Source organism: Nonomuraea sp. NPDC050451 (assembly GCF_044458585.1).
Map to the genome: position 1 here is coordinate 1 of NZ_JBITHZ010000015.1, position 56367 is coordinate 56367.

53 protein-coding genes (1 of these 53 only partly in view) are annotated in these 56367 nt (G+C 70.8%); 33 read left to right on the top strand and 20 right to left on the bottom strand.

The genetic code is table 11. The features are described from left to right. Both ACIBI9_RS36570 and ACIBI9_RS36575 read left to right on the top strand, forming a co-directional pair. A partial coding sequence (locus ACIBI9_RS36570; RefSeq protein ID WP_397229023.1) for an HAD-IC family P-type ATPase occupies nt 1-434 on the top strand: 434 nt, incomplete at its 5' end. A 207-nt stretch (nt 435-641) separates the two neighbouring features. Further along, nucleotides 642-1169 carry a carboxymuconolactone decarboxylase family protein gene (locus tag ACIBI9_RS36575; RefSeq protein WP_397229025.1) on the top strand — a complete coding sequence of 176 codons (528 nt, stop codon included), beginning with the start codon at nt 642-644 and terminating at the stop codon, nt 1167-1169. On the opposite strand, the gene ACIBI9_RS36580 is transcribed toward ACIBI9_RS36575, so the two are convergent. Next, the gene (locus ACIBI9_RS36580) at nt 1055-2386 is read right to left on the bottom strand and encodes a hypothetical protein (RefSeq protein ID WP_397229027.1); all 1332 of its coding nucleotides are present in this window, start codon (nt 2384-2386) and stop codon (nt 1055-1057) included. The two genes, ACIBI9_RS36575 and ACIBI9_RS36580, sit on opposite strands and share 115 nt — an antisense overlap. Nucleotides 2387-2659: 273 nt before the next feature. On the opposite strand from ACIBI9_RS36580, the gene ACIBI9_RS36585 reads away from it, so the two are divergent. The 6 genes from ACIBI9_RS36585 to ACIBI9_RS36610 are packed head-to-tail and all read left to right on the top strand — an operon-like array spanning nt 2660 to nt 10196. Further along, on the top strand, nt 2660-3673 hold the full coding sequence (locus ACIBI9_RS36585) for a LacI family DNA-binding transcriptional regulator (RefSeq protein ID WP_397229029.1): 1014 nt from the start codon (nt 2660-2662) through the stop codon (nt 3671-3673). 8 nt (nt 3674-3681) lie between these two features. Further along, the gene (locus tag ACIBI9_RS36590; protein ID WP_397229031.1) at nt 3682-5286 is read left to right on the top strand and encodes an FAD-dependent oxidoreductase; all 1605 of its coding nucleotides are present in this window, start codon (nt 3682-3684) and stop codon (nt 5284-5286) included. Nucleotides 5287-5305: 19 nt separating this feature from the next. After that, a complete protein-coding gene (locus ACIBI9_RS36595; protein ID WP_397229033.1) occupies nt 5306-6559 on the top strand; it encodes an ABC transporter substrate-binding protein in 1254 nt (417 codons plus the stop codon). A gap of 1 nt (nt 6560) precedes the next feature. Then, nucleotides 6561-7502 (top strand): carbohydrate ABC transporter permease, encoded by a 942-nt coding sequence (locus tag ACIBI9_RS36600; RefSeq protein ID WP_397229035.1) that lies wholly within the window; start codon nt 6561-6563, stop codon nt 7500-7502. Beyond that, nucleotides 7492-8322: a carbohydrate ABC transporter permease gene (locus ACIBI9_RS36605; protein WP_397229037.1), complete on the top strand. Its 831-nt coding sequence runs from the start codon at nt 7492-7494 to the stop codon at nt 8320-8322. The genes ACIBI9_RS36600 and ACIBI9_RS36605 overlap by 11 nt, the downstream gene beginning before the upstream one ends. Nucleotides 8323-8324: 2 nt before the next feature. Next, nucleotides 8325-10196: a hypothetical protein gene (locus tag ACIBI9_RS36610; protein ID WP_397229039.1), complete on the top strand. Its 1872-nt coding sequence runs from the start codon at nt 8325-8327 to the stop codon at nt 10194-10196. Nucleotides 10197-10246: 50 nt separating this feature from the next. On the opposite strand, the gene ACIBI9_RS36615 is transcribed toward ACIBI9_RS36610, so the two are convergent. Further along, entirely contained in the window at nt 10247-11341 is a 1095-nt protein-coding gene (locus tag ACIBI9_RS36615) for a LacI family DNA-binding transcriptional regulator (RefSeq protein ID WP_397229041.1), read from the bottom strand. A gap of 226 nt (nt 11342-11567) precedes the next feature. Here ACIBI9_RS36615 and ACIBI9_RS36620 point away from each other — a divergent pair, with 226 nt between their 5' ends. The 5 genes from ACIBI9_RS36620 to ACIBI9_RS36640 are packed head-to-tail and all read left to right on the top strand — an operon-like array spanning nt 11568 to nt 17115. Next, complete coding sequence (locus ACIBI9_RS36620; RefSeq protein ID WP_397229043.1) at nt 11568-12527, top strand: carbohydrate ABC transporter permease; 960 nt, start codon at nt 11568-11570, stop codon at nt 12525-12527. Beyond that, nucleotides 12527-13351: a carbohydrate ABC transporter permease gene (locus tag ACIBI9_RS36625; protein WP_397229045.1), complete on the top strand. Its 825-nt coding sequence runs from the start codon at nt 12527-12529 to the stop codon at nt 13349-13351. The genes ACIBI9_RS36620 and ACIBI9_RS36625 overlap by 1 nt, the downstream gene beginning before the upstream one ends. Nucleotides 13352-13391: 40 nt before the next feature. Beyond that, a complete protein-coding gene (locus ACIBI9_RS36630) occupies nt 13392-14663 on the top strand; it encodes an extracellular solute-binding protein (protein ID WP_397229047.1) in 1272 nt (423 codons plus the stop codon). An 8-nt stretch (nt 14664-14671) separates the two neighbouring features. After that, nucleotides 14672-15898 (top strand): enolase C-terminal domain-like protein, encoded by a 1227-nt coding sequence (locus ACIBI9_RS36635; RefSeq protein ID WP_397229049.1) that lies wholly within the window; start codon nt 14672-14674, stop codon nt 15896-15898. An 8-nt stretch (nt 15899-15906) separates the two neighbouring features. Continuing rightward, entirely contained in the window at nt 15907-17115 is a 1209-nt protein-coding gene (locus ACIBI9_RS36640; protein WP_397229051.1) for a hypothetical protein, read from the top strand. Nucleotides 17116-17117: 2 nt separating this feature from the next. Here ACIBI9_RS36640 and ACIBI9_RS36645 read toward each other — a convergent pair whose 3' ends face one another. Continuing rightward, nucleotides 17118-17684 (bottom strand): helix-turn-helix domain-containing protein, encoded by a 567-nt coding sequence (locus ACIBI9_RS36645; RefSeq protein WP_397229474.1) that lies wholly within the window; start codon nt 17682-17684, stop codon nt 17118-17120. A gap of 100 nt (nt 17685-17784) precedes the next feature. On the opposite strand from ACIBI9_RS36645, the gene ACIBI9_RS36650 reads away from it, so the two are divergent. From ACIBI9_RS36650 to ACIBI9_RS36660, 3 genes are all read left to right on the top strand, one after another. Then, complete coding sequence (locus tag ACIBI9_RS36650) at nt 17785-18453, top strand: class I SAM-dependent methyltransferase (protein WP_397229053.1); 669 nt, start codon at nt 17785-17787, stop codon at nt 18451-18453. Continuing rightward, complete coding sequence (locus tag ACIBI9_RS36655) at nt 18446-18940, top strand: DinB family protein (protein WP_397229055.1); 495 nt, start codon at nt 18446-18448, stop codon at nt 18938-18940. The genes ACIBI9_RS36650 and ACIBI9_RS36655 overlap by 8 nt, the downstream gene beginning before the upstream one ends. 96 nt (nt 18941-19036) lie before the next feature. Further along, nucleotides 19037-20164, top strand: a complete 1128-nt coding sequence (locus ACIBI9_RS36660) for an amidohydrolase family protein (RefSeq protein WP_397229057.1) — start codon at nt 19037-19039, stop codon at nt 20162-20164. A gap of 49 nt (nt 20165-20213) precedes the next feature. Here ACIBI9_RS36660 and ACIBI9_RS36665 read toward each other — a convergent pair whose 3' ends face one another. From ACIBI9_RS36665 to ACIBI9_RS36690, 6 genes are all read right to left on the bottom strand, one after another. Next, nucleotides 20214-21302: a serine hydrolase domain-containing protein gene (locus ACIBI9_RS36665; protein ID WP_397229059.1), complete on the bottom strand. Its 1089-nt coding sequence runs from the start codon at nt 21300-21302 to the stop codon at nt 20214-20216. A gap of 134 nt (nt 21303-21436) precedes the next feature. Then, nucleotides 21437-23320 (bottom strand): glycoside hydrolase family 76 protein, encoded by a 1884-nt coding sequence (locus ACIBI9_RS36670; RefSeq protein ID WP_397229061.1) that lies wholly within the window; start codon nt 23318-23320, stop codon nt 21437-21439. Continuing rightward, a complete protein-coding gene (locus ACIBI9_RS36675; protein ID WP_397229063.1) occupies nt 23317-24588 on the bottom strand; it encodes an ABC transporter substrate-binding protein in 1272 nt (423 codons plus the stop codon). Before ACIBI9_RS36675 ends, ACIBI9_RS36670 begins: the two co-directional genes overlap by 4 nt. Nucleotides 24589-24619: 31 nt before the next feature. Then, entirely contained in the window at nt 24620-25486 is an 867-nt protein-coding gene (locus tag ACIBI9_RS36680; RefSeq protein WP_397229065.1) for a carbohydrate ABC transporter permease, read from the bottom strand. Further along, nucleotides 25483-26421, bottom strand: coding sequence for a carbohydrate ABC transporter permease (locus ACIBI9_RS36685; protein ID WP_397229067.1), 939 nt, complete (start codon nt 26419-26421; stop codon nt 25483-25485). The genes ACIBI9_RS36680 and ACIBI9_RS36685 overlap by 4 nt, the downstream gene beginning before the upstream one ends. Then, nucleotides 26418-27680 carry a glycoside hydrolase family 125 protein gene (locus tag ACIBI9_RS36690; RefSeq protein ID WP_397229069.1) on the bottom strand — a complete coding sequence of 421 codons (1263 nt, stop codon included), beginning with the start codon at nt 27678-27680 and terminating at the stop codon, nt 26418-26420. The genes ACIBI9_RS36685 and ACIBI9_RS36690 overlap by 4 nt, the downstream gene beginning before the upstream one ends. Nucleotides 27681-27814: 134 nt before the next feature. On the opposite strand from ACIBI9_RS36690, the gene ACIBI9_RS36695 reads away from it, so the two are divergent. After that, entirely contained in the window at nt 27815-28915 is a 1101-nt protein-coding gene (locus ACIBI9_RS36695) for a GntR family transcriptional regulator (protein ID WP_397229071.1), read from the top strand. A 23-nt stretch (nt 28916-28938) separates the two neighbouring features. Then, a complete protein-coding gene (locus ACIBI9_RS36700) occupies nt 28939-30024 on the top strand; it encodes a glycoside hydrolase family 76 protein (protein ID WP_397229476.1) in 1086 nt (361 codons plus the stop codon). A 116-nt stretch (nt 30025-30140) separates the two neighbouring features. On the opposite strand, the gene ACIBI9_RS36705 is transcribed toward ACIBI9_RS36700, so the two are convergent. From ACIBI9_RS36705 to ACIBI9_RS36715, 3 genes are all read right to left on the bottom strand, one after another. Continuing rightward, nucleotides 30141-30494, bottom strand: coding sequence for a DoxX family protein (locus tag ACIBI9_RS36705; protein WP_397229073.1), 354 nt, complete (start codon nt 30492-30494; stop codon nt 30141-30143). 91 nt (nt 30495-30585) lie between these two features. Further along, the gene (locus ACIBI9_RS36710) at nt 30586-31446 is read right to left on the bottom strand and encodes an RNA polymerase sigma-70 factor (RefSeq protein WP_397229075.1); all 861 of its coding nucleotides are present in this window, start codon (nt 31444-31446) and stop codon (nt 30586-30588) included. A 29-nt stretch (nt 31447-31475) separates the two neighbouring features. Then, nucleotides 31476-33035, bottom strand: a complete 1560-nt coding sequence (locus tag ACIBI9_RS36715) for a hypothetical protein (RefSeq protein ID WP_397229077.1) — start codon at nt 33033-33035, stop codon at nt 31476-31478. A 193-nt stretch (nt 33036-33228) separates the two neighbouring features. Here ACIBI9_RS36715 and ACIBI9_RS36720 point away from each other — a divergent pair, with 193 nt between their 5' ends. From ACIBI9_RS36720 to boxB, 6 genes are all read left to right on the top strand, one after another. Further along, nucleotides 33229-34431 carry an alginate lyase family protein gene (locus tag ACIBI9_RS36720; protein ID WP_397229079.1) on the top strand — a complete coding sequence of 401 codons (1203 nt, stop codon included), beginning with the start codon at nt 33229-33231 and terminating at the stop codon, nt 34429-34431. A gap of 32 nt (nt 34432-34463) precedes the next feature. Then, the gene (locus ACIBI9_RS36725) at nt 34464-34805 is read left to right on the top strand and encodes a PadR family transcriptional regulator (protein ID WP_397229081.1); all 342 of its coding nucleotides are present in this window, start codon (nt 34464-34466) and stop codon (nt 34803-34805) included. After that, nucleotides 34802-35728 carry a hypothetical protein gene (locus tag ACIBI9_RS36730; RefSeq protein ID WP_397229083.1) on the top strand — a complete coding sequence of 309 codons (927 nt, stop codon included), beginning with the start codon at nt 34802-34804 and terminating at the stop codon, nt 35726-35728. Before ACIBI9_RS36725 ends, ACIBI9_RS36730 begins: the two co-directional genes overlap by 4 nt. 139 nt (nt 35729-35867) lie before the next feature. Continuing rightward, on the top strand, nt 35868-36725 hold the full coding sequence (locus ACIBI9_RS36735) for a 3-hydroxyacyl-CoA dehydrogenase family protein (RefSeq protein WP_397229085.1): 858 nt from the start codon (nt 35868-35870) through the stop codon (nt 36723-36725). After that, on the top strand, nt 36722-38263 hold the full coding sequence (paaZ, locus tag ACIBI9_RS36740; RefSeq protein WP_397229087.1) for a phenylacetic acid degradation bifunctional protein PaaZ: 1542 nt from the start codon (nt 36722-36724) through the stop codon (nt 38261-38263). The genes ACIBI9_RS36735 and paaZ overlap by 4 nt, the downstream gene beginning before the upstream one ends. Nucleotides 38264-38298: 35 nt before the next feature. Beyond that, a complete protein-coding gene (boxB, locus tag ACIBI9_RS36745) occupies nt 38299-39777 on the top strand; it encodes a benzoyl-CoA 2,3-epoxidase subunit BoxB (RefSeq protein ID WP_397229089.1) in 1479 nt (492 codons plus the stop codon). On the opposite strand, the gene ACIBI9_RS36750 is transcribed toward boxB, so the two are convergent. Next, nucleotides 39774-40622, bottom strand: a complete 849-nt coding sequence (locus ACIBI9_RS36750) for a PaaX family transcriptional regulator C-terminal domain-containing protein (protein WP_397229091.1) — start codon at nt 40620-40622, stop codon at nt 39774-39776. The two genes, boxB and ACIBI9_RS36750, sit on opposite strands and share 4 nt — an antisense overlap. A 160-nt stretch (nt 40623-40782) precedes the next feature. On the opposite strand from ACIBI9_RS36750, the gene boxC reads away from it, so the two are divergent. The 6 genes from boxC to ACIBI9_RS36780 are packed head-to-tail and all read left to right on the top strand — an operon-like array spanning nt 40783 to nt 46682. Further along, the gene (boxC, locus tag ACIBI9_RS36755; RefSeq protein WP_397229093.1) at nt 40783-42432 is read left to right on the top strand and encodes a 2,3-epoxybenzoyl-CoA dihydrolase; all 1650 of its coding nucleotides are present in this window, start codon (nt 40783-40785) and stop codon (nt 42430-42432) included. Between the two features lie 2 nt (nt 42433-42434). Beyond that, nucleotides 42435-43973, top strand: coding sequence for a benzoate-CoA ligase family protein (locus ACIBI9_RS36760; protein ID WP_397229094.1), 1539 nt, complete (start codon nt 42435-42437; stop codon nt 43971-43973). Then, nucleotides 43970-44941 (top strand): NAD(P)/FAD-dependent oxidoreductase, encoded by a 972-nt coding sequence (locus ACIBI9_RS36765; protein WP_397229095.1) that lies wholly within the window; start codon nt 43970-43972, stop codon nt 44939-44941. Before ACIBI9_RS36760 ends, ACIBI9_RS36765 begins: the two co-directional genes overlap by 4 nt. A 14-nt stretch (nt 44942-44955) precedes the next feature. Continuing rightward, a complete protein-coding gene (fdxA, locus tag ACIBI9_RS36770; RefSeq protein ID WP_397229096.1) occupies nt 44956-45285 on the top strand; it encodes a ferredoxin in 330 nt (109 codons plus the stop codon). A gap of 5 nt (nt 45286-45290) precedes the next feature. Continuing rightward, the gene (locus ACIBI9_RS36775; RefSeq protein WP_397229098.1) at nt 45291-46151 is read left to right on the top strand and encodes an amidohydrolase family protein; all 861 of its coding nucleotides are present in this window, start codon (nt 45291-45293) and stop codon (nt 46149-46151) included. A gap of 3 nt (nt 46152-46154) precedes the next feature. Next, complete coding sequence (locus tag ACIBI9_RS36780) at nt 46155-46682, top strand: gamma carbonic anhydrase family protein (RefSeq protein ID WP_397229100.1); 528 nt, start codon at nt 46155-46157, stop codon at nt 46680-46682. A gap of 12 nt (nt 46683-46694) precedes the next feature. Here the strand turns inward: ACIBI9_RS36780 and ACIBI9_RS36785 are convergent, their stop codons facing one another. From ACIBI9_RS36785 to ACIBI9_RS36795, 3 genes are all read right to left on the bottom strand, one after another. Next, entirely contained in the window at nt 46695-47438 is a 744-nt protein-coding gene (locus ACIBI9_RS36785) for an enoyl-CoA hydratase/isomerase family protein (protein WP_397229102.1), read from the bottom strand. Between the two features lie 22 nt (nt 47439-47460). Next, entirely contained in the window at nt 47461-49203 is a 1743-nt protein-coding gene (locus ACIBI9_RS36790; RefSeq protein ID WP_397229104.1) for a CocE/NonD family hydrolase, read from the bottom strand. A 113-nt stretch (nt 49204-49316) separates the two neighbouring features. Then, a complete protein-coding gene (locus ACIBI9_RS36795) occupies nt 49317-49664 on the bottom strand; it encodes a hypothetical protein (protein WP_397229106.1) in 348 nt (115 codons plus the stop codon). Between the two features lie 297 nt (nt 49665-49961). Here ACIBI9_RS36795 and ACIBI9_RS36800 point away from each other — a divergent pair, with 297 nt between their 5' ends. Then, on the top strand, nt 49962-50867 hold the full coding sequence (locus tag ACIBI9_RS36800) for a helix-turn-helix domain-containing protein (RefSeq protein WP_397229478.1): 906 nt from the start codon (nt 49962-49964) through the stop codon (nt 50865-50867). A 4-nt stretch (nt 50868-50871) separates the two neighbouring features. On the opposite strand, the gene ACIBI9_RS36805 is transcribed toward ACIBI9_RS36800, so the two are convergent. Genes ACIBI9_RS36805 through ACIBI9_RS36815 form a run of 3 tightly spaced genes read right to left on the bottom strand, consistent with a single transcriptional unit; the run spans nt 50872 to nt 53651 of the window. Continuing rightward, complete coding sequence (locus ACIBI9_RS36805) at nt 50872-51657, bottom strand: ABC transporter permease (protein WP_397229108.1); 786 nt, start codon at nt 51655-51657, stop codon at nt 50872-50874. Beyond that, complete coding sequence (locus tag ACIBI9_RS36810) at nt 51654-52403, bottom strand: ABC transporter ATP-binding protein (protein WP_397229110.1); 750 nt, start codon at nt 52401-52403, stop codon at nt 51654-51656. Before ACIBI9_RS36810 ends, ACIBI9_RS36805 begins: the two co-directional genes overlap by 4 nt. A 48-nt stretch (nt 52404-52451) precedes the next feature. Next, entirely contained in the window at nt 52452-53651 is a 1200-nt protein-coding gene (locus ACIBI9_RS36815; RefSeq protein ID WP_397229112.1) for a nitrate ABC transporter substrate-binding protein, read from the bottom strand. Between the two features lie 306 nt (nt 53652-53957). Between ACIBI9_RS36815 and ACIBI9_RS36820 the strand changes: the two genes are divergently transcribed. Further along, the gene (locus ACIBI9_RS36820) at nt 53958-54764 is read left to right on the top strand and encodes an SAM-dependent methyltransferase (protein WP_397229114.1); all 807 of its coding nucleotides are present in this window, start codon (nt 53958-53960) and stop codon (nt 54762-54764) included. Nucleotides 54765-54769: 5 nt separating this feature from the next. Here the strand turns inward: ACIBI9_RS36820 and ACIBI9_RS36825 are convergent, their stop codons facing one another. Next, nucleotides 54770-55963 (bottom strand): hypothetical protein, encoded by a 1194-nt coding sequence (locus tag ACIBI9_RS36825; RefSeq protein WP_397229116.1) that lies wholly within the window; start codon nt 55961-55963, stop codon nt 54770-54772. A gap of 225 nt (nt 55964-56188) precedes the next feature. Here ACIBI9_RS36825 and ACIBI9_RS36830 point away from each other — a divergent pair, with 225 nt between their 5' ends. Further along, nucleotides 56189-56367: the start of a hypothetical protein gene (locus tag ACIBI9_RS36830; RefSeq protein ID WP_397229118.1), read on the top strand. 298 nt of this gene lie beyond the right edge of the window; only the first 179 of its 477 coding nucleotides appear in the window; its start codon is at nt 56189-56191; its stop codon lies beyond the right edge, outside the window.

Sequence of the window (56367 nt, forward strand, 5' to 3'; positions counted from 1 at the left end):
GGACGGTGGCGGCCGAGGTGGGCATCGATGAGGTGATCGCCGAGGTGCTGCCCGCCGACAAGGTCGAGGTGGTCAAGAAGCTGCAGGCCGAGGGCCGGGTGGTGGCCATGGTCGGCGACGGGGTCAACGACGCCGCCGCGCTGGCCCAGGCCGATCTGGGGCTGGCGATGGGCACCGGTACGGACGCTGCGATCGAGGCTTCGGACCTGACCCTGGTACGGGGCGACCTGCGGGTGGCCGCGGACGCGCTGCGACTGTCGCGCCGCACGCTGTCCACGATCAAGGGGAATCTGTTCTGGGCGTTCGCCTACAACGTGGCCGCGTTGCCGCTGGCCGCGCTGGGGCTGCTCAACCCGATGATCGCGGGTGCGGCGATGGCGTTCTCAAGCGTGTTCGTGGTGAGCAACAGCCTACGGCTACGCCGCTTCAAGTAGGACATGCCGGTGAAGCGCTCAGTAGACCCGCACGGGGCCCGCTCTCGTCCGTCAGGCGCGAGTTCTCCGTACCGCGGCCGGCCGGGCCGCTTGGTGAGGACGGCGCAGTTCCAGTCCCTTATGACGGCTCTGGATCAACAGGATGGCAACGCCGTGGCCGCAGATATACCCCCTCTCCGTATCGATGAATGACCTGAGGAGAATCACATGCGACGGCTCGCCGCGCTCGACCCCGCCGAAGCGCCGGAGAAGTCCCGGGAACTGTTGAACGACATCATCGGCCGCAGGGGCGCGGCCGGTGAGATGGTCTCCACCATGGCGCACTCGCCGGCGATGCTCCAGGGCTACCTGGACCTGTCGCGGGCCATGAAGCGCAGCAAGCTGCCCCGCGCCCTCAGCGAGAAGATCTCGCTCGCCCTGCAGGAGTGGATCGGCTGCGGCCTCTGCCTCGACGCGCATGCGGCCGGCGCCCGGGCGGCGGGGTTGAGCGAGGCGGACATCGCCCTCGCCCGCCAGGGCACCTCCACCGACGCCCGGGAGGCGGCGCTCATCGCGGTGGCCACCCGCGTGCTGGCCGAACCGTCGTCACTGACGGACGAGGACGTGGCCGAGTTGAGGGCTCATGGCTGGAGCGATCGGATCATCGCCGAGATCCCCGGCCTGGTCGCCCTCAACCTGCTCACCGGCTCCTTCAACCTGCTGGCCGGCCTGGAACCGGTCGAGAAGGCCACGTGAGCGGGCTGCCCTTCGGGCAAAGGGGTCCCGGTGGCAATGGCGCAGAATCCACCGAACCGGCTCCTTGACCTGCGGAAACGTGATGCCCGGCTCCCGGCGCCACGTCTTGCCGGATGGCGTCGGTTCAGCCGGATGATGGGGTAGGCCGCCGGCGGGGGCGCAAAGAGTGTCGCGGCGGCGATCGGCGGCCGCCGCACAGAGCGACCCAGCGCTTGCAGGTGAGAGGCCCGGACGTGCGGACAGGTCAGGCGGGGACGGCGCGGGCGATGCAGATGCGGGCCTGCAGCCGGGGCCGGCTCGTAGAACATGTACTCGACCCCGCCCTGGGTGCCGAACGAGGGCGCGGCCACGCGGCCGTTGTCCGAGGCGATCGGGGAGTGGAAGACGCCGAGATGGACCTCCTTGTCGAAAGCGTCGCCCACCTCGGTGATGCGCATCCTGCCGTCGTTGCCGTGGTAGGCGACGTACATGGTGCCGTTGCGTTTGACCAGGGTCGGGCCGGAGATGTCGGTCACGCCGTCGGGTTCGGGGTTGACCAGCGGCTCCTGGCTGAACTGCCAGCCGTCCCAGCCGTTGGGGGACCAGCCGTAGAAGAGGCGGCGGCCGTTCTTCACGCCCATGAAGACCATGACGTACTTGTTGCCGCGGCCCGGAAGGGAATGCTCGAAGACCCGGGCGTAGGAGGTCTCGGAGGTGCCGGACACCAGGCGGGTGCTCAGGATGGGGGTCTCGTCGGTGAAGGTGATGCCGTCGGTGGAGCGGGCCACGCGGGTGGTGAAGTTCTCGCCGTGGAAGTAGCAGAAGAACTGCCTCGTGGAGGCGTCCCAGGTGACGTGCGGCGAGGACACGTGGCTGACCGTGGTGGTGGGCAGGTACTTGTCGATGATCGGGTTGCCGCTGTAGTCGTGGAACGGGCCCTCCAAGGTGTCGCCGAAGGCCACGCAGATGCCGCCGGGGTTCTCGTGAGGGGCGTAGTAGAGGTAGTAGCGCGAGCGCGGGTTGCCGAGCTTGTCGTACACCCCTCTGATGCAGGGGAAGATGAATTCCCCGGTGCGGTTGTAGTGCAGGGGGAGGGCGAGAGCGTCCCGCACGTATCGGAACACCGGCAGACCCGCCGGCTGGGCGGCGGTCCCGGCGGCGGCGGGCCGGGCGACGAGGCCGGCGGTGGTCGCGGCGCCAAGAGTCGCGGCTCCCAGAGTGGCGGCGCCGGATAACACGCCGCGTCGGGTGAGCGGACGTAAGTCCCGGCCTGATTGATGGATGGTCAACATGCCTCCGATCGTGGTCGCGAAAGGCGATGGACGCCGTGCGACCGGCCAGGTCTTCGACCCGCCGCCGCCCTCGGCGTCACTGTATGTTGTCACGCCCCCGGGAAGCTGTACCACCTGCTAATACGAATTACCCAGCGATTATCTCTTGACGCCCCGTTCTCCCCGGTCCCACAATGACCGAACTAATACGCATTATCGACACGACGGGTGATACGCACTGTGACTGCTTCAGGGCGGCGGCTGACGCAGCAGGACATCGCGCGCATGGCTGGAGTGAGCCAGACGACGGTGTCCCTGGTGCTCAACGGAAGGGCCGAGGGCGAGGTGCGGATCTCGCCCGAAACCCGCGACCGGGTGCTTCAGGTGATCAGGGAGACCGGGTACGTGGCCGACCCCGCGGCACGCCGGCTCGTCGAACGGCGCAACCGCATCTACGGCGTGTTCACCTACGAGGCCGTCTTCCCCGCGGAAAGCGCCGACTTCTATCACCCGTTCCTGGTCGGGATCGAGGAGTGCGTCGAGGAGGCGGGCTGCGACCTGCTGCTGTTCACCAGCGCCAAGGTGGAGCAGGGGGAGCGGCGGCGGATCTTCAGCGCGGAGAGCCGGATCCGGCTGGCCGACGGATGCGTCCTGCTCGGCCGGACGATCGACCGGGAGGATCTGTCCAGGCTGCTGTCCGAGGGCATTCCGTTCGTCTCGGTCGGCCGCCGCGACGACGCGGGCGGACCGGTGCCGTACGTCGGAGCGGACTACCCGCCGGCGGTGCGCGCGCTGGTCGAGCGGGCGGCGGCGCTCGGGCACCGGCGGATGGCCTATGTCGGAGCGGGGGAGGGCCCGGAGTCCTACGCCGACCGGCTGCGTGGCTTCACCGAAGGCGTGGCCGCGACCGGTGTCGAAGGGCTGCACCTGACCACCGCGGACGGGCTGTTCGACTGTGGCGCGACCGTGGTGTTCGCCGAGGAGCTGGCCGACGGCGTGGCCATCGCCGAGGCCGCCAAGACCCGCGGGCTGGACGTGCCGCGCGACCTGTCCATCGTCGCGCTGGGCGCCCCCACCAGGCCGGTGTCGACCGACATCGACTTCGCCGGGTTCCGCATTCCCCGGCGGGAGATGGGCCGCAGGGCCGTCGAGCTGCTCACCCAGGTGCTGGAACGCGGCGGCGTCCCGCAGGAACTGCTGGTGTGCGAGCTGGTCGAGGGATCGACGCTGGCACCCGTACATGAGGAGAGGTAATCCCCCACGTGGTTGAGATATCGGCAGACGCGCTCGTCGTCGGCGGCGGGCTGGGCGGCGTGGCCGCAGCGCTGGCCCTGCTGCGGGCCGGGCGATCGGTGGTGCTCACCGAGGAGTACGAATGGCTGGGCGGCCAGCTCACCAGCCAGGCGGTGCCGCCGGACGAGCACACCTGGGTGGAGCGGTTCGGCGTCACGGCGAGCTACCGCGCGCTGCGCGACGGCATCCGGCGCTACTACCGCGACCATTACCCGCTGACCGAGCGGGCGCGGGCGTGGCCGGAGCTGAACCCGGGCGCCGGGCACGTCAGCAAGTTGTGCCACGAGCCCAGGGTCGCGGTCGCGGTCATCGAGGCCATGCTGGCCCCGTACCGGGGGTCGGGCCGGCTGCGCGTGCTCCAGCCGTACCGGCCGGTCGGAGCCGAGGTGGACGGCGATCGCGTCACGGCCGTGCGGCTCGCGCACCGCGACGGGGGCGACGAGATCACCGCGGTGGCGCCGTACGTGCTGGACGCCACCGAGACCGGCGAGCTGCTGCCGCTGACCGGGACCGAGTACGTGACCGGGTTCGAGTCGCAGGGCGACACCGGCGAGCCGAGCGCCCCGGCGACGGCGCAGCCGATGAACATGCAGGCCGTGTCCGTGTGCTTCGCGATCGACCACGTGGACGGCGACCACACCGTCGACAAGCCCGCCTCGTACGACTTCTGGCGCGCCTACCAGCCGCCCTTCTGGGGCGACCGGCTGCTGTCGTGGCGCTGCCCGAGCCCGCGGACGCTGGAGATCGTGGAGCGTTCCTTCACCCCGAACCCGGGTGACGACCCCCGCCTGGTGGCGGCCGACCAGCGGGTCAACCCGGGTGACGGCAACCTGTGGACGTTCCGCAGGATCGCCGCCCGTGACAACTTCGTGCCCGGCGCGTACGACAGCGACATCGCGCTGGTCAACTGGCCGATGATCGACTACCTGGAGGGGCCGGTCATCGACGTGCCGGACGCCGACCGGCACATGGCGGCGGCCCGTGAGCTGTCGATGTCGGTGCTGTACTGGCTGCAGACCGAGGCCCCTCGTCACGACGGCGGCACCGGCTACCCGGGCCTGCGGCTGCGCGGCGACGTCACCGGCGGCGCCGACGGGCTCGCCCAGGCCCCCTACATCCGCGAGTCCCGGCGCGTCCGGGCCCTGACCACCGTCACCGAACAGGACCTGTCCGTGGCGGTACGCGGCGACAAGGGCGCCGTCTCCTATCACGACTCCGTGGGCGTGGGCATGTACCGCATCGACCTGCACCCGTCGACCGGCGGCGACAACTACATCGACGTCGCCTGCTCCCCGTTCGAGATCCCTCTCGGGGCGCTGATCCCGCAGCGGATGAGCAACCTGCTGCCCGCCTGCAAGAACATCGGCACCACCCACATCACCAACGGCGCCTACCGCCTGCACCCGGTGGAGTGGAACGTCGGCGAGGCGGCCGGCGCGCTCGCCGCCTTCTGCCTGGACCGCGCCACCACGCCGCACGCCGTGCGCGCGGACGGCCGGCTCCTGGCCGACTACCAGCAGCGGCTCGTCCGCGACGGCGTGGAGCTGCGCTGGCCCGACGTCACCGGCTACTGACGCCAGAAGGAGTACCCCCATGAAAGCACCCCTGGCAGCCCTTGCGCTGGCCGCCCTCCTTACGGTCACGGCCTGTGGCGGCGGTGAAGCGCCGGCCGCGCAGGGCCCGCAGCCGCTGCGCATGTCGATCTGGACCTCCAACGAGGCCCACCTGAAGCTGTTCAAGGAGATCGCCGCCGAATACCGCAAGTCCCACCCGCAGGTCGGCGAGATCACCTTCGACCCGATCCCGTTCGAGAACTACACCACCACGCTGACCACGCAGATCGCCGGCGGCAACGCCCCCGACCTGGCGTGGATCCTCGAGAACTCCGCACCCGACTTCGTCGGCTCCGGCGCCCTCGTCCCGCTCAAGAGCAAGGTCGAGAACGCGGGCGAGCTGGTCCCTGCCGCCACCCGGCTGTGGGAGCGCGACGGCGAGCTGTACGCCTACCCGTTCTCCACCTCGCCCTTCGGCGTCTTCGTCAACACCGACCTGGTCAAGGCCGCGGGCCAGAAGACGCCGCGCGAGCTGATCAAGGCCGGCCAGTGGGACTGGGAGCACGCCAACGAGATCAACAAGGCCGTCGCGGCGAAGGGTAAGAACGGCCTGACCATCCTCAACTTCGACTACAAGGCCTGGGACAACCTCGCCACCGTCTGGCAGGGCTGGGGCGCCAAGGCGTGGAGCGACGACGGCGGCACGTGCCAGTTCAACGCGCCCGAGATGGTCGAAGCCATGACGTTCATGCACAAGGCGATCTTCACCGACAAGTCCATGCCGGGGCCGGGCACCGCCGTCGACTTCTTCTCCGGCGACACCGCGATGGCCGTCGCCCAGATCTCCCGCGCCGCCATGCTGAAGGACGCGACGTTCAAGTGGGACCTGGTGCCGCTGCCCGCCGGTCCGAAGGGCGAGTACGCGGTCATCGGCCAGGCCGGGATCGGCGTGCTGAAGAAGTCGCCGAGGGCCGCGCAGGCCACCGACTTCCTCGCCTACTTCACCAACGTGGCCAACTCGGCCAAGCTCGCCGCGTACTTCCCGCCCGCGCGTGGCTCTCTGCTGACAGCCGACACGATGGCCAAGACCAGCCCCATGCTGAACGGCGATCAGCTCCAGGAAGTGGTGATCGACGGCATCGAGAAGGGCGTGGTCAAGCCCAGCCACAAGGGGCAGGCCGAGCTCGCGCAGACCGCCAGGGCCGCGCTCGACCCGCTGTGGAAGCCGGACGCCGACGTCAAGGCGGTGCTGGACGGCGTGTGCGCGAAGATCCAGCCGCTGCTGGGCGGATGACGTGACGGTGACAGATCTCGGCAACCGGGTGGCCGAGCGCGCCGCCACCCGGCCCCGCCACTTCTGGACCATCCCCCGGCGCGACGCCCTCGTCGGTTACCTGATGATCTCGCCGCAGCTCGCCGGAAGCGCGCTGTTCGTCCTGCTGCCGCTCGGCCTGGTCGTCTACTACAGCCTCCAGGAGTGGAACGTGCTGGCGGGCACGTTCGAGTTCGTCGGGGGCGACAACTACGCCAAGCTGCTCGCCGACCCGAACATGGGACAGGTGCTGACCAGCACCGTGCTCTTCTCGGTCGGCCTGGTCGTGCTCAACCTCGCCCTCGCCCTCACCCTGGCCATCCTGCTCGACCAGCGGCTGCGCGGCACCACGTTCTTCCGCACGCTGTTCTTCTCGCCGGTGCTGGTGTCGCTGGTCGCCTGGACCATCGTCTGGCAGTTCCTGCTCCAGCAGGACGGCGGCATCAACGGCCTGCTCGGCGTGGCGGGCGTGGACGGCCCCAACTGGCTACGCGGCGAGACCACCGCCCTGCTGTCGGTCGTCGTCGTCCAGGTCGTCAAGAACGTGGGGCTCAACATGGTCCTGTTCCTGGCGGCGCTCCAGGGCGTGCCGCGCCAGCTGTACGAGGCGGCGCAGCTCGACGGCGCCGGCGCCTGGACCCGGTTCCTGCGCATCACGGTGCCCCTGATCAGCCCGACGATCCTGCTCACCTCGATCATCACCGTTGTCGGGTCGCTGCAGGTGTTCGCCCAGATCGCCGTGCTCACCCAGGGCGGGCCCGGCATGTCCACCACCGTCCTCGTCTACTACCTGTACCAGCAGGCCTTCCAGTTCCGGCACCTCGGCTACGGCGCCACCCTGTCGGTCCTGCTGTTCCTGATCGTCGCGGCGCTGACGTTGCTGCAGTGGCGGCTGCGCCGGAAGTGGGTCTTCCATGAGTCGTAGGGTCAAGCTCGCGTTGTACGCGCTGCTGTGCGTGTTGTGCGTGCCGTTCGTCTTCCCGACCTGGTGGATGGTCACCTCGTCGGTGAAGCCGATCAGTGACATCTTCGCCTTCCCACCCGCGCTCGTGCCCTCCAGGTTCGACTTCTCCACCTACGGCCGGGTCTTCGAGCTGCAGCCGTTCGGGCAGCAGTACCTCAACAGCCTCTACATCGCCGCGGTGGTGACCGTCGGCACGATGGCGGTGGCCGCGATGGCCGGCTACGCCTTCGCCCGCATCCGCTTCCCCGGCCAGAACGTGCTCTTCCTGGTGGTGCTCGTCGGCCTGCTGATCCCCAGCGAGGTGACGATCGTCCCGCTGTTCCAGATGTTCCACACGGCGGGGATGACCGACACGCACTGGCCGCTGATCCTGGTGCCGATCCTGGGCGCGCCCAGCGTGCTGGCGACGTTCATCATGCGGCAGTTCTTCATCACGCTGCCCGGCGAGCTGGAGGAGGCCGCCAGGGTCGACGGGCTCGGCCGCTTCGGCACCTTCTGCCGGGTGGCGTTGCCGCTGGCCAGGCCGGCGCTCGGCGCCGTCGCCATCTTCACGTTCCTGCACTCGTGGAACCTCTATCTCGAACCCATCGTGTTCCTGTCGACCCCGTCGAAGTTCACCCTGCCGCAGGCGCTCACCCAGTTCGTCGACGCCTACGGCTCGCCCCTGTGGAACGTGCAGCTGTCCGCCGCCACGATGACCGCCCTGCCCATCCTGGTCGTCTTCGTGCTGGCCCAGCGGCAGTTCATCGAGGGGCTCGCGCACACCGGTCTGAAAGGCTGACCATGCACTCCCCCCTGCTCTCCCGCCGCACCCTGCTCCGCGCCGCCGCCCTGATCCCGGCCGTCCCCGTGCTCGCGCCCGGCACCGCCTCCGCCGCCACCATCCCCTCCCTGCCGCAGGCTCTGGACCGCACGTCGTTCGCCCCCCACGAGCAGCGCTTCGCGCCGTACCTGGCCACCCTCGCGCCCATGGTCAACGACATGGACGACAGCGGCTTCTTCGCCGGCGGCTGGTGGCGCTCGCCGGCGGCGCCGTACAACGCCCGCGTGCAGGAGCACGTCTTCACGCTGGCCTGGTTCCATGCCAACGCCCGCCCGTGGAACCCGTACACCGGGGACGCGAACCTGCTGGCCGCGCTCGACGCGGCGCTCGGCCACTACCTGTCGCTCCAGCACCCCGACGGCTCCTTCCCCGAGTACAGCCGCGACCAGCACGGCCTGGCGCCCACCGGGTTCGGCATCGGATATCTGGCCAAGACGCTGCGCATCCTGCGCGCGACCGGGGCGCTGCCCGCGCGGCAGGCCCAGCTCACCGCCGCGTTGCGGACGGCCATGACGTGGTTCCTGGAGCCCGGCAACCGTACCGTCTGGCAGGATCGCCTCACCTGGGCGAACCAGACCTCCTCGGGCCTGGCGGGGGCCGGGCTCGCGCTCCAGCTCGACCCCGACCCCGCCCTGGCCACGCGCCTGACCGAGGCGTTCCCCCGGCTCGCCGCGACCGGCCTGAGCCCCGCCGGCTTCTTCTACGAGGAGGGCGGCCACGACATGAACTACAACTTCGAGGTCATGCTCCCCGAGCTGGCCGACGCCTACCACCACAGCCGGGACCCGCACCTGGTGGACATGGCCCGCGCGTTCACCGGCTTCCTCGCCTACAACCTGCTGCGCGAGCCCGACGGCGCCGGATACATGGTCAACGTCGCCCCCTCCACCCGCACCAGCACCCGCTGGTACGACGAGGTCAGGCCCGACCCCGACAGGACCGCGCTCAACTGGACGTTCATCCGCCAGGTGCCGCTGCTGTCGGCCTTCATGACCGCCCGCGAGGACCTGGCCGAGGCCCGCGCGGCCTGGGCGGCGTCCACCGAGCCGGTGGCGCCGCTCGCCAAGCAGGACACCTCGCCCCGCATCCTCACCCACGGCCTGTACGGCGAGCGGTTCCCCAGCAGGCGGCAGCGGGCCGAGGCCATCGCGGACCTGCCCTACCTGCGCTCGAACGACTTCGCCGAACTGCGGAGGGACGGCAGCCAGGACTTCCTGTACGTCCGCAAGCCCGGCCTGTACCTGGGCGGCTACTTCGGCACGCGCGCCTCCCGCGCCCGTACCGGCCTGACCTTCCTGTGGCACCCCGACGCCGGCACGATCATCTGCGGGCTCAACGACAACAACCACGCCTGCTGGTCCACCGTCTTCCCCGGCCAGGCGCCCGACTCCAACGGCTCCCTGCCCGCCACCTACTTCCACGGCGCCCCCGGCGGCCGCGAGTGGACCGGCGGCCGGGCCCCCGCAGCCCTCGGCATCCGCTACGGCAACGCGAACGTCACCACGGACGTCCTCGTCACCCGCCGGACGGTGCGGCGCACGGTCACGGCGAACGCCGCCGCCACCGAGCAGATCCCGCTCATCCTCCATCCCACGGACGTCGTCACCTTCACCGACGGCACCCGGGTCGCGTTCGGCGGCTCGACCGCCGCCACCGCCGACGGCCTCGACCTCCGCCGGGGCCGCACCACGATCCGCTTCCGCTGGGGCACACCGCTGCAGGCGACCGTCGCGGCCGGCAGCATACGGTACTTCCGCGACGGCGCCCGCCGCTTCCACGCCCTCCGCATCCCTCACCAGGGCACGTTCGACCTCACGGTCAACATGGGCTGACGCCCGCCCCCGCACGGTGACCGTCAGCCGCGCCGGCGGGTCCGGCGCGGCTACTTCCGTCCGGTGCCGGGGAGGGAGCTCGCGCGGACCACGAGCTCCGGATCGAAGCGCCCCTCCATGTCCTTCTCCTTCTCCAGCCCGAGCAGGATGCGCACGGCGCTGGCCCCGAGCGCCGCCGACGGATGCCGGATCGTTGTGAGCGGGACGATGGCGAAGTCGGCGAACTCTATGTCGTCGTAGCCCACGAGGGAGAGATCGTCCGGCACCCGGGTTCCGGCCGTGATGAGCCCGTGCAGGAGCCCGAGCGCGAGCAGGTCGTTGCCGGCGAAGATCCCGTCCGGCAGCCTCGGCCCCGACCGCCCGGCCAGCGTCCGCGCCACCGCCTCCCCGACCTTCGCCGTCTGCACCTCCACCCGGATCACTTCGAGCGAGGCCGGCGTCGAGGACTCCGCGATCGCCCGCTTCGCCCCCGCCAGGCGCAGGTCGACGTGCGGGTGCGGGCCGCCGACGAAGAGCAGCCGCCGCCGCCCCTGGGCCAGCAGGTGGGAGGCGGCGAGGTGGCCGCCCCGCTCGTTGTCGCCGGAGATGGCCGGATAGGTGTGCCGGCCTTCGGCGATGCCGACAAGGACGAACGGCGTGCCCCGCCTGCGCAACGCGGTCAGCTCCGCAGGGACCCCGGCGACCGGGATGGCCAGGATGCCGCTGACCTGCTGTGATTCGAAGAACCTGAGGTAGGCCCGCTCCCGCTGGCGGCTCTCGTCGCTGTTGGCGACCAGTACGAAGCGGCCGTGGGCGGCCGCCTCCGCCTCGGCCCCGGCCGCGATCTCCGCGTAGACGGGGTTGCTCACGCTGGAGACGAGCAGGCCGAGCGCGAGGCTGTGGCCGACCCGCAGCCGCCGCGCCGCGTCGTTGCCGACGTAGCCGAGCTCGTCGGCGGCGGCCAGCACCCGGCGGCGCAGGTCGGGCGACACCCGGTCCGGCTGGGTAAAGGTGTAGGAGACGGTCGCGCGCGAGACTCCTGCGCGTGTCGCGACATCGCGGACCGTGACGAGGGGCTTGGCGGGCTTCCCCGGCGCCGGGTCGAACGTCATCGAACTCCTCGTCGTCATGTCCTCGTACGGGTGGGTGCCGCTAGCGTAACGCATCCGTGAATCGATTCACGCCAGTATGGCCAGGTGATCGGTGGGAGGCGGGAAGCCATTGACACCGGGAAGCGGCCCCACGTAATCTGCCCGAAATCTCGTGAATCGATTCACGAGGGTGTACCGAGATCACCATGCCCCTGACCAGCCCTTTCTTGCGTACGTCGGCCACATCCGACGTCAGATCCCTCCGAATAGAACGATTTAACCCTCAGAGAGGAGTTCCACCGTGGCCCTGCCGCAAGCGACCACGACGGCCGTGGCCGGTGCGCGGGAACCGGCCGCGCGAACGTCCGCGGCCGGACCGCCGGGCGGAAGACGCCGCCGGGTCGGCGTGCGCGCCCCCTGGTGGTTCGTCGTGCCGGCGATCGCGGTCTACCTCTTCATCGTCGTCGTGCCCAGCGCGAACGGCGCGTTGTTCTCCTTCACCGACTGGAACGGGCTGCGTGCCGACTGGTCGTTCGTGGGCCTGGACAACTTCGCCGCGGTCTTCTCCGACCGGGCCGCCCGCGACGCCCTGCTGAACACGCTCGTCCTCGCCGCGGTGACGACCGTGGCGCAAAACGTCGTGGGCCTGCTGCTGGCGCTGGGCGTCAACACCATGGTCAAGAGCCGCTACCTGCTGCGGGTCATCTTCTTCGCGCCGGTGGTGCTGACGCCGCTGGTGGCCGGGTACGTGTGGAGCTTCCTGCTCTCACCCAACGGCGCGGTCAACGAGGCGCTGCGCGCGGTGGGACTGGGCGCTCTCGCCCATGACTGGCTCGGCGACCCCGGCACGGCGCTGTACGCGATCGTGGCCGAGATCGTCTGGCAGTTCGCCGGCTACTCGATGGTCATCTACCTCGCGGGGTTGCAGGCGATCCCGGCCGAGGTGCTGGAGGCGGCGACGATCGACGGGGCGGGCGCCTGGAGCAAGTTCCGCCGGGTCGTGCTGCCGCTGCTCAACGGCGCGGTCGTGATCAACGTGATGCTCTGCCTGATCGGCGGCCTCAAGCAGTTCGACCAGGTGATGGCCATGACCGGCGGCGGTCCCGGCACGGCGACCGAGACGATCTCGACCGGGATCTACAAGAGCGCCTTCGTGCTCGGCGACTTCCCCTTCTCGATCGCGCTGGCCGTCGTCATGACCGTGGTCATCGCCGTCCTGGCCTCGGTGCAGTTCCGCCTGACGCAGAGGAAGGGCTCCTGATGCACTCGCGATACTCCTGGCGGACGCTCACCCGTGAGGTCACGCTGATCCTGCTCGCGCTGGTGTTCCTCATCCCGCTGGCCGGCCTGCTCAACGTCTCGCTCAAGCCGCAGGACAGCCAGACCGGCGCGCTGGCTTTGGAGTGGCCGCCCACGTTCGGCAACTACGTCGAGGCGTGGAACCAGGCCAGCCTCGGCGCGGCCCTGGCCAACAGCTTCGCCATCACCGCGGTCAGCGTCGTCCTGATCATCGCCTTCGCGGCGACGGCCGCCTACCCGCTGGCCCGCGTGACCCGCGGCTGGTCGCGCTACACCTTCTACTTCCTCATCGGCGGGCTGCTCATCCCCGGCCAGCTCGCCCTGCTCCCGCTGTACGCCACCATGCGCGACGCGGGACTGATCGGCTCGATCTGGTCGGTGATCCTGATCAACGTCGGGCAGCAGATGCCGTTCTCGGTGTTCCTCTACACCATGTTCCTGCGCGAGCTGCCCCTCGACTACGAGGAGGCCGCGCTGCTCGACGGGTGCGGGCCGCTGCGCTCCTTCGTCACCGTCGTGTTCCCGCTGCTGCGGCCCGTCACCGGGACCGTGGTGATCCTCAACGCGGTCGGCATCTGGAACGAGTTCTTCACCCCGCTGCTCTACCTGGGCGGCAGCGACAACACCACGGCCCCCGTGGCCATCTACGGCTTCGTCAGCCAGTACGTGTCCCAGTGGCCGCTGATCTTCGCCGGCCTGGTGATCAGTGTCATCCCGATCCTGGTCGTCTACTTCGCGCTGCAGCGCCACATCATCAAGGGCTTCGCCGGCGGGCTCAAAGGCTAGAGCCCCGTCATCCCCCCGCATTCCGACCCTGGAGTCTGTCATGAAGTTCGGCAAAACCTTCGCGTCCGTGTGCTGTCTCGCCTTCGCCGCGGCCGCCTGCTCCACCTCCGGAGGAGGCGGCGCCACCACCGCCGCCTCCTCCGAGAAGGTGCTGACCCTGGCCGCCGCGGGCCAGGGACCGGCCAAGGCCGCGGTGGCGGCGTTCGAGAAGGCCAATCCCGGTGTCACGGTGAAGACGATCTACACCGAAGACGACGCGTCGTACCAGCAGCAGATCCGCACCCAGCTCTCCTCGGGGACGGCCCCCGACGTGTTCCGCATGTGGCCGGGCGGCGGCAACACGATGGCCGTGCGCGACCTGGGCAAGGACGGCATGCTCATGGACCTGTCGGGAGAAGCCTGGGCGGGCGGGCTCAGCGCCGACCTCAAGTCCGTCACGACCGACCCGGCCGGCCGGGTCGTCGCGGTCCCGGTGACGATCGGCGCCATCGGCGCGGTCTGGAACGACCAGGCGCTGGCGACCAGCGGGCTGAGCAAGCCGACGACCTGGCCGCAGGTCCTGAGGTTCTGCGCGGACGCCAAGGCCAAGGGGGTCGTCGCCTTCGCGCTCGGGCTGAAGTCGGCCTGGGTGACGCAGCTCGTCCCGTACGCGCTGACCGCCTCCCTGGTCTACGGTCCCAGCCCCGACTTCACGCGGCGGCAACTGGACGGCAAGGCCACCTTCGCCGGCTCAGCGTGGAAGCAGGCACTGGAGAAGTACGTGGAGATGCGGGACAAGGGCTGCTTCAACGACAGTCCCAACGGCGTCGGCTACGACGAGCAGATGCAGATGTTCGGCCAGGGCAAGGCCCTCGGCGTCGTGCACGTGCTGTCGGCGGTGCAGTCGGCGCTCGAATACGCGCCCAACGGCACCACGTTCTCGATGACCCCGTTCCCCGCCACCGACAACGCCGAGGCCACCTACGTGCCGGTGTCCGTGGGCATCGTCTACGGCGTCAACGCCAAGGCCAAGAACCCCGCCCTGGCGAAGAAGTTCATGGAGTTCCTCGCCTCGCCGGAGGGCCAGACCCTCTACGCCACCGCCTCCGGCAGCAGCCCGGCGCTCAGCAACTCCTCGTTCAAGGCCGACGCGCTGCAGCGGCCGGTGATCGACGCCGTCGCCGCCAAGCGTTCGACGCTTTACCCCGACCAGTCCTGGCCCAGCCCGAAGGTCCAGCAGGAGCACCTGACCTCCATCCAGGAACTGTTCAACGGCACGGTCGACGTGCCGACCGTGCTGTCCCGCATGGACGCGGCATTCGCCGCCAAGTGAAGGAAACCATGACGAGAATCCGCGACCTGGTCATCACCCCCGTGGCCTTCCGCGATCCGCCCCTGCTGAACTCCACCGGCCTGCACGAGCCGCTCGCCCTGCGCTGCGTCCTGCAGCTGCACGTGGACGACGGCGTGATCGGACTCGGGGAGTGCCCGGGCGACCGCGGGCACCTCGACCGGCTCGTGGCGGTGCGCGAGCACGTCATCGGCCAGAGCGTGCACGCCCTCAACCGCATCGAGCAGGCCGTGGAGCAGGCGCTCGCCGGCGTCGCCGATCCCGTCGCGCGGCGTGCGACGTTCTCGGCGATCGAGGTGGCCTGCCTCGACGCACAGGCCCGCCTGGCCGGGGTGCCGGTATCCGAGCTGCTCGGCGGCGCCGTGCGCCCCGCGGTGCCGTACGCCGCATACCTGTTCCACAAGTGGGCCGCCCACCCCGGTGCGGACACCGACGAGTGGGGCCCGGCCACCACCCCCGGCGAGCTGGTGGAGCAGGCTCAGCGCATGATCGCGCGGTACGGCTTCCGCTCGGTCAAGCTGAAAGGCGGTGTCTTCGCCCCGGAGCGGGAGATTGACGCGATCATGGCGCTGCGGGAGGCGCTGCCCGGCGTGCCGCTGCGGCTCGATCCCAACGGGGCCTGGACCGTGGAGACCGCCCGGCGGGTGGCCGGGGAGCTGGCCGGCACGCTGGAATACCTGGAGGACCCGGTGCTCGGCGTGAAGGAGATGGCCGCGGTCGCCGCGGCCGCGCCGATGCCGCTGGCCAGCAACATGTGCACGACGTCGCTGGAGACGATCCCGCCCGCGGTGGAGCTGGGGGCGGTCCAGGTGGTGCTGTCCGACCATCACTACTGGGGCGGCCTGCGCCTGACCCAGCACCTGGCCACCGTCTGCGCCACCTTCGGCCTGGGACTGTCCATGCACTCCAACTCCCATCTGGGGATCAGCCTGGCGGCGATGACACACGTGGCGGCGGCGATCCCGACCCTCACCCACGCCTGTGACACGCACTTCCCGTGGAACGCCGGCGAGGACGTGGTGGTCCCCGGCGCGCTGCGGTTCGTGGACGGAGCGGTGCCGGTGCCCGAGGGGCCGGGGCTGGGCGTGGAGCTCGACCACGACGCGCTGGCGCGGCTGCACGAGGCGTACGTGCGGTCGGGCCGGCAGGTCCGCGACGACACCGGTTACCTGCGCCGGCTCCAGCCCGGTTTCGACCCGTCCCTGCCCCGATGGTGAACGCTGTGGTGAGCACTATGGAAGCGTGCCTGTGGATCACGCCCAAGATCTTCGACGACCTGCGGGACCCGGCGCCCGGTGTGACGGCGTTCTTCGACCACCACGCGGACTGGCTGGCCGGCCGGCCGGTCACGGTGGTGTTCTGCACCGGCAACGGCGATCACATCCTCAACTACCGCGGCCTCACGGGCTGGAAGGAGCGCTTCGACTGGGCCCGCTACAACTGCTTCGCGCTCGGCTCGGGCGGTCCGGCCGCCATGACGCGGGCGCACAACCTGGACTGGCTCACCCGCGTGCGGGAGGGCGGCGAGCGCTCGTTCAACCCGTACTCGGCCGGGCCGATGTTCATGCTGTCGGAACAGCCGATGGACTACGAGGTGCTGGCCGGGATCTACGCGGCCGTGCGCGCGGAGGCGGAGCGCCGCGGGCTGTCGCTGAGCCTGCTGGAGTATCTGGAGCCGGGCCCCGAGTTCTGCCGCAGCGAGTGGAAGACCGTGCTGCACCCGGAGGTGGCCGGCAGCGCCGCCGACGCGGGCGGCCACCTGGTGCCGGGCGTCCTCGACGTGACGGCGCCGCTGGCGGCCGACCCGCGCCCGTATGCCGCCCATCCCGGAGGCATCCCGGCCGGGCTGCCCGCCGGTGACTTCGTCGCCGCCCAGACCGCCGCCTTCACCAGGGACTTCGGGCTGGACGGCGTCATGCTGGGCAACCAGTTCGGCCTGCTCGGGTTCTGGCATCCGGACAGCGCGCCGCCGCTCACCCCCGCCCGCGCGGCCGGGATCGAACGGTTCTTCCTGCGCCTGCGCGAGGCGATGGGGGAGCGGCTGGTCTACTGGATGGACACGTACTGGCGGGCCGAGGTCGAGCGGGCCGCCTGGGGCATGACCGACGCCGCCTACCACAGCCTCGACGCGATCCTCGTCAGCACGTTCGCGGTGCTGGTCGAGCGGACCGAGATCGTGCCCAACCTGCTCAGCAAGGCCGCGCTGGGCGGGCCGCGGCCGCTGCTCGGCCTGGACTTCGTCGACCCGTGGTACTGGTACCGCACCTACCTCGACGACCGGCGCACCTACCTCTACCAGCGGGAGGTGCTGGCGGCGCACGCCGAGTCGGTGGCGGGCGTCTCCTTCTTCGCCAACGACACCTTCGGCCACTTCGTCCCCGCCTCCGAACTCGGGAGCACCCTGGAGGTGGTGAGAAGGGGGGAGAAGGGATGACGTCAACGCGGGTCGGCGTGTATGTGCGTACGCATCCCTTGCGGGTCGAACAGGATGAGCAGCTCGACAACGCCGCCGTCGGCGCTGCCCAGCCAGTGTGGCAAGGACGTGTCGAACTCGGCCGCCTCACCGGGCGGCAACGTCAGGTCGCGCTCGCCGAGGACGAGCCGCAGACATCCGTTGAGCACGTACAGCCATTCGAAGCCGTCGTGGGTCTGCGGGGTCGGTTCGAGCGGTTCCGGCCGGGCGGGGATGATCATTTTGAACGCGTGCACCCCGCCAGGCCGCCGGGACAGCGGCACGAAGGTCATCCCGAACCTCCGGATCGGCGTGAGGTGGATCCGGGGGTCGCCGGTGCGCGGGGCGCCTACAAGGTCGTCCAGCGGAACGTTGTAGGTACGGGCCAGCGGCAGCAGCAACTCCAGGGTCGCCCGGCGCTGCCCGCTCTCCAGCCGGGACAGGGTGCTCTCCGACACGCCGATCGTCGTCGCGAGGTCGGCGAGGGTGATGCCGCGGTGACGACGCAGCGCGCGAAGTCGCGGCCCCACCGCGTCGAGCACCTCGTCCATTTCGTGGTCCACGGGGCCAGCTTGCCAGAACCGCAAGATTTCGTGCCAGATCGGTGTGCGCCTGGCGAGACTGAGCGCACACCGATGGAAGGAGTCTGGATTGAACGCCACCGATGCGGTCATGTTCTGGGACGGCGTGTACGCGGGGCGACCGGCGGCCACCGATCCGCGGCCGAATGCCCGCCTCACCGAAGTGGTTGCGAGCCTGCCGCCCGGCGACGCGTTGGACCTCGGATGCGGTAACGGCGGCGACGCGCTGTGGCTCGCCGGGCAGGGGTGGCGCGTCACCGCCGTCGACATCTCGGCCGTGGCGCTCGAGCGGCTCGCCGCCCTTGCCCGCGCACATGAACTGGGCGACCACGTCAGCACCGTGCGGCATGACCTGCAGAAGTCCTTCCCGCCAGGCCGATTCGACCTGGTCTGCGCCCACTACCTGCACACTCCCTTCGACCTGGACAGGGCGGTCGTCCTGCGCTCGGCTGCGCACGCACTGCGCCCTGGCGGGCGGCTGCTTGTCGTCGACCACGGCTCGACCGCGCCGTGGTCATGGAACCAGGATCCCGGCATCCGGTACCCGAGCCCGAGGGAGGTCGCCGCCGGCATCGATCTGGACGCGGCGACGTGGACGGTCGAGCGAGCCGAAGCACCCCGCCGGGTCGCGACCGGGCCGGACGGGCGCACCGCCGAGGTCACCGACCACGTCCTGCTCATCCGCCGCGGCGCTGACACCGGCGAACAGCACACGAAGGGAGAAGATCACCATGCCTGACACCGTGCGCCGCCGCCGCGACACTCCGCCGCCCAGGACCGGGAGCAGCGAGGCCGAGGTCCTGCGCGGATTCCTCGACTACCTCCGGACCTCGATCGCCGCGAAGGTCGAGGGTGCCCCCGAACCGCAGGTGCGAACAGCCGCAGTGCCGTCGGGCACGAACCTGCTCGGCCTGCTCAACCACCTGACCTTCGTCGAACGGGCGATGTTCCTCGGGGACGACGTCACCGACTGGCAGGCGACGTTCCGGGCCGCACCGGCGGACAGCGTGGCCGACGTCGTGGCCCGCTACCGCGAGACGGTCGGGCGCGCGAACGACGTTCTCGACGGATGCACCGATCTCAGCGCCCCGCTCCCGCGACCGCGGCCGGGACGTCCCGCTCCAAGCGTCCGCTGGGCCCTCACCCACATGATCGAGGAGACCGGCCGTCACGCGGGCCACGCGGACATCCTCCGCGAACTGATCGACGGCGCTACCGGGCGCTGACTCCGGCCGACGTCCTGGTCGTCGGCCGTCGGCGCGGGCGAACTTGAGTAGGGGCATACTCAGGCGGTCGCGGCGCGAGGGCGCGATGGTGGAGGCATGCTCGCTTTACGCGCCCGCCGTCTCTTCGACGGCCAGGAAATGCGCCACGACCAGGTGGTGATCGTCGAGGACGGCCGCATCGCCGACGTCACCACCGACGTGCCGGAGGCGGTCGACCTGGGCGATGCCACGCTGCTGCCCGGACTCATCGACTGCCACGTCCACCTGGCCTTCGACGCCGGCCGCGACGTCGTGGCGATGCTGGAACCGCCGGGGCTCGCCGACCGGATGCGGCAGGCCGCGCGGCAGCACCTCGCGGCCGGGGTGACGACCGTACGCGACCTGGGCGACCGGGACTACCTGGCGCTCGGGCTCGAGCTCGGGTTCGACGGGCCGGAGATCCTCTCCGCCGGGCCGCCGATCACCACTCCCAGGGGGCACTGCTGGTTCCTGGGCGGTGAGGCGGCGGGCGAGCAGGGGGTGCGCGAGGCCGTACGGGAACGGGCGGCGCGCGGCGTCCACGTGATCAAGATGATGGTGACGGGCGGCGAGATGACGCCCGGAACGCACTCCCACCTGCTCCAGTACGGCCTCGCCGAGCTGAAGGCGGCGGCCGACGAGGCCCACGCGCACGGCCTGCCGATCACCGGGCACGTCCACTGCGCGGAGGGGATCGCGCACGTCCTGGACGCCGGGTTCGACTCGATCGAGCACTGCTCGTTCTTCACCGAGGACTCCTACGCGGTGGACCACGCGATGATCGCCCGGCTGGCCGCCGCCGACGTCGTGGTGTCCATCACGGCGGGGGTGGCGCCCAGCCCGGCGCCGCTGCCACCGCGCATCCAGCAGCGGATCGCGGGCATAAGTGAGGGGCTGCGGGCCATCAACGCCGCCGGGGTGGACTTCGTCGTCGGGACGGACGCGGGCATCGGGCCGCCCAAGCCCCACGGAGTGCTGCCGTACGGGGCGGAGATGCTGGTCGAGCACGGGTACGCGCCCCTGGATGTGCTGCGGGCGATCACCTCGGTCGCGGCCCGCGTCTGCCGGGTGGGGGAGCGCAAGGGCAGGATCGCGCCCGGGTTCGACGCCGACCTGCTGGCCGTGGCCGGCGACCCGCTCTCCGGCATCACCGCCTTGCGGCGCCCGCTGGCCGTCTACCGGATGGGACACCGCTCCCCGGGCTGATGACCCGCGGCATCCGGCGGCAACTCCAGGTCACCGGAACGCCATCGATTCATCGGCGGCCCGTCAGGTCGCAGAAGCGGGTCCCGAAGAGCGTGGTGAAGGTCTTCAGGAAGTCGTTCCAGTCGCCGTTCACGTTGGCGACCAGCGTGTGGGTGCCCTGGCGGTCACCCATCGCGTACGTCACCGAGCCCTGGATGAAGCCGCCCCCGCCCCAGAGCGTGACCCCGCACGGGAGCTTCTGGGAGTAGACGCCGAGGCCGTACCTGGTGTTCGGGACCCAGTCCGCGCCCTCCGTCGAGACGGTGGTGAACATCTCCTTCTGCTGCGCGGGCGCGAGCAGGCGGCCGCGCAGCAGGGCGCGCAGGAACCGCTGCAGGTCGGAGGTGGTCGAGACCATCCCGCCGGCGGCCCCGGCCCAGCTCAGGTCCGCGTTGGTCACGTCGTGGACCTCCGCGGGCCGGCCGGCCTCGTCGAACTTCGAGTAGTGCCGGGCGTGCGGGTCGCGGATCGTGTTGTCGGCGCCGGGCAGGTACGTGCCCATCAGGTGCAGCGGGCGGGCGATGCGGCGGTCGATCTCGTCGGCGATGGTCGAACCGGTCGCCTGCTCGACGATCATTCCCGCGAGGTTGTAGTTGACCTTGGAGTAGATGAAGCGCTTGCCGGGCTCCTCGGGGCGCGGGGTCTCCTGGCCGGGGACGGCGTCGGGGAGCCCGCTGGTGTGGTTGAGCAGCTGCCTGATCGTGATCTTGGTGCCGTCCGCGCGGAGGTGCTCCTCCACCACGCCGGGCAGCCACTTCGCCACCGTGTCGTCCAGGCTCAGCTTGCCGTCGGCCGCCACCTGCAGGACCACCGTGCCCACGAACGCCTTGGTGAAGCTCCCGATGCGGAAGTGCTCGCCCGGCCGGCGGTGGCGTCCGGTCTTCAGGTCGGCCACTCCCGCCGTCCCGAACCACGGGGCCGCGTCGCCGTCCCTGAGGTCGGCGACGATGCCGGGGCCGCCGCCGTCGGCCACGACCTGGTCGAGCGCGCGCCGGAGCTCGGCGTGGCCCCGGTCGGCCGCGGAGGCGGCGGGGATCGTCATCGCGGTGGCCGTCGCGGTCAGGGCGGCGACGAGCAGGCCGGTACGGAGCATGGACATTGAGCCTCCATGGAGGTCGGAGAGGGCGTGGTCAATCCGCCGGGCAGAGGCGCCGGCGCGGTAAGCAACGCTAGTTGACTAATCCAGGCTTAGTCAACATGAGTTGCTCGAACGTTCTCTCCGACCCCCGGGGCTCACGAAGGGCCGCTGACGTAACGGAGGGTCATCTCGTCGAGATTGAGCCAGTTCGTGCTTCCCTTGGACGCGTTGAAGATGACGGAGACGGTGTTGGCCCCCTCCTGGAGCGCGACGTTCGGCACGGTCACCGTGTTCCACGTGCTCCACGAGCCCGTGGAGGGGAACCGGAGGGCGTCCACGGCTCCGCCGCCGTTGACGAAGACGTGGCGGACGGCGTCGCCCGCGGCGGCCGCGTACCGGAAGGTGAGCTCGTACGTGCCGGCCCGGCTGACGTCGGGCCGCAGGTCCACCCACTGGCCGTCGGCGTTCCAGCCGGCCACGTAGCCGGTGCCGGTGAAGCCCGGGTTGGTGGACTCGGTGCCGACGCCGTGCAGGGTGCCCGACTCGGCCTGGTGCTGGGCGGAGACGTCGAGGCGGTCGAGGTTGAGGTAGTTGCCCGAGCCCAGCTCGACCCGGATGGTGTTGTGGCCCCGGGCGAGCGTGACGCCGTTGAGCACGGCCGTGTTCCAGGTGCCCCAGCCGCCGGTGGACGGGAACGACTGGTCGGACCGGGCGCCGTTCACGATGATCCGGCGGGAGGCGTCCCCGGCGCCGGCGGCGTACCGGAAGCGCAGCTCGTGCGGCCCGGCTGAGGGCACGTTGACATGAAAGGTCAGGGTCTGGCCGGACGTGTTCCAGCCGGCGAGGTAGCCCCGGCCGCTGAAGCCGGCCTGGGTGCTCTCCGCGCCGATGCCCGACGACAGCGCGTTCTCGGCCTCGTAAACGCCGTTCTCCGGCTGGAGCCCGGTGTTGCCGTCGTGCTGGACGAGCTGGAGCGCGCTGACCGCGGCGGCCGCGGTGAGGCTCTGCAGGTACGTGGCGGGGGCGGGCGCGGACCAGTCGGGGCCGGCGAGGGCGTCGCCGGTACGGCGGTGGCGCCAGGCCTGGGTGGCGTTGCGCTGGAGGAAGGGCAGGTACCGGGTCTGGCCGTGCTTGGTGACGAGGGTGTTGAGCGAGCGGAACAGCAGCGACTTGAAGCCCCCGGCGTCGTCGGAGCCCTCGTGCATCATCGTGCCGCCGTTGGTGAGGTAGGTGGTGGCCCAGTCCGCCGCCGCGCGGGCGTCGGTCAGGTAGGAGGCGGTGCCGGTCGCGTCGTGGAGGGCGGCGGCGGCGCCGATGTAGGTGCCGAAGTTGTAGCTGAAGTCCCACTTCACGAGGGTGCCCGTGCCCTCGATGTGGTCGTAGACGTGCCCGGACTGCTGCAGATTGCCCTTGATCCAGGCGAACAGGCTCTGCGCCCGCGTCAGGTAGGCGGCGTCGCCGGTCGCGGCGTACAGCTTGGTGGCGGTGATCACCGCCGGGGCGTTGGTGGCCACGTTCTTCTGGGTGTGCACGCTCCTGCGCCACCAGATGCCGCCGCCGAACGTGGAGTCCTGCTCGGCCCAGATCTGGTCGAACAGGGCACGCGACCGGTTCAGGTACGTCGCGTCACGCGTGATCTCGTACGCCCGCGCGCACGCCAGCGCCCACCAGCCCAGGTCGTCGTTGAAGTCGTTGGCGAAGGTGGGGTAGTAGGCGACGAAACCGGCGTAGACGTCGTCGATCATCTGCCGGTAGGCGGCGCTGCCGGTGCGCTGGTAGGCGTCCATCACCAGCTCCCACAGCTGGGCCTCCCACCAGAAGTCGGTGTACAGGCCGCCTTCCGGGCCGTGGGCGTGCTCGGCGTGGATCTGGTGGTCGCTGTTGGTGTAGAAGTACTTCTTCGCCGGATCCCAGAAGGCGGAGACGAAGGCCGACATCGCCGCGTCGGCGTCGGCGGCCACGGTGGCGTGCGCGGGAGCGGGGGCGAGGGTCAGGGCCGCGGCCAGCAGGAGGCCGGCGGCCGCCGCGCGCGCCCTCATTGGTTGTTCTCCGTCAGCACCCGGTCACCCTGCTCCTGGGCCTTGGCCAGGGCCTGCTGGGCGGTGGTCTTGCCCTCCATGAGGAGCTGGAGGTTGGGGATGACGGCCTCCTCCTCCATGGGCGCGTAGCCCGCGCAGGCGGGGCGGATCTTGGCGTACTGCAGCGTGTCCAGGATCGGCTTCCAGAACGGGTCGCCGGAGAAGAAGGGATCCTGCGCCGCCTGCACGTTGCCGGGGATGTTCAGGCTCGTCCTGGCCCACAGCAGCGCGTTGTCCTTCTCGGCCGTCCACCACTTGACGAACTCCCAGGCCGCGTCCTTGTGCTTGGCCGCCTGGGGGATCACCAGGCCGAAGCCGCCCATGAGGCTGGCGCTGCCGCCCTGCGGCCCGGTCGGCGGCGGCACGATGCCGAAGTCGAGGTCCTTGCCGTACTTCTTGTACGTGGTGATGTTCCAGGGACCCGTCAGGATCATGGAGACCTTGCCGGTCGCGAAGGCGTCGGTGCCCTCGCCGAGCCCCTTCTCGAAGCCGCTCTGGTAGACGCCCGCCTTGATCATGCGGCTCCACAGGTCGAGGACCTGCACGCCCTGCGGGCCGTTGAAGGTCGTGCGCGAGCAGTCGTCGCTGACCATCTGGCCGCCGGCCTGGCGCAGGTACATGCTGAACAGGCCGGTGTCGTCCATCGACAGGCCGGCGCGGACGAGCTTGCCGCCCTCACGCCTGGTCAGCTTCACCGCCGCCTGCTCCAGCTCGGCCCAGGTGCGCGGCGGCTCGATCCCGGCCTCCTTCAGGTGGGCCTTGTTGTAGAACAGGGCCCGCGCGTCGACCGTGAGCGGCAGCCCGTACAGCTTGCCGCCGTGGGTGAGCTCGCGCAGCGCCTCGCCGTAGAAGCGCTCCCGCTCGATGCCGTCCTTCTTCAGCAGGTCGTCGATCGGGGTGAGGACGCCCTTCGGCGCGTAGCTCGCCGTCCGCCAGCGGTCCCAGAACATGACGTCGGGAGCCTGCCCGGACGTCGAGGCGGTGAGAAACTTGGTGAGCATGTCCTCCTGGACGACGTAGTCGACCTGGATCTTGGGGTGCGTCTTGTTGAAGGCGGCGGTCATGGTCCTGAACTGCTGTTCGCCCTCGCCTGACCAGTCGCCCCAGAACTTCAGCCGCACCACCCCTCCCGCTGAGGAGGGGGCGTCGGACGAGGCGCAGCCGGTCGTGATCGTCGCGAGTACGGTGAGGGTGGCGGCGGCCAGCCGCTTGACCAGGGTCGAGTGCATCGGCGGCGGGCTCCTTTCTGAGAGGGGGGTGTCACTGGAGGCCGGAGCCGGTGAAGGCCAGGCCGCGAGTCAGGTAGCGCTGCCCGAAGGCGAACAGCAGCAGGGTGGGCAGCATGGCGACGATCGATCCGGCCATGAGCGGCCCGTAGTCGGTCTGCCGGTTGAAGGAGAAGGCGGCCAGGCTCATCTGGATCGTGCTCATGTCCGGGTCGTTGAGCACGATCAGCGGCCAGAGGAAGCCGTTCCAGCCCGCCACGAAGGTGAAGACCGCCAAGGTGGCCAGGGCGGGACGGCACAGCGGCAGATAGATCCGCCAGAAGATACGGAACTCGGGGCAGCCGTCGACGCGGGCGGCCTCGCCCAGCTCCCTGGGCAGCGCGAGGAAGAACTGCCGCATCATGAACACCGCGAACGCCCCTACGGCACCCGGCAGGATGACCGCCCAGTACGTGTTGAGCAGGCCGAAGCCGCCCTGGCCGGTGAGATCGTTGCCCCCGGCCAGCGGGAGATTCTTGACGATGAGGAACGACGGCACCAGGGTCACCACGGACGGCACCATCATGGACGCGAGCAGCAGCCGGAACAGCGCCCGGCTGCCGCGGAACGGCAGCCGCGCGAACGCGTAGCCGGCCAGCGACCCGAGCAGCAGGTTGGTGGCGACGCCGGCCACGGCGAGCAGCAGCGAGTTGGTGAAGTGGCGGGCGAAGGGGACGGTGGTGAAGGCCGCCCCGTAGTGCTCGAAGGTGATCGTGGTGGGCAGCCACTTGATGGGCAGGGAGATGATCTCGTCGTCCGGCTTGAGCGACGTGCTCAGCGACCACAGGAACGGCAGCAGCATGAACAGCCCGACGACGGTGAGCACGGCGTAGAACAGGGTGATTCTGATCGTCCGGATCATGTCTCGTCACTCCGGTTGATCCGCATGTTGATCACGGTGACCGCCACGATGACGAGGAAGAGCGTGAACGCCTGCGCCGAGGCGTAGCCCATCTGCAGCCGGTTGAAGCCGGTCTCGTAGATCTGGTAGACGGGCGTCAGGGTCGAGTTGCCCGGACCGCCCTTGGTCATCACGTACGCCTGGTCGAAGAGCTGGAACGCGCCGATCAGCGACAGCGTCGTGACGAACATCGTCGTGGTGCGCAGCTGCGGCCACGTGATGTGCGCGAACGCCGCCCAGCGGCCCGCCCCGTCCAGGGCGGCGGCCTCGTACAGGTGGCCGGGGATGTTCTGCAGCCCGGCGAGGTAGATCAGCATGTTGGAGCCGACCCCCTGCCACAGGGTGACCAGCACGATCGAGAGCATGGCGGTGCTGCTGTCGCCCACCCACGCCGGGCCGGGGATGCCCAGGAAGCCGAGGATCTCGTTGATCGGCCCGTAGTGGCTGTTGAGCATCCAGGTCCACACGGTCGCGGCGGCCACGGGGGAGGTGACCACGGGGATGTAGTAGACGGTGCGGAAGACGCCCATCGCCGGGAGCCTGCTGTTGAGCGCCACCGCGAGCAGCAGCGAGACGGCGATCATCGCGGGCACGAACATCGCGCAGTACAGCAGGATGTTCTTCAGCGTGAGGGCGAAGGTGGCGTCCTCGATCAACCTGGCGTAGTTCGCGAGCCCGGCCCAGGTCGGCGGGGTCAGCACGTCGTACGAGGTGAAGCTGAGGCCGAGGGCGCCGATGACGGGCAGCACGGTGAAGACGAGGAACAGCACCATCGGCGGCGCGGCGAACAGGGCCCCGGCCCGCGCCTGGTGCCGGCTCAGCAGGGAGCCCCCGGGCCGGGCGTGGCCCGGGGATGCGCGGCCGGCCGCGGACCGGCCGGCGAGCGTCTGGGTCATGTCAGTGCCACCTCCATGGCGAACTGCGCGAACAGGCTGTTGGCCCAGCCGAACCAGGGGCGGGTGAAGACGCCGGGATCGTCGGGGTCGAAGCTCTCGTGGACGTATCCGGTGCCGGCCGTCGTCGCCGCGAGCACGGCCAGCAGCTCGTCCCGCTCCGACGCGTCGGCGGACGTCAGGCCCTGCATGATCAGCGACAACGGCCAGACATGTCCGGACTTGGTATGCGGGCTGCCCACGCCCCGCGCGTACCGCCCCTCGGCGTAGTGCGGGTTGCCGGGGCTGAGCACGAAGGCGCGCGTGTTGCGGTACGTCGGATCGGACGCCGGCCGGTATCCCAGGTAGGGGATCGAGAGCAGGCTGGGGATGTTGGCGTCGTCCATCAGCAGGTGGTTGCCGAGGCCGTCGGTCTCGTAGGCGTAGATCTCGCCGTGGACGGGGTGGCGGACGACGGCATGCCGACGGATGCCGTCGTCGATCTCTTCCCGCAGCCGTACGGCGTCCTCGGCCAGGCTGGAGTCCGCGTAGATCTCCCGCGCGAACCTGGCCAGCTGTCCCAGGACGACGACGGCGAACATGTTGGCCGGGACGAGGAAGCCGTACGTGCACGCGTCGTCGCTCGGCCGGAACGCGGAACGGACCATGCCCGTGTACCCGCAGGTCGGGCCGCGTCCCTCGTCGACCAGCGTGTCGGTGGGCAGCCAGGGATCCGGCCGGACGAAGCGGTACGGCGAGCGCTCGGGCCGCTGCTCGGCGCGCATCGTGCCGACGACGGAGACCAGCATGCGGTACACGGACTCGTCGAACACCGAGGCGTCGCCGGTCGCCTCCCAGTAGAGGTGCAGCAGCCGGATCGGATGGCACAGGGAGTCCAGCTCCCATTTCCGCTCCCAGACCCACGGCCCCGCGCGCGGCACGTCGTCGTGGTGGCCCTGGCCGTCGGGGCTCTCGTTGAACGCGTTGGCGTACGGGTCGATCGCGACGTACCCGGCCTGCCGGTGGATCACCCCGCGCACCATGCGGCGGACCTCGTCGTCGGCGGCCGCGTGCCGCACGTACGGCTCGACCTGGGCCGCGGAGTCGCGCAGCCACATCGCCGGGATGTCGCCGGTGAGCACGAACGTCGTCCCGTCCGGCAGCGGCCTGACCGTGGTTTCCAGCGTGTTGAGCAGGCACTGCCGTAACATCGCGGCGGCCTCGGGGTGCCGCCGCGCGAGTAAGGGCTCGACCTTGTCGGCGAGGTCATGTACGGCTTTCACACGGTTCCCTTCGATGTCGCTTGAGGGAAACGTAGAAATCAAGTTGTCATAAGTCAATATGCCTGAAACATCGAGACATGAGATGATATATATCTGGATGAGTTGACATGCCAACTGAACGGCGAAGGGGAAGAGTGGCTGAGAGAGGCCCGCTGCTGTACGAGCGGATCGTCGACTACCTGCTGGACGAGGTCAGGCGAGGAGCCCTGGCCCCGGGCGACCGCGTGCCCTCGGAGATGGAGCTCGCCGAGCGGTTCGAGGTCAGCCGCATCACCTCCAAGAAGGCGCTCGAACTCCTCCGGGAGGCCGGCGTCGTCCATCGGATCCGCGGCAAGGGCTCGTTCGTGGCCGCGGACCTTCCCGACCTCGACCGGCTCACGCCCGCCGCGCGTCCCGCCGACGGGGAGCGCGTCCCCGGGGCTATCGCGATGATCTATCCGGACGCGTCGGAGGCGTACGGGCTGGAGCTGCTGTGCGCGGTGGAGGAGCGCTGCGCCGAGCGGGGCATCACCCTGGTGATCAAGCGCACCCGCGGCAGCCAGGAGGAGGAGGAGAAGGCGATCGAGTCGATGGTGGACTCGGGGCTCGCCGACGGCCTGATCGTGTTCCCCGTCCACGGCGAGTACTACAACGCCGGCCTGCTGCGGACCATCCTCGACGGCCACCCGCTGGTCCTCGTCGACCGCTACCTGGCCGGGATCCAGGTGTGCGCCGTGCACACGGACAACGTGGCCGCCGCCCGCGCGCTGACCGAGCGCCTGCTCGACCAGGGGCACCGCCACGTCGCCTTCGCCTCGCCCCCGCCGGAGAACACCTCCAGCATCGAGGAGCGGCTGGAGGGCTTCCGCGCCGCCTGCGCCGCCCGCGGCCTGCCGCTCGATCAGCAGCATCACCTGACCGAGCTGTCCAGCACCCTGCCCGGCGCCTTCACCCCGGAGAACGTGCTGGCCGACATCGAGCGCATCCGCGCCTTCCAGGCCCGCGAACCCCAGGTCACCGCGTTCGTGGTCTGCGAGTACAACCTGGCGCGGGTGCTGGACCGGGCGATCGACGGCCCGGTCATCGCCTGCTTCGACTCGCCGCTCGACCCCGTCGCGGGGCCTGCCTTCCTCCACGTACGGCAGGACCAGCGCGAGATGGGCAGGCGCGCGGTGGACCTGCTGCTCGCCCAGACGCGCGGCGAGCCCGTCCCCGCCCGCTCCATCGTGCCCTTCACGATCGTCGAACCCGTTTGATGGACGGAGAATCCTTGTCCGACGTGTGGAAGTCCGGCGAGTGGAAGTCCGACGTGTGGAACCACCGCGCCGACCTGGCCCAGCGCAGCCTCGATCACTACTTCGCCGCCCCCGGGGAGCAACTGTTCAACAACTGGTATCCGCTGGAGCCCGGCGACAACGACGTCTTCAACTACTGGTGGCTGGCCCACGCCGTCGACGTCCGGATCGACGCGTACCTGCGGACCTCGGACCCGGCACGTCTGGAGCAGGCCAGACGCATCCACGACGGGATCCTGCGGCGCAACGGGGGAGCGCTCTTCAACGACTACTTCGACGACATGCTCTGGCTCGCCCTGGCGATCCTGCGCCTGGCCGAGGCGACGGGGGAGAGCGAGCTGTACGGCGAGGCCGTCGCGCTCTGGCAGCACGTCCTCGACCACGGCTGGAACGAGCACGAGGGCGGCGGCATCGCGTGGCGCGTCTCCCAGCCGTACTACAAGAACACCCCCGCCAACGCCCCGTTCGTCATCCTCTCGGCGCGGCTGCACCGGCACACGGGCGACCGGCGCTACCTGGAGCAGGGCCGGCGGGTCATGGACTGGCTGGAGGCCACGCTCGTACGACCGGACGGGTTCGTGTACGACGGCGTCAACCGCCAGGAGGACCACGCGATCGACGAGGACTGGCGCTTCACGTACAACCAGGGTCTGTACATCGGCGCGTGCGTCGAACTCGCCCGCACTCCGGGTGAGGAGGACCACCTCTCCCGCGCCGCCCGGACCGCCCGGACGGCCATCGCGGAGCTGAGCGTGGACGGCGTGTTCGCCGCCGAGGGGGAGGGCGGCGACGAGGGACTGTTCAAGGGCGTCTACTACCGCTACGCCCGCGAGCTCATCGAGGCCGCAGAGGTGCCCGAGGTCAGGGCCTTCGTGCTGGACAGCACCGAACACCTGTGGCGGTCGTGCGGCCGCGACGGCCTCGTCCTCGCGAGCGACCGGTGGAACCGCCCGCCCGGGGCGAAGGTCCCCCTGTCGGCCCAGCTCAGCGCGGCCATGGCCACGGAGGTGTGCGCCGCCCTGACGTCGCCACGCGTACCTCTGCCCGGGCAGCCGGGAGGCAGCCGCTGACAGCCGTCTTCACACGGAGGCGGCGGCGCGACTCTGGCCCGGCCTGCGCCTGGACCGGGCCGGCGACTACGTGAGGTGGGCGCCGGCCGTGCCCGCCACGGCGCCCGGCCCAGGGATCAGAGGCCGTGATGGGCCAGGTTCACGGCCAGGGCGGCCGCCGCCAGGGAGAAGAACACGGCCCAGGGGCCGAAGTGGTGGTCGCGGGCCCGCAGGTGGACGGCGAACGCGCCCAGGAAGTACAGCACCAGCCCGGCGGCGGCGAGGGTGCCCAGCGCCGGCACGGCGAACCCGGCCAGCAGCCCCAGCGCGCCCGCCCCCAGCAGCAGGCCCAACGGGAGCATCCAGGAGTGGGGGACGCCCATGTTGTCCGCCTGGCGCTTGGGGTAGTCGTGGCCGATGAGGTTGGCGACGGCGGCCAAGCCGGTGATCGCCGAGGCGAGGACGGTGATGGCGAGGTAGATGGCGAACACGAAGGTCTCCTTCTCCGTGAGGACGGCCGGTCGGTCGCCTCACGGACGGGGCAGCGCCCCAGGGAGTGACAGCGTGCTCATGTGACATAGGTCATGGCGCCACGCCGGCGAGCTTCTCCGGGTTGCTGACCACGTGCACCGTCTTGATCGCCCCATCGACCAGATGCAAGGTGATCGCCAGTACCGGCGTGCGGCCCGAACGGACGACGATCCCCGGGCCGCCGTTGACCTGGAGCACCTGGGCGTGCGAGTCGTCGGGCATGCGCTTGGAGAGGATGACGATCGCGCGGGCCACGTACTCGTGTCCGTGGATCGGCTTGCGGGGTGCGCCGGTGAGGCCGCCGCCGTCGCTCACCATCGTCACGTCCGGTGCCAGCACCTCCAGCAGGGCCTTCAGGTCGCCGCCGAGGCAGGCGGCCAGGAACCGCTCGGTGGCCTGCTGGGTGGTCGCCGGATCGGTGTCGTAGCGGTGGCGCCGTTCCTCGACCGCCTTCTTGGCGCGGTGCGCGATCTGCCGCACGGCCGCGTGGCTGCGCCCGACGAACCGCGCTATCTCCGGGTGGCTGTAACCGAAGGCCTCGCTCAGCACGAACACCGCGCGCTCCGTCGGCGACAGGACCTCCAGTACGAGCAGCATCGCGGTCGACACCGAGTCGGCGAGCACCACGTCCTCGGCGACGTCCGGACGGGTGAGCATCGGCTCGGGCAGCCACGGCCCGACATAGGACTCGCGCCGCACGCGCGCGCTGCGCAGCCGGTCGATCGCCAGGCGGGTGACCACCCGCACCAGATAGCCTTCGGCGTCCGCGACGGCGGCCACTTCGACGCGGCTCCAGCGCAGCCAGGCATCCTGCACCACGTCCTCGGCCTCGGTGACGCTGCCCAGCACCCGGTATGCCACGGCATGCAGCAGACCGCGGTGCTCGGTGAACCTCCGCTCGGCCTCAGACATGCGCAGCCCCCCGTCCATATGAAGAGGGCTTACCAGGTGAGCTCGTGGACGGAGCTCTCGCCCCGCCAGACGACCTTGTGGTTGAACCCGGGCGCGAGGCTGAGGCGCAGCAGCTCGTAACTCGCGCCGCCGCACGGATTGTTGCCGGCGGTCGGATCGTTCTCGTTGTCCTTGCCGAGCAGGACATGCCGGCCGGACGGGTCCGCGGCCAGCGACACGATGTCGCCGCAGCCGAGCGTGAGCACCGTGGCGACCTTCCGCTCACCCTCGTACAGCAGCAGTTGTGACCGCTCCGCGTAGCTGCCGTGGCGCACCCGCAGGGTCCGCCCGCCCGGCAAGGGGAGCGGAAGCGTGTGGCTGCCGGCCTCCCGGGGTGCCGGGACGCGTCCCGCCGTGGAGCGCGGGTCCGACGGCGGCAGCCGCACGTCGATGGCGGCCTCCCACCACTGGAAGGGGCCGGTCGCGGAACCGGGGGTGAGCGGGGTGGTGCCGAGATCGTCCGGCAGCGCCAAGGTGTGGGCGTCTCTCCAGTAGAGGCCGTGCGCTTTCGCGGGCCACTCCCGGTGAGGGGCGAGCACGCCCGCGTACGACTGGGTCTGGTTGTCGTGGCCTTCCGCGCTGAGGGCGTAGGCGATGCGGCCCTCGGGCGACACCGTGACGCGGCCGACGACCCCGGTCAACCGGCCGGACAGGGCCTCGCCCAGCTTCGCCTGGCCGTCGGCGTCCACCGTGAGGCGGTGCAGGCGCGAGACGAATCCCCGCGTCGACCATTCGTCCGGGCCTCTCTCCAGTCGTACGCCGGCGACGTACTCGCCCGGCCGCCGGGTGGCGGCGACCGCCTGGAGCTGCGCGACGCGCGTGCCGAGATGAGGCACATATTCGTGGGCGATCCGGCCCGTCACCAGGTCCACGGTCGTGGGCATGCCATTGCCGAGCACCGCGTAGCGCGGCGTGCCGTCGTCCGCCGGCGGTGGGCCCACCGGCCGCTCCGGCAGGATCCGTACGGCCTGCACGAGAAGCACGACCACCACGATCGCCGCGACCAGCCGCAGGACGGAGCCGCGGTCGGGACGTACGTGCAGGCCTGCCAGCAGGACCACCGTCAGCGGGGAGACGACCCACGACAGCGCGATCGACAGGATCCGGAGCACCGCCGGCTCCGGCTCCCGCTCCGGCAGGCAGCCGGGCGGCGGCTCCATGGGCGGGGCAAGCAGGTCCTCGGCGACCACCAGCGCCTCGGGCAGCGCGAGGAGCCCGAACCCCAGCGCGGCGACGCGCAGCGGCACGCGGGCGCCGTCGCTCCTGGCCGCGAACACGGCGATCATCGCCAGGAGGAACGGCCCCGCCAGATACAGCGAGTCTCCGATCACCTCGGCCACGTCGGCCGCGGCCCGCCGGGCGGGGCTGACCCGGTGGACGATCGGCATCCCGCCGCACATGATCCGCCGAGGGGGCACCAGCACGGGCAGGACGATCTCCCACAACGCGTACGCGGCCGCCAGCCACCACCAGAACACCGGCTGAACCCGCTGCGGCCCGCGGATCGGTACGGAGAGCACGACGGCCCGCCCTTCTCGCGCGATCTTCACCAAATGATCACGAACCCTATCCGGCCGGGCGGCCGCCGCGGCTCAGATGGCGGCTCCTACGCGGTGACCGGCTGGGTGCTGCGGATCGTGAGGGGTGGACGGTCAGCGGCCCCGTATCACTTGTCAAGGCGAGGTGTCAGGGCTACGATCACACCGACCTTTAGGAAACTTTCCTAAATAAGGAGTGGGGTCCGTGCTCCGTCCCCGTCGTCGCGGGATCCTGTCGTCACTCGCCATCGCCCTGGCGATCCCCCTGATCACCGCCGTCCTGTCTCCGCCCGCCGCCGTGGCCCGGACGGCGCCGGCCGCCTTCGCGCATCCCGGCGTGCTCGTCAGCAAGGCCCAGCTCGACTTCGTCCGCGCCAAGGTCAACGCCGGGGCCCAGCCGTGGAAGGGCGCCTACGACCAGATGATCGCGAGCCCGCTCGCGTCGCTGTCGCGGACCCCGAAGCCGCGGGCCGTCGTGGAGTGCGGCCCGTACTCCAACCCCAACAACGGCTGCACGGACGAGCGCCAGGACGCGCTGGCCGCCTACACCGACGCGCTGGCCTGGTACATCTCGGGGGACAGCCGGTACGCGCAGAAGGCGATCCAGATCATGGACGCCTGGTCCGCCGTGATCAGCGACCACACCAACAGCAACGCGCCGCTCCAGACCGGTTGGGCGGGATCGTCCTGGCCCAGGGCGGCCGAGATCATCCGCTACACCTACACCGGGTGGTCCGCCACGGGCGTCAATCGCTTCGCGACCATGCTCCGTGACGTCTACCTGCCCGAGATCATCAACGGCAGCGCCCGCACGAACGGCAACTGGGAACTGACGATGATGGACGCGACGATCGGGATCGCGGTGTTCCTGCAGGACAAGGCCGCCTACGACAAGGCCGTGAGCACGTTCCGGGCCCGCGTGCCCGCCTACATCTACCTCACCTCCGACGGCGCCTACCCGAGGGGGCCGGCGGGCAGCGGCATCGACACGCGGGCCGAGGTCGTCGACTACTGGCAGGGCCAGGACACCTTCGTCGACGGGCTCTCCCAGGAGACGTGCCGCGACTTCACCCACACCGGGTACGGCCTGGCGTCGATCGCGCACATCGCCGAGACGGCCCGCATCCAGGGGCAGGACCTCTACCCCGAGATCGCCGACCGGCTGCGGCACGCGCTCGGCCTGCACGCCAAGTACCAGCTCGGCACGGCCGTGCCGGCGTGGCTGTGCGGCGGGAGCCTCACCCTGGGCCTGGGGCCGGTCACCGAGGTCGGCTTCAACGCCCTGCACAACCGCATGGGCATCGCGATGAGCAACACGCAGACCCTCACCGAGCGGCAGCGCCCGGCGGGTACCAACAACCTCTTCGTCGCCTGGGAGACCCTCACCCACGCCGGCAATCCCAACTAGGCATATATCGACTGACGGTATATAAAGGGCATGTGACAAAGTTCCGTGCCTTGCAGGAGCCTTCGTTCCTCATACTGACCTCGCTGGCGCAGGAGCCCCAGCACGGTTACGGCATCATCGCCGACGTCGAGCGCATCTCCCAGGGGGAGCTGCGCCTGAGGGCCGGCACCCTGTACGCCGCCCTGGACCGGCTCCAGGCCGAAGGGCTGATCGAGGAGGACCGGGAGGAGGTCGTCGACGGGCGGCTGCGCCGCTACTACCGGCTGACCGCGGAGGGAGGCCTGCGCCTGACCGCGGAGGCGGCGCGGCTCCAGCGCAACGCGCGGACCGCGGTCACCCGGCTGCGCCTCCACCAGGTCGGAGGGGCCTCGTGAGCAGCCTCGAACGAGACTACCGCCGGCTTCTCCGCCTCTACCCTCGCGACCACCGGGCCAGGCACGAGCAGGAGATGCTCGGCGTGCTCATGGAGACGGCGGAGCCCGGCCGCCGCCATCCGAGCGCGCGTGATCTCGCCGACCTGATCGGTGGCGCGGTCGCCATTCGCTTACGCATGGCCGCCAGCCCCCAGGCGCTGGCGCGGTGGCGTGCGGCGACCTCCGTCGCCGCGCTCCTCGGCCCGCTGGTGCTGCTGGCCCAGTACCTCCCCCCGAGCGTGAACCGCATCCTGTCGAGGGACGTGACGAGCGCCGCCGTCCAGCTGTCGCTCCAGATCCTTCTCCTGCTGCTGGCTGCGGGGCTCGCCTGGCGTGGTCGCAGGTGGAGCGCGGCCTGCTCGGCCTGGGCGGCGGCCATCTGGTTCGGCGCGGACATGGTGGTCCCGATGGCGTCCTCGGGTCTCGCCTGGCGCACGAGTGAGATCTGGCCCCTCGGCCTGGTCCTGCTCCCGTTCCTGGCCACGGCGGCGCTCCTGACCGGTGCCGTGTCTCCGCGGCGGGGAGTGCGGCTGATCGGCCGAGGCCGGTTGCTCATCGGGTTCGCCGTCGTGCTGGCGTCGAACGCGGTCCTGCTGCTGTGGCCGGTCGGCGTCCTGGGGGAGCTGGTTCCCTTCGGCCTGGCCGCCGTCGCCTGCGGGATGGCCGCGCGGTCCGCGCTCGGCCGCAGGAGCGTCATGCTGCTGATCCCGGTGTTCCTCCCCCTCCTGCTGGCGCGGATGCTCATGCTGGTGATGTGGTCCGGCGTCGGCACGCAGGCGATCGTCGTGGTGGGCGTGGCCCTGATCCTCTTCGTCGTCACCGCTTACCTCGGCGGCCCACGCGAGGTCTCCAGCACGGCGCCGCGCGAGGTGGCCAGACTCTGACCCTGCCATAAATCCGCTACACAAGTCTTTCGCAGCTCCATGAAATTGTGGCAAGTTGAGTACCTGTGAGCGTACGGGGCATGACCGCGTCCAGCGCATCGGCGTCCCGCGCCCAGGAGCTCGCCACAGGAGGACTGCGATGACCCAGACGTTGCCGGAGCGGTGCGGGGTGGTGGGCGGCGGGCGCATGGGCGCCGGCATCGCCCACGCCCTGCTCCTCGCGGGCTGCCGCGTCACTCTGGTGGAGCGCGACGGCGAGGCCGCGGCCGCCGCGCGGGACCGGGTGGCGCGGGCGGTCGAGGGCAGCGCGAAGCGCGGCCTGATCGAGGACGCCGGCGCGCCGATGGCCCGCCTGGCCACGGTGACGGACCCCGCCGGGCTGGCCGCGGCCGGGCTGGTGATCGAGGCGGTGCCCGAGGACGTCGACCTCAAGCTCGTCACGCTGCGCGCCGCAGAGGACGCGGTCGGGCCGGAGGTCGTGATCGCCTCCAACACCAGCAGCATCTCGCTCGACACGCTCGCCCAGGCGCTCGCCCGCCCCGAGCGCTTCCTCGGGCTGCACTTCTTCAACCCCGTCCCGGCCAGCAGGCTCGTCGAGGTGGTCGTCGCGACCGCCACCGACCCGGCCCTGCGGGAGCGGGCCGTGGCGTGGGTCGAGGCGATCGGCAAGACGGCCGTGGTCGTCCGCGACTCGCCCGGCTTCGCCAGCAGCAGGCTCGGCGTCGCCCTCGGGCTGGAGGCGATCCGCATGGTCGAGTCCGGCGTCGCCTCGGCCGAGGACATCGACGCCGCGATGACGCTCGGCTACGGACACCCGACCGGGCCGCTGCGCCTGACCGACCTCGTCGGCCTGGACGTCCGGCTGGGCATCGCCCGCTACCTCGAACGCGAGCTCGGCCCCCGCTTCACCCCGCCCGACCTGCTCGTCCGGCTCGTCGAGCAGGGCCACCTGGGGCGCAAGACCGGCAAGGGCTTCTACGACTGGAGCGAGTCGTGAGCACGCTGGAGAACTACCTCGAAGGGGCCTGGCGCGCAGGGCGCGGAGAAGGCGTCCCGGTAGCCGACGCCGTGACCGGCGAGATCGTCACCCGGGTCAGCAGCGAGGGGCTCGACCTCGCCGCCGCCGTGGCGTACGCCCGCCGCACCGGCCTGGCCGCGCTCGGCGAGCTGACCTTCCCCCAGCGGGCCGCCGCGCTCAAGGCCGCGGCCCTGGCGCTGCAGGAGCGCAGGCAGGAGCTGTACGAGCTGTCGGCACGGGCCGGGGCCACCCGGCGCGACGCCGCGGTGGACGTGGACGGCGGCATCGGCACGGCCCTCGTGTACGCGAGCCTGGCCCGCAAGGGCCTGCCCGACCACACGCTCATCGTCGAGGACGACCCGATCCCGCTCGGTAAGGGCGGCACGTTCGCGGGCCGCCACGTCCTCACCACCCCGCGCGGCCTCTCGCTGCAGATCAACGCGTTCAACTTCCCGGTCTGGGGCATGCTGGAGAAGCTCGCGCCCGCGCTGCTCGCCGGGCTGCCGACGATCGTCAAGCCCGCCACCCCGACCGCGTACATCGCCGCGCACGCCGTGCGGATCATCGCGGACGCGCTGCCGCCGGGCGCGATCCAGCTCGTGGCGGGGAGCGTGCCGGGGCTGTTCGACCTGCTCGGCGGGCAGGACCACATCGGCTTCACCGGCTCCGCGGCCACGGCCGCCCGGCTGCGGTCCGACCCCGCCGTCACCCGCCGCTCGGCGCGCTTCAACGCCGAGGCCGACTCGCTGAACTGCTCGGTGCTCGGCCCGGACGCCGTGCCGGGGGAGCCGGAGTTCGACCTGTTCGCCGACGCCCTGGTGACCGAGATGACGGTCAAGGCGGGGCAGAAGTGTACGGCGATCCGGCGCGCGTTCGTCCCCGCGAACCTCGTCGAAGCCGTTTCCGAAGCGGTCGCGGCCCGCCTCGCGCGGGTCGTCGTCGGCGCGCCGGGCGCGGACGGCGTGACGATGGGCGCGCTCGTCGGCCTCGCCCAGCGCGAGGACGTGCGGGCGGCAGTCGCCCGGCTGGCCCGGGCCGGGTCGGTGGTCCATGGAGACCCGGACAAGGTCGAGGTGGTCGGCGCCGACGCCGGGCGCGGGGCGTTCCTGTCGCCGCTGCTGCTGCGCGTCGACGACGTGGACCGTCCCGAGCCGCACGAGGTGGAGGCGTTCGGCCCGGTGAGCACCCTGCTTCCCTATCGCGACGCGGCCGAGCTGGACGAGCTGATCGCCCGCGGCGAGGGCTCGCTGGCGGGGTCGGTGGTGTCGTACGACGCGGACTTCGTCCGGAAGGTCGTGCTCGGGGCCGCCGCCCACCACGGCCGCCTGCTGGTGCTCGACCGCGACAGCGCGGGGGAGTCCACCGGGCACGGCACGCCCATGCCCCAGCTCGTCCACGGCGGCCCCGGCCGGGCGGGCGGCGGCGAGGAGGAGGGCGGCCTGCGCGCCGTCCACGCCCACCTCCAGCGCACCGCCCTCCAGGGCAGCCCGGCGACACTCGACTCAATCGTTAAGTAGCGACAAGCAGACGTAGAGCTTATTGGAGAGCATCGATGAGCACCGACTCCCGTACGGGCGCCGCCCCCATGCCCAGCGGCCCGCTCAGCCGCGTGGACTACAGCGAGCGCATCCCCAACAACGTCGATCTCGCGGGCGACCGCCGCCTGCAGCGGGCCCTGGAGGGCTGGCAGCCGAAGTTCCTGGACTGGTGGAAGCAGCTCGGCCCGGCCCTGCCGACCAAGGACGTCTACCTGCGCACCGCGGTGGCCGTGGGCCGCGACGGCTGGGCGCACTTCGACCACGTCCCCATGGAGGAGTACCGCTGGGGGATCTTCCTGGCCGAGCGCGACCCCGACCGCAAGGTCAACTTCGGCAAGCACAAGGGCGAGCCCGCCTGGCAGGAGGTGCCCGGCGAGCACCGCGCCGACCTGATGCGGCTCATCGTCGTGCAGGGCGACACCGAGCCCGCCTCGGTCGAGCAGCAGCGCGTGCTCGGCAACACCGCGCCCAGCATCTACGACCTGCGCAACCTCTTCCAGGTCAACGTGGAGGAGGGCCGCCACCTGTGGGCCATGGTCTACCTCCTGCACGCCTACTTCGGCAGGGAGGGTCGCGAGGAGGCCGAGCAGCTGCTCAAACGCAACTCCGGCGACCTGGACGCGCCGCGCATCCTGGGCGCCTTCAACGAGGAGACCACCGACTGGCTGCAGTTCTTCATGTTCACGTACTTCACCGACCGCGACGGCAAGTACCAGCTTGGCACGCTGAAGGAGTCGGCGTTCGACCCGCTGGCGCGCACCTGCGAGTTCATGCTCAAGGAGGAGGCCCACCACATGTTCGTGGGCACCACGGGCGTGCAGCGGGTCCTGGAGCGCACGGCCGAGCTGATGAAGGAGCACGGCACCGCCGGCGTCCTGCCGCACGGCGGCATCCCGCTGGACGTCATCCAGAAGTACCTGAACTTCCAGTTCTCGGTCTCGATGGACCTGTTCGGCTCCGAGCAGTCGACCAACGCCGGCAACTACTTCACCTCCGGGCTGAAGGGCCGCTGGATGGAGACCCGGCGCAAGGACGACCACGTGCTGCTGGAGGACACCCGCGAGCTGCGCTACGTCGAGGACGGCGAGATCAAGAGCAAGACCGTGCCGATGCTCAGCGCGCTCAACCTCGACCTGCGCGACGAGTACGTGGCCGACTGCGCCAACGGCGTGCGCCGCTGGAACCAGGCCCTGGAGGACGCCGGGCTCGACGAGCGGCTGTACCTGCCGCACGAGGGCTTCAACCGCAAGGTCGGCGTCTACGCCGGCCACCACGTCACCCCGCACGGCGAGGTCCTCGACGAGGCCGCCTGGCAGGCCCGCGCCCAAGAGTGGCTGCCGACGCCCGAGGACCGCGAGAACGTCGCCTCCCTCATGGTCCCCGAGTACGAGTACGGCAAGTTCGCCGGCTGGATCGCCCCGCCGAAGACCGGCATCAACGACCAGCCGGTCGAGTTCGACTACGTGCACCTGGCCGACGAAGGACTCCTCTAGTGCCGGGCGGCGGCCTCTTCGTCCATGAGGTCCCATTCGGCCTGCGCCCGCCGGTGCCACCGGTTGTGCAGGTCGTGGAAGACGGCCGCCGCCCGGGGCCCCGGCCAGGCGTGGTCGAGCAGCTCGGCCGGCAGGTCGGGGTCGAGGAACGGGAACCGGCGCCACTCCTGGATGAGCAGCACCTGGTTGACGAACGCCTCCCGGTCGGAGGTGACCGCGCGGCCCTCGAACTGCTCGATGAAGCTCACGTAGCGCTTCTCCACGTCGTCGAGGTCCCACGCGGCCGAGATCAGCTTGGCGGTGTCGCCGATGTCCGCCGACGGCCCGGTCCAGGCGTAGGCCCGGTCGGCCAGGTCCAGCTCGCGGATGACCTCGCGTACGGCGGCCTCCTTGGCGGCGTCGGGGATCACCCAGAGCGCGGGGGAGGGGGAGCCGAGCCCGAGCCAGGTCAGCTTGGTGCGCAGCCGGTGGCGGAGCTGGCGCTGGGTCTCCGGCACGCCGGCGGTGAGCACGAGCCAGCGGCCGTCCCACTGGTGGGGAGCGCGCATGAAGCCGTAGATGCGCTCGGTGCCCTCGCGCAGCAGCCGGTCGCCGGCCTCGGTCAGCCTCCAGCGGACCTTGCGGCCGTGACGTTCGGACTCCAGCAGCTCTTCGGCCGCGGTGCGGGCCAGGGCCTGGCGCGCGGACTTCTCCTCCACGCCGAGCGCGCCGAGCGCGGCCACCAGCGTGCCCGTCCACACCTCGCCCCCGCGCGGCAGGACGAACTCGCCCAGGACCGTCAGCAGCGTCGACCGCGCGCTGGCGGACGCCTTCTCGCGCGGGCGCTCCGCGGACTCGGCCGGCACGGTTGCCCTCCTGTCGTTCGACACGGTCGTGACGCGCATTCTGCCAGGTCGGGCACCCTCACGGATGCGCACGCAAGCAGAAGCACTACAAACACTTGACGCTACTCATGATAGACGTCGAATATTGGGACCAAGGTCCCACGCCCTCTCGGAGCACGCATTGACTGTCACCTTCGCGACCTCCCCAGACCGCTACCGCCACTGGACTCTCGCGGTGGACGGGGCGGTGGCCACCGTCACGCTGCGCGTGGACGAGCACGGCGGCCTCGTCCCCGGCTACGAGCTGAAGATGAACTCCTACGACCTCGGCGTGGACATCGAGCTGTACGACATCGTCCAGCGCCTGCGCTTCGAGCACCCCGAGGTCAAGGCGGTCGTGCTCACCGGCGGCCTGGACCGGATGTTCTGCGCCGGAGCCAACATCCGGATGCTGGCCCAGTCCACGCACGCGTGGAAGGTCAACTTCTGCAAGTTCACCAACGAGACCCGCAACGGCATCGAGGACGCCACCGAGCACTCCGGCCAGACCTGGATCGCCGCGCTCAACGGCACCGCCGCCGGCGGCGGCTACGAGCTCGCGCTGGCCTGCGACCAGATCGTCCTGGTCGACGACGGCTCCTCGGCCGTCTCCCTGCCCGAGGTGCCGCTGCTCGGCGTGCTGCCGGGCACCGGCGGCCTGACCCGCGTGGTGGACAAGCGGCACGTGCGCAAGGACCGCGCCGACCTGTTCGCCACCAGGTCCGAGGGCTTCCGCGGCCGTACGGCCATGGAGTGGGGCCTGGTGGACGCCGCCGTGCCGCGCCACTCGTTCGAGGAGGAGGTGACCAGGCGGACGGACGCGGCGGTGGCGGCCTCCGCCCGGCCCTCGGACGCCGCGGGGGTGGCCCTGACGCCGCTCGACCGCAAGGACGACGGCGACGCCATCACGTACCCGTACGTGACCGCCCGGATCGACCGGGCCGGCCGCCGCGTCGAGATCACCGTGGACGCCCCCAGCGACGCCCCGCCCGCCGGGCCCGCGGAGCAGGGCGCCGGCTACTGGCCGCTCGCCGTGACCCGCGCGCTGGACGACCTGATCCTGCACCTGCGCACCAACGAGCCGGAGCTCGGCATCTGGGTGCTGCGCGCGACCGGCGACCCCGAGCGGGTGCTGGCCTACGACGCCCAGCTTCGCGAGCAGGCCGGGCACTGGTTCGTCGACGAGGTACGCCACTACTACAAACGCACGCTCAAACGCCTCGACGTCACCAGCCGCAGCCTCATCGCCGTCATCGAGCCGGGCACGGCCTTCGCGGGCCTGCTGGCCGAGCTGGCCCTGGCCGCCGACCGGCAGTACATGCTGGAGGGCGTCTACGAGGACCGCGACGAGGCCGCCGTCCCCGCCACCCTCGTCCTCACCCCGTCCAACGACGGCCTCCTCCCGATGGGCAACGGCCTGTCCCGCCTGCGCTCCCGCTTCTGGGGCAACGATCAGGACCTGGAGGCCGCCCGCGCCCGGTTCGGCGAGCCGCTCGACGCGGCCGCCGCGATGGAGCTCGGCCTGGTCACCCTCGCCCTGGACGACATCGACTTCGAGGAAGAGCTGCGCATCGTGCTGGAGGAACGCGCCTCGCTCTCGCCCGACGCGCTGACCGGCATGGAGGCCAACCACCGCTTCGCCGGCCCGGAGACGCTGGAGACCAAGATCTTCGGCCGCCTCACCGCCTGGCAGAACTGGATCTTCGTCCGGCCCAACGCCTCCGGCCCCGACGGCGCGCTGCGCCGCTACGGCACCGGCCGCAAGGGCGACTACGACCTCAAGAGGGTCTGACCATGACCATGTTCAACGCCGGGGACTGGCTCGTCCACCGCCACGTCCGGGAGGGGCGCGGGGACCGGGTGGCGGTCCGCGGCGGCGCCACGCTCACGTACGCGGAGCTCTCCGAGCTCGTCGCGACCGCCACCGCCGCCCTGCGCGCCCTCGGCCTGCGGCGCGACGACCGCGTGGTCTTCGTCACCAGCGACGGCGTCCCCATGTTCGCGGGGATTCTGGCGGCCTTCTGCGGCGGGTTCGTGGCCGTGCCGGTCTCGACCATGCTGGGCGCCAAGGAGCTCGGCGCGATCATCGCCGACTCCGGCGCCGCCGTCGTCGTCGCCGGAGCCGAGTACGCCCCCCAGGTCCAGGACGCGCTCACCATGGCGCCCGAGGTGCGGCACGTGGTGTGGGAGGGCGACCCGCCGCCCGGGAGCACGTCCCTGACGTGGGCGGAGCTCCTCCGCGCGGGCGAGGGAGAGCCGCGCGAGCCCGCTCCCACGCTGGAGGACTCCTGGGCCCTGTGGCTCTACACCTCCGGCACCACCGGCGTCCCCAAGGGCGCCATGCACCGGCACGCCAACGTCAGGCACGTCTGCCAGACCTACGGCGACCAGGTGCTCGGCATCCGGCCCGACGACGTCTGCTTCTCCGTCGCCAAGCTCTTCTTCGCCTACGGCATCGGCAACTCGATGTTCTTCCCGCTCTCGGCCGGAGCCGCGACCGTGCTGGAGCCGCGCCGCCCCGCCCCCGCCGTGACCGCCGAGCGGATGGCCGCCGACCGTCCGACCCTGTTCTTCGCCGTCCCCACCTTCTTCGCCGCGCTGCTGGCCGCCGACCTGCCCGCCGGCACGTTCACCTCCGTGCGGCTGGGCGCCTCGGCCGGGGAGGCGCTGCCCGCGCCGCTCCAGGAGCGGTTCACCGGCCGCTTCGGCGTCGAGATCATCGACGGCATCGGCTCCACCGAGGCGCTGCACATCTTCCTGTCCAACCGCCCCGGCGACGTCCGCCCCGGCACCACCGGCCGCCCCGTGCCCGGGTACGACATCGAGTTGCGCGACCCCGACGGCGGGCTCGTCCCCGACGGGGAGCCGGGCGCGCTGCACGTGCGCGGCGAGTCCATCGCCCTGGGCTACTGGCGGCGCACCGACGCCAGCCGCACCGTGTTCGCGGGCCAGTGGCTCAACACCGGCGACACCTACACGCGCTCTCCCGACGGCTACTACACCTGCCTGGGCCGCAGCAACGACCTGCTCAAGGCGGGCGGCATCTGGGTCTCGCCCGCCGAGGTCGAGAGCCGGCTGCTGGCGCACCCGGCGGTCCTGGAGGCGGCCGTGGTGGGCGTGGCAGACGAGCACGGGCTGGACAAACCGGTCGCCTGCGTCGTCGCCCAGGGGCCGGTCACCGCCGAGGAGCTCGTCCAGTGGTGCCGCGACGGCCTGGCCGCCTTCAAACGGCCCCGCCGGGTGGTCTTCCTCGACCGGCTGCCCAAGACCGCGACCGGCAAGATCCAGCGTTTCCGGGTCCGCGAGCTCCTCGCCGAGGAGGCCCCCGCGTGAACGTCGACGTGCTGATCATCGGCGCCGGTCCCGTGGGCCTGTACGGCGCCTACTACGCCGGCGTCCGCGGCCTGCGCACGGCGGTGGTCGACTCGCTCAGCCAGGTCGGCGGCCAGGTGAGCGCCATGTACCCGGAGAAGCAGATCTACGACATCGCCGGGTTCCCGGCCGTCTCCGGCCGCCGCCTCATCGCCAAGCTGGTCGAGCAGGCGGCCCCGTACGAGCCGGCGTACGTGCTGGGCGAGGAGGCCCAGCGGCTCGAACGCGCGCCGAGCGGCCGCCTCGTGGTCAAGACCGGCGCGGGCACCGAGATCACCGCCGGGGCCGTCGTCGTGACCGGCGGCATCGGCACCTTCACGCCCCGCCCGCTCCCGGCCGGGGAGGAGTTCCTCGGCCGGGGCCTGGCGTACTTCGTGCCCGAGGCCGCGGACTACGCGGGCCGGGACGTCGTCATCGTCGGCGGCGGCGACAGCGCCGTGGACTGGGCCCTCATGCTCCACCCCATCGCCCGCAGCGTCACGCTGGTTCACCGCCGCGCCGCCTTCCGCGCCCACCACGGCTCGGTGGAACAGCTCGCGGCCTCGCCCGTCGAGGTCGTCGTCAACGCCCAGGTCACCGCCGCCCTCGGCGGCGACCGGCTGGAACGCGTCGAGCTCAGCACCGGGCAGGCCCTCCCGTGCCAGCGGCTGGTCGCCGCCCTCGGCTTCACCGCCAACCTCGGCCCGCTGCGCGAGTGGGGCCTCGACCTGCACGACAACCGCCACCTGGTCGTCGACTCCGCGATGCGCACCAACGTGCCCGGCATCTTCGCCGCCGGCGACATCGCCGACTACGACGGCAAGGTCCGGCTGATCGCGGTCGGCTTCGGCGAGGTGGCCACGGCCGTCAACAACGCAGCCGTGCACCTCGACCCCGCCGCCCAGCTCTTCCCGGGACACTCCACCGACAATCCCGCCCCGGGTCCGTAACCAGGAGATTCGCCATGCCGTACGTCATCGCCGCACCCTGCATCGACGTCATGGACAAGTCGTGCGTCGAGGAGTGCCCGGTCGACTGCATCTACGAAGGGGACCGCAAGCTCTACATCAACCCCAAGGAGTGCATCGACTGCGGTGCCTGCGAACCCGTCTGCCCCGTCGAGGCGATCAGCCAGGACCGGCGGGTCGCCGACGAGCATGCCGAGTTCGTCGAGGACAACCGCCGCTTCTTCATCGAGGTGCTGCACGGGCGCGACGCGCCGCTCGGCGCGCCCGGCGGTTCGGGCAGAACAGGCCGGATCGGGGTGGACACCCCCATGGTCGCGGGCAGGTAAGGGGCATGATCGACGGCATCCCCCTCATCGACGCGCACGTCCACGTGCCGCTGCTCGGCACCCTCAAGCCCGCCTGGCTGGGCTGGGCCCGCGACTTCGGCGAGCACGGCGTGCTGGAGGACGTCTGGGACTCCGCGGGCAGGCCGCGCCCGGACCGCCTGGACGAGCTCTTCGCCGCCCAGGGCGTGGACGTCGCGCTGCTGTTCTGCGAGTACAGCCCCAAGGCGACCGGCACGCAGGCGTTCGAGGACCTGCTGCCGATCGTCGAGCACAACCCCGTACGCTTCCGGCCGGTCGCCAACGTCAACCCCCACCTGCACTTCCCGCTCGCCGACGAGGTGTGCCGCCAGCTCGACCTCGGCGCCGCCGCGCTCAAGCTGCACCCCGTGCACGGCGGGTTCCGCTGCGACGACGCCGCCCTCTACCCCGCCTACCACGTGCTGGAGGAGCGCGGCGTCCCGCTCGTCGTCCACTGCGGCACCAGTTCCTTCCCGGGCGCGGCCAACGAGAACGCCGACCCGAGCTTCCTCATCCCCGTCATCCGCGACTTCCCGGGCCTCAACGTGGTGCTCGCGCACGGCGGGCGCGGCTGGTGGTACGACGCCGCCGCCTTCCTCGCCCTGTCCAACGACACCGTGTGGCTGGAGCTGTCCGGCCTGCCGCCCAAGCGGCTGCCCGAGTACTACGCCAAGTACGACCTCACGCGGCTCGGCCGCAAATGGATCTTCGGCACCGACTGGCCCGGCGTCCCCGGCACCGCCGCCAACGCCCGGGCCGTCGCGGGACTCCTGCCCGACGAGGTGGCCAGGGCCGTGCTCGCCGGGAACGCGGCGAAGGTGTACGCCGGCCTGCGCACGGGTGAGTGACCCATGCCCGTCTACGCCCTCGGCGACCAGGTGCCCCGGATCCACCCGGAGGCCTACGTCCACCCCGACGCCGTCGTCATCGGCAGCGTCGTGATCGGCGCCGAGTCGTCGGTCTGGCCGTCCGCCGTGCTGCGCGCCGACTTCGGCCGCATCGAGATCGGCGAGCGCACCTCCATCCAGGACGGCACGATCCTGCACACCACCGAGGAGTGGCCCACCGTGATCGGCAGCGACTGCGTCGTCGGGCACAACGCCCACCTCGAAGGCTGCACGGTCGAGGACCGCTGCCTCGTCGGCTCCGGCTCGGTGGTGCTCAACCGCGCGGTCGTGCGTACGGGCTCGGTGGTGGGCGCCCAGGCCCTCGTACCCGAGGGGCTGGAGGTGCCGCCCGGCCACCTGGCGCTCGGCGTGCCCGCCCGCCCCAGGCCGTTGGAGGGCACCGCGCAGAGCGAGTGGATCGACTTCGGCGTGGACGAGTATCGCGCCAACGCCAAGCGCTACCGCCACGAGCTGCGCCGGCTCGACCCCTGACCTTCTCCTGCGTCAGCGGCGCCGCTCCAGGAACGCGGTCATGCGCTCATGCTTGTCCTCCGTCTCGAACAGCACGGCCTGCGCCACGTCGTCGAAGCGCGGGTGCGCGCCGGGCGGGGCGGCCAGGGCCAGTTTGGTCAGGCGCAGCGCGAGCGGCGCGTTCTTCGCGATCCCGGCGGCCAGCCGGTCCGCCGCGGCCGGCAGCTCGTCCTGCGGCACCAGCTCGTTCACCAGCCTGACGGCCAGCGCCTCCTCGGCCGAGAGCACCCTCCCGGCGAGCAGGATCTCCTTGGCGAGCGGCTCGCCGACCAGCTCGCGCAGCCGCCAGCAGGCCCCGGCGGCGGCCATGATGCCGAGGCCCGCCTCCGGGTTGCCGAAGCGGGCCCGAGGGGTGGCGAGGCGGAAGTCGCAGGCGTACGCCAGCTCGGCGCCGCCGCCCAGGGCGGGACCGTCGATGGCGGCGATCGTGGGCATCGGCAGCCGGGCGATCCGGTCGAACAGGCCGCTGTTGATGCCCGCCAGCGCGTCCTCGCGGCGGCGCTCGCGCAGCTCGCGGATGTCCGCGCCGGCCGCGAAGATCCCGTCGGAGCCGGTGAGCACGAGGATGCGCGGCCGCCGCTCCAGCTCGGCGCAGACCGCGTGCAGGTCCGCCACCATCGCCGCGTCGATCGCGTTGCGCACCTGCGGCCGGTCCAGCCGGACCAGCATCCGATCGGTCCCGTCCTCGACCTTCACCGTGTCGTTCAGCGGAAGCACCGCGACCTCTTTCCTCGTCGTCTCAGCGGTGGATCACGGGCAGGACCAGGCGGCTGGGGTGCCGCGGGCCGTGGAGCACGCTGTTGGTCGCGACGACGACCTGGTCGGCGGTGTCCTCGGCGATGGTCCCGCCGGTGTTGGTGTTGCGGTCGTAACGGGGGAAGTCGCTGGAGGAGACCTCCAGGCGGATCCGGTGTCCGGGCAGGAACACGTTGGAGGTCACCGACAGGTCCAGCGTGACCTCGTACACCTGGCCGGGGGTGAGCGGCTCCGGCTCGGCCAGGGAGTCGCGGTAGCGGGCGCGCAGGATGCCGTCGGTGAGGTAGATCGCCCGTCCGTCGGGGAAGACGTCGACCAGTTTGCCCGTGAAGTCGGTGTCGCGCGCCGACGAGGTGACGTGGAGGACGAGCGAGACGTGGCCCGTGACCTCGACGGGCTCCTCCAGCGCGGGGGTGGTGAAGCAGAGCACGTCGTCGCGGGCCTCCACCGGGCGCTGGTCGACCGGGCCGGCCCCGTTGACGGCGGCAGGCATCATGATCCGGCCGCCGTGGGTGGGGACCGGGTCGTCCGGGTCGTAGGTGTAGGTGTCGGTCGCCTCCGCCGTGGGCGGCTGAAGGCTGAGGACGCCGTCGCCGCCGGCGGTGTTGGCCCCGCCCGCGCCGTCGAGGAAGTAGTCGGTGTACTCGGTGTCGGGCAGCGGCCAGTCCTGCTCGTCGCGCCACTGGTCGATGCCCATGACGAAGATGCGCACGGGCGCGGTGCCGTCCAGCGCGTCGGTGCGGCCGCGCAGCCAGCGGTCGAAGAAGCGGATGTGCGCCCCCGTCAGGTCGGCCGCCATGCCGTTGGCGCTCATCCCGAACCGCCGGTCGTGGTAGACCCCTTCCTGGTACAGGTGGTCCCAGGGGCCGATGATCAGCCGCTGCCCGTCGCGGGCCTCGGCGCTGCCGCCCTCGGCGCGCATGCGGGTGAAGGTGCGTACGGTGCTGTCGACGAACAGGTCGAACCAGCCGCCGACGTTCAGCGCGGGCACGGTCACCCGGTCGAACCGCTCGGCGACCGCGAGGTCCTGCCAGAACCGGTCCCGGGCGGGGTGCCGCAGCCACTCGGCCCACCAGGGCGAGTGCTTGTTGAGCAGCGGCTGGTCGCCGATCGGCAGGGTGGCCAGATGCGTCTGCGGATCGGCCGCCATACCGGCCGCCTCCATGAGAACGCCCGGGTCGCCGGTGCCCGCGGCGAGCGCGGTCTGCGCCGCCGTCAGCGTCATCATCGTGGTCCACGTCCAGGTCGTGTGCCACGAGAGCGCGCCTCCCGCGGAGTACCAGGGCGCGTGGTAGAAGTCGGTGCTGGTCACCGTCGGGGCGATCGCCTTGAGCCCGGCCGGGGCCTGCGACGCGCCGGCCCACTGCACGAAGCCGAGGTAGGAGGCGCCGTAGCCGCCGATGTTGCCGTCGCACCAGGGCTGCTCCAGCAGCCAGGCGATGGTGTCGGCGCCGTCGTGCGGGTCGTCCGCGTGGGGGGTGAACTCGCCGTTCGAGCGGAACCTGCCGCGCGTGTCCTGCCAGACGACCGCGTACCCGGCTTCGAGCAGGGCCTGCAGGTTGGGGGTGATGGGAGACCCGCCGAGGCCTGGCAGGGCGTCCTTGCTGTAGGGGACACGCACCAGCAGCGTCGGCGCGGGTGGTCCCTCGGGGATCCAGAGGTCGGTGGCGAGGGTCACCCCGTCGCGCATCGGCACCATGACGTCCTTCTCGACCGAGAACCGCATCGTAATCTCCTACGCCAGCCCGCATCGCCGTCAGGATTCTGTAGCATTTTGCGTCCGCCTCTTTCTAGCGCACAACCGCCCTGACCGGAAGGCCCCGGCGTAACGCCGACGCGTCAAGGGCGCTCGTCGGGCCGGGGCCAGCGGGCCTTCAGCTCGAGTTCGGCCTGGGCCATGGCGGCCTGCAGCTGGTCGGGGCTGCCGGCCTCGAGGATGGTGCAGCGGAGGGGGTCGCGGCATTCGAAGGCGGTGTAGGCCTGCCGCCACGCTCCCCAGGTGATGACCCAGCCCGGCCACTGTGCCTGCAGGGCGTTGAGGTTGCGATCGATGGCGGCCGAAGTGTCAGGCGTGCCGGCGTCCTGCCGCGGGGGTGGCTGAGCGGGCCCGCCGCGTGAGCGGCGATGGCGGGGTCGCTGCGATTTCTCTGTGGGTTCTTCCCGGTCGGGCGGCATGGGTGCTGGCATCAAGATCTCCATCGAGGGGGTAGATCGTGGTGCGTGCGGACGCTTATCCTTCCCACTCGGCATTCCCCGATGCAAGTACGTCTGCACATGCATTCCAAGAAAATTGCATATGCACATGCACCGGCTGCGCACTGAAAGGGGGAAAGAGATGGAAGGTCCCATTTACAATTGCATGTCGGCTTCTGTGTTGTCTGGGGTGAAGTGCGCGGCGCGAATATCGGTGCATGGTCTGGAGGGTCATGAAACAGTAGGTAACGTAAGGAACAATGAGTGCCTCGCCCGGCAAAAGGATCAATGATGATCGTTGCAGAGCCTGACGGAGACGGCGTCCCCGCCGGCGTCGTACGTGGTGCCCGAAGCGGGCCGACCGCGTTGCGGATCATGGTGGGTACGCAGCTGCGCCGACTGCGCGAGGCCAAGGGCATCACCTGCGACAAGGCCGCGGACACCATCCGGGCCAGCCACTCCAAGATCAGCCGGATGGAGCTGGGCCGCAGCCCCTTCAAGCAGCGTGACGTGGCCGATCTGCTCACCCTGTACGGCATCACCGCCCCTGACGAGCGGGAGAAGGTGCTGGAGCTGGCCCGCCAGGCCAGCGCTCCGGGGTGGTGGCACCAATACAGCGACGTGCTCCCCGGCTGGCTCGAGCCCTACCTGGGGCTGGAGCAGGCGGCCCGCACGATCCGCAACTACGAGGCGCAGTTCGTGCACGGCCTGCTGCAGTGCGAGCCGTACGCGCGGGCCGTCATCGGCATCCGGCACGGCGACGCGGACCCCGACGACCTCGAGCGCCGGGTGGCGATGCGGATGCGCCGCCAGGACCTGCTCACCGACAGCGACGCGCCCATCCTGTGGGCGATCATGGACGAGGCGGTGCTGACCCGGCCGATCGGCGGCCGGGACGTGCAGCGGGCCCAGCTGGAGCACCTGCTCGCGGTCTGCGACCTGCCGAACGTCACCCTGCAGATCGTGCCCTTCCACATCGGCGGGCACGCGGCGGTGGGCGGCCCGTTCACGCTCTTACGCTTCGACGCCCCCGACCTGCCCGACGTGGTCTACCTGGAGCACCTCACCAGCGCGATGTACCTGGACAAGCCCACCGACATCGACGACTACAGCAAGGTGATGAACACCCTGACCATCCAGGCCGCCCCGAAGGAGGCGACTCCGGCGCTGCTCAAGGGCATGCTCGAAGAGCTCTGAGCGGCTAACGTGGTACGTCGCGGGCGGCCGTGTGCCAGCTCGTCGCCCTGCGCGCCAGGGCGCCGAAGCCGAGGAAGACGGCGAGCCCGAGCAGGGACGCCAGAGCGACCGCCGCGAACAGCTGCTCGGACTGCAGCCGGGACCGATAGAGGTCGATGAGCGTGCCGATGCCCGGCTCGCCCTGCCGGAAGAAGAAGTCCCCGACCACTGCCCCGATGACCGACAGCCCGGCGGAGATGCGCAGGCCGGTGAGGATGTGGGGCAGCGCCGCGGGCAGCTGGAGCTTCCACAACCGGGCCGCCCACCCGGCCCGCGCCAGCGTGAACAGGTCGTGGTGGGTCTCCTCCACCGACCGCAGCCCGAACAGCGTGTTGGTCACGATCGGGAACAGCGCGATCAGCGCGCAGACCAGGACGCGGGTGAAGAACCCGAACCCGAACCAGAACCCGAACAGCGGCACCAGCGCCAGGATCGGAATCGTCTGCAGGATCACGAGGTACGGGTGCAGCGACCGCTCCAGCCAGCTCGCCCAGGCCATGGCGATCGCGCACCCGACGCCGATCACGCCCGCGACCGCCAGGCCCAGCAGCGCGACCTGGCCGGACAGCAGCAGGCCGGCGAGCAGCTCGCCGCGGTTGACGGGGTCGAGGAGCCCGACCCGCACGACGGCATCAGGCGGGGGCAGCAGGAATCGCCGGTCCGGGGTCAGCAGCACGTACGTGACCGCGTACCACAGGGCGATCACCAGGGCGAAGACGATCAGCGGCGGAACCCACCGCAGCCACCTCATGCGGCCGTCTCCCGCAGCCAGGCCGACACCTGGGCCGCGATCCGCGCGAAGTCAGGGCTGAAGCGCAGCTCGGGCGGGCGCGGGTAGGGGAACGGCACGTCGCAGGTGCCGACGATCCGCCCCGGCCGTTCGGACAGCACGATGATCTTCGTGGCCAGGAAGACGGCTTCGCCGACGGAGTGGGTCACGAACACCGCGGCGAAGCGGCGTAAGCCGAACAGCCGCAGCAGCTCCGACTGCAGCCGCTCGCGCGTGATCTCGTCCAGCGTGCCGAACGGCTCGTCGAGCAGGAGCAGGTCGGGCTGAACGGCGAGCGCGCGGGCCAGCGACACCCTCATCCGCATCCCGCCCGACAGGGTTCGGGGACGGTGGTGCGCGAAGTCGGCCAGCCCCACCAGGTCGATCGCCTCGTCCGCGCGCCGCCGCCGCTCCGCCCTGGACAGCCCGCCCAGCTCGCCGAGCAGCTCCACGTTGGCGCGGACGGTGCGCCACGGCAGCAGGGCATGGTCCTGGAAGACGTAGCCCACGGACGCGGTTTCCCGGCGCACCGAGCCCTCGGTGGCGTCGGTCAGCCCCGCGGCCAGGCGCAGGAGAGTGCTCTTGCCGCACCCGGAGGGGCCGACCACCGTGACGAACTGGCCGGGGGCGACGGTCAGGTCGACCTTGTCCAGCGCCTGCGTGCCGTCGTCGTAGCGCTTGCCCGCGGCGGAGAACGACAGCGCGGAGGTGGCGGCCTGACCGAGCACCCGGCCACTAGACCACATCGGAAAGGACACGGGCAACACGCCGATCGGTCAGCCGGCGCGGTAGCCGATCTTCGGGTCGATGAAGTCGTTGGTGACCACGTCGGAGGGCTGCAGACCGTCCTTCACCGGCTTGTTCTGCTTGGCGAAGATCGGCCTGGTGATGTCGATCAACCGCTGCACGCGGGCGGTGTCGAAGTTGCCGGCGGTGTCGTCGGGGCCGTTGCCGGCGAGCTTGAGCGCCTTCATCTGCTGGACCGAGAACTCCGAGCTCGGCTTGGTGTACTGGGCGGCGACCTTGTACGCCTGGTTGAGCCGCAGGGTGAGATCGATCGTGGGGCCCGGCTGGGCCAGCACGTCGACCTGCGCCTGCTGGAAGATGGGAATGAGCTTGCGCAGGCACGGCGCGAGCTTCTGCTTGTCAGCCGGGCGGATCACCAGTGGGGGCCCGTAGTTCGGGTAGCCGGCGTCGTGGACCAGCTGATACTTCACCGGCTTGCCCCACTGGGGCACGTCTTTTTCGTAGATGTACGGCTCGGCGTTGGCATAGCCGGCCACCGCGGCCTTGCCCCCGGCGGCCACGAAATGGGACGGGGACCCGTCGTAGGACCCGTCCACCTGGCTGCGCTTCAGCAGCCCCGCCCCCACCAGATATTCCATGTAGGTGTTGCCGCCGAAGTAGAGCACCTTCGTGTCCGTCCGGCCGAGGTCCTTGATCGTGTTGAGGGTGGGGTACGTGGCCGGGTCCCACAGGATGATCTGCGGGTGGATCTCCAGCAATGCCATGACCGCGAGGGTCGGCTGGGTGGCCGACATCTGGATGCCCTCGTCCATGCCGCCCAGCACGCCGAGGGTGATCTCGGGGTCGGTGTACATCCGCGCCGACGACTGGGTGAAGCCGATCGCCGGCCCGCCCGCCCGGAGCTCCAGTGTGACCCCGGTGTCCTTGCCCCGGACGACCAGCGGCGCGCTCACCCGCTTCCCGCCGGCGTCGATGGCGGGGTCGGCGCCCAGGAGGTGGTACATCCCGCCCTCGACGGTGATGTGCGGCGTCCATTGGGTCTGCACCACGACGGTGGCGGGGCAGACGCCGCGCAGGTCGGTGGGGTCGTCCGCGTTCCCCGGCGCCGCCGCTTTCGGCTGGGGCGGCAGTTGCGTGCCGGTGCACGCCGCGAGCAGGAGGAGCAGCCCGAGTATGGCTGTGGCCTTGGCCGTGTTATGTCCCGCATGCCGTGGCCGGCGCACGCGCATGGTGCCATCCTTCCGATGTGCGGCGATTGAATATTCGCGGCAGAAACCGTGTCAAGCGCTGATCCGATATTCCTGGTCCTGCGCGAGCGGAAGATAATTCCCGGAACTTACCATGCTTTGTCGAGGGCCTGGCATTTCGGCTGAGCACTTACGGGCGAAACATCCCCTGTGGGTGATTTGTCCATTCGTGTGAGATTCGGATTCGGGAGAACTGTACTAACTGCGACTTCCATGGCAAATAGGTATGATCACATCCGCGGGTGCGTCGCCGCCGGGGAACTTATGCTCAAGCCTGGAGACCTCTGAATGGCAACAGACAACTCGACCACGGACCGGTGGCCGCCGGAGATCGACACGACCGTGGCGCACTCGGCGCGGGTCTGGAACTACTGGCTGGGCGGCAAGGACCACTACGCGGTGGACCGGGAGGTCGGCGACCGGTTGAGCCGGATAAATCCGGACATCGCCTTGACGGCCCGCGCCGACCGCGCCTTCCTCCACCGCTCCGTGCGCCATCTGGTGGCCGAGGCAGGGGTACGGCAGTTCCTGGACATCGGCACCGGTTTGCCCACGGCCGGCAACACGCACGAGATCGCCCAAAGTCTGGCTCCGGAGACGCGCGTGGTCTACGTCGACAACGACCCCGTCGTCCTCGCGCACGCCAAGGCCCTGCTCGTGGGCACGCCGGAGGGCAGGACCAACTACATCCAGGCCAACCTGCACGACCCGGACACCATCCTGCGAGCGGCCGCCGACACGCTCGACTTCACCCAGCCGATCGCGATCATGCTGCTGGGGATCGTGCACTTCGTCAACGACGACGACGAGGCGTACGCGATCATCAAACGCCTGCTCGACGCCGTCCCCTCCGGCAGCCACCTGGCGCTCGTCCACATCACCGCGTTCGTCAACCCGGAGGCCAAGCGCGAGGAAGTGCGCCACTGGAACGAGCACGGCACGCCCAAGCTGACCATCCGCACGCCCGAGCAGATCGGGCGCTTCTTCGACGGCCTGGAGATCCTGCCCCCCGGCATAGTCTCCACCACGCGATGGCGCCCCGACATCGACGACGTACCGGAAGTGGATGGATTCTGCGGAGTCGGCAGGAAATAAGGGGGTCAGTGCCGTTTCACGATGAAAGGCTGCTCATAGTCGGTCCCCTCGCCGATCGAACCCACGCCCCAGAGGTCCGAGGTGCCGGGGACGGCCGCGATGGCGGCGTTGCCGGTGCGTCCGGCGCTGATCGCCTCCCGCGTCCACGACGTGCCGTCGTAGTGGAGGAGGATCGCCCTGCCCGGGTGGAGGGGGTCGGTGCCGCTCGCCCACACGTCGTCCTTGCCGAACGCGGTCAGGTGGCGCAGGGAGCCCTTCCACGGCGGCAGCTCCATCCGCCGCCAGGCCGACCCGTTCCAGTGCATGACGAGCGGTTCGGGGGTCTCGGCAGCGATCTTGTCTTCGGAGGGCGGGGCGCAGCGCGCCGGCAGATCCTCGTACCGGTCATCGCCCCCGACCGCGCCGGCTACCCAGACGTCGTCCGGCTTGATCGCCAGCACGCTGTGCAGGTGCCCGCCGGGGATGTCGGGAAGGGACATGTCCTGGTCGTAGAGCCAGCCCTCGTCCGGCGACCTGTGCGCGACCGTCGGCTTGACGTCCTGGCAACCCCCGTGAGGCCGGCTCCCGACCGCCCAGACGTGGCCGTCGTCGAGCGCGACCGAGGTGAACACGCCGTCCACCTGTTGTATCAGCTCGAACTTCGTGCCGTCCCATTCGAGGCCGAAGCCTCCGCCCGCGCTCGATCCGACGATGACCGCGTGCCCTTTCGCGGCGGCGACGTCGTTCGGCCAGTAGTCCTCGGCCACTCCGAAGGGGCGCTGTTCGGTCCAGACGCGGCCGTCCCAATGCGAGACGACCCCTGAGCCGCCCACGAGCCAGATGTCGTCCCGTCCCGCCACGTCGAACGCCCGGACGCGAAGGTCGCTGTTCTCGACCGGAACCCTGGTCCAGGCGGAGCCGCTCCAGTGGGCGAGGACCGGCACTCCGTACTCGTCTTCGGCGCCGTCTTCGAAACCGGCCGCCCAGGCGTCTTTCGGCCCCTTGGCCAGCACGTCGACCAGCCCCGAGGCCCCCTTCAGCTCGACGGCGCCGAAGAGGTCGCGCCACCGCTTCGAGGGCGTGATCGTCTCGCTCGGGGCCGGGGTAGCCGGCGCGCTCGCGGACCTCGCCGGCGCGGCGGCGGGAGGCTCTCCGTCCGAGCAGGCGGCCGGCAGGCTCAGGCAGGCCGCCGCGGCCGCGAGCCCGCTCATGATCTTCATCGTGCGCATTATGCCGTTGAAACTTTCACGAACGGGAATCGGCGCCCTGGGCCTCGCGGCCACCCCAAAACCGCCGGTGGAAGGAGAGATCGGCCCCCTTATCAGCCGGGCGTTCGGCCACGTTAGCGCCCGCCCGATTCCGGCCCGACGAATCCTCTAGTGGACGGCTCGACGGCCGCCAGCGCAGGGTGATGCCGACGCCACGTCAGACAGAAGGGGACGGAATTGTTATCCGACATCCTGCGACGCCGCACGGCAAGGTTCCTGACCATCGTTTTCGCGCTGCTGGCCGCGGTCGCCCTGCCGGTCGTGCCGGCCCACTCGGCCACCCGGGTCCCGATCTTCCTGGAAGTACGCGGGGACAACAACCAGAAGCTGTCCGGCATCTACGGCTGGATCGAGTT

What these genes read in the sequence shown, in the direction of transcription:
- ACIBI9_RS36660 (WP_397229057.1), top strand. Translation starts at nt 19,037, where the DNA reads ATGCTCGCTTTACGCGCCCGCCGTCTCTTCGACGGCCAGGAAATGCGC.
- ACIBI9_RS36575 (WP_397229025.1), top strand. Translation starts at nt 642, where the DNA reads ATGCGACGGCTCGCCGCGCTCGACCCCGCCGAAGCGCCGGAGAAGTCC.
- ACIBI9_RS36630 (WP_397229047.1), top strand. Translation starts at nt 13,392, where the DNA reads ATGAAGTTCGGCAAAACCTTCGCGTCCGTGTGCTGTCTCGCCTTCGCC.
- ACIBI9_RS36675 (WP_397229063.1), bottom strand. Translation starts at nt 24,588, where the DNA reads ATGCACTCGACCCTGGTCAAGCGGCTGGCCGCCGCCACCCTCACCGTA.
- ACIBI9_RS36680 (WP_397229065.1), bottom strand. Translation starts at nt 25,486, where the DNA reads ATGATCCGGACGATCAGAATCACCCTGTTCTACGCCGTGCTCACCGTC.
- ACIBI9_RS36635 (WP_397229049.1), top strand. Translation starts at nt 14,672, where the DNA reads ATGACGAGAATCCGCGACCTGGTCATCACCCCCGTGGCCTTCCGCGAT.
- ACIBI9_RS36710 (WP_397229075.1), bottom strand. Translation starts at nt 31,446, where the DNA reads ATGTCTGAGGCCGAGCGGAGGTTCACCGAGCACCGCGGTCTGCTGCAT.
- ACIBI9_RS36685 (WP_397229067.1), bottom strand. Translation starts at nt 26,421, where the DNA reads ATGACCCAGACGCTCGCCGGCCGGTCCGCGGCCGGCCGCGCATCCCCG.
- ACIBI9_RS36800 (WP_397229478.1), top strand. Translation starts at nt 49,962, where the DNA reads ATGATCGTTGCAGAGCCTGACGGAGACGGCGTCCCCGCCGGCGTCGTA.
- ACIBI9_RS36775 (WP_397229098.1), top strand. Translation starts at nt 45,291, where the DNA reads ATGATCGACGGCATCCCCCTCATCGACGCGCACGTCCACGTGCCGCTG.
- ACIBI9_RS36815 (WP_397229112.1), bottom strand. Translation starts at nt 53,651, where the DNA reads ATGCGCGTGCGCCGGCCACGGCATGCGGGACATAACACGGCCAAGGCC.
- ACIBI9_RS36820 (WP_397229114.1), top strand. Translation starts at nt 53,958, where the DNA reads ATGGCAACAGACAACTCGACCACGGACCGGTGGCCGCCGGAGATCGAC.
- ACIBI9_RS36655 (WP_397229055.1), top strand. Translation starts at nt 18,446, where the DNA reads ATGCCTGACACCGTGCGCCGCCGCCGCGACACTCCGCCGCCCAGGACC.
- boxB (WP_397229089.1), top strand. Translation starts at nt 38,299, where the DNA reads ATGAGCACCGACTCCCGTACGGGCGCCGCCCCCATGCCCAGCGGCCCG.
- ACIBI9_RS36610 (WP_397229039.1), top strand. Translation starts at nt 8,325, where the DNA reads ATGCACTCCCCCCTGCTCTCCCGCCGCACCCTGCTCCGCGCCGCCGCC.
- ACIBI9_RS36595 (WP_397229033.1), top strand. Translation starts at nt 5,306, where the DNA reads ATGAAAGCACCCCTGGCAGCCCTTGCGCTGGCCGCCCTCCTTACGGTC.
- ACIBI9_RS36825 (WP_397229116.1), bottom strand. Translation starts at nt 55,963, where the DNA reads ATGAAGATCATGAGCGGGCTCGCGGCCGCGGCGGCCTGCCTGAGCCTG.
- ACIBI9_RS36615 (WP_397229041.1), bottom strand. Translation starts at nt 11,341, where the DNA reads ATGCGTTACGCTAGCGGCACCCACCCGTACGAGGACATGACGACGAGG.
- ACIBI9_RS36645 (WP_397229474.1), bottom strand. Translation starts at nt 17,684, where the DNA reads ATGGACGAGGTGCTCGACGCGGTGGGGCCGCGACTTCGCGCGCTGCGT.
- ACIBI9_RS36790 (WP_397229104.1), bottom strand. Translation starts at nt 49,203, where the DNA reads ATGCGGTTCTCGGTCGAGAAGGACGTCATGGTGCCGATGCGCGACGGG.
- fdxA (WP_397229096.1), top strand. Translation starts at nt 44,956, where the DNA reads ATGCCGTACGTCATCGCCGCACCCTGCATCGACGTCATGGACAAGTCG.
- ACIBI9_RS36760 (WP_397229094.1), top strand. Translation starts at nt 42,435, where the DNA reads ATGACCATGTTCAACGCCGGGGACTGGCTCGTCCACCGCCACGTCCGG.
- ACIBI9_RS36795 (WP_397229106.1), bottom strand. Translation starts at nt 49,664, where the DNA reads ATGCCAGCACCCATGCCGCCCGACCGGGAAGAACCCACAGAGAAATCG.
- ACIBI9_RS36805 (WP_397229108.1), bottom strand. Translation starts at nt 51,657, where the DNA reads ATGAGGTGGCTGCGGTGGGTTCCGCCGCTGATCGTCTTCGCCCTGGTG.
- ACIBI9_RS36780 (WP_397229100.1), top strand. Translation starts at nt 46,155, where the DNA reads ATGCCCGTCTACGCCCTCGGCGACCAGGTGCCCCGGATCCACCCGGAG.
- ACIBI9_RS36735 (WP_397229085.1), top strand. Translation starts at nt 35,868, where the DNA reads ATGACCCAGACGTTGCCGGAGCGGTGCGGGGTGGTGGGCGGCGGGCGC.
- ACIBI9_RS36625 (WP_397229045.1), top strand. Translation starts at nt 12,527, where the DNA reads ATGCACTCGCGATACTCCTGGCGGACGCTCACCCGTGAGGTCACGCTG.
- ACIBI9_RS36605 (WP_397229037.1), top strand. Translation starts at nt 7,492, where the DNA reads ATGAGTCGTAGGGTCAAGCTCGCGTTGTACGCGCTGCTGTGCGTGTTG.
- ACIBI9_RS36665 (WP_397229059.1), bottom strand. Translation starts at nt 21,302, where the DNA reads ATGTCCATGCTCCGTACCGGCCTGCTCGTCGCCGCCCTGACCGCGACG.
- ACIBI9_RS36670 (WP_397229061.1), bottom strand. Translation starts at nt 23,320, where the DNA reads ATGAGGGCGCGCGCGGCGGCCGCCGGCCTCCTGCTGGCCGCGGCCCTG.